The following is a 43,135-nucleotide window of genomic DNA, read 5'->3' as shown; positions in this document are numbered from 1 at the left end:
TAAAATACTAATATCTGTAACATCTGTATTTTACAAAATATATCTAACAATTTGGGATATTAATTCAACAGTCTTTAGAATGTAATTTTTTGTAACATTAACAACTTTATAAATCAAATATAGTTTTGAACAAGATTATTATAAATAATCATTTAGTCCAGTATGACTCTTCTAAATCTCTAAATATAATTTTGTAACCCTGATACTCATACCATTTCAGTTTCTCTTTTATAAATTCTTTGCATGCATTAAAGTATTTTAATGGCGGTCTAAAATGTCCGCTTTTATTAGTAATTCTAATCTCATCATTATTAAGTATTATTTCTCCAGCCATTACAACAAAAAACTCATTTATATTACTTAATGTATAATCATCTTTATTAAACTCACCATTATGAACAAGAGTTGAATGCACTCTACTATCTCCAACAGAAATTCTCATTTCTAAATGATCAATACTCGTCCTATGACAAAAAATAGTAAATATATATGTGAAATTTTCTTTAAAAGGAGGGTAATGTTGACTATCATCTTGCAAATTCTCAAAAATACTACTATCAGACAATATAAAACTATTACCATGGATAGTTTTTGAAAACTCTGCCATTCTACCCTCCATTATCATCTTATTTGGATCATTATGTGTCAATGCAAGTGATCTATAATCAACTTCTTTCAAAATACTCTGAGCTACTAACCTATCTGGTGTTATTATTGTTAATCGACTTAAATAATATTTACATTCCTTAAGTGTGGCAAAATAACCTCCCTTATTCATATTACTAATCTCTTTCGCATAAAGAGATACATTATACTCAATAGCTTCATCTAAATATTCACTTATAGGTTGACCTATTTCTAGAAGAGAAAGTTCATTATTAATAATATATCTAATAGTCTCTAAATTAGATGCTCTATTAATATAGTATCTAGCACTTACCGCTCTTTGATGCTGATTATCAGTAAAAAAGTTTGTGAATCTATTTTTTATATAATTATCTAGCTCTTTCAATATATGAGCTTGTATTCTTCTAAAAGTTTGCTGATTTAGGTTTTTCATTAATACATTTTTTATCAATTAATAATAAAAGACTGTAATAATAAGAAATCTCTATAATATTTCTTAAATGCAAAATTTTGTAAATCTTAATTATTTAGAGATTGTCGCAAAAAACCTTAACACTATATACCCAGTAAGCCCTGATAATACCGATCCAATAATCACTCCGATCTTTATTGAATTTAATAGATGGCTATCATTAAAAGCTAAAGTTCCTATAAATAAGCTCATCGTAAAGCCAATTCCACAGAGTATACTAACCCCATATAACTGCATGTTTGAAAAAGACTCTCCTAACTTAAAAATCTTTAACTTCTTAAAAAGAGCTAATATAGAGAAAATACCTATTTGCTTACCTACAAATAAGCCTAAGATTATTCCTAAGGTTAGCGGTTCAAAAATAATTGAAAAGCTAATCCCAGAGAAGTTTATACCTGCATTAGCAAAGGCAAAAATAGGTAGTATAAAATAAATAACCCAAGGATATAGTGAATCTTCCATAAATTTCGCAGGCGAGTCTTTATCACCATCTCGATAAGGAATACATAGTGCAGTAACAAACCCTGCTAAAGTCGCATGCACACCTGACTTTATAGTACAGAACCAAGCCAAAAACCCTAGGACAACATAAATTGATGCTCTATTAATTCTTAAAACAAGACTACAAAAGATCATCATAAAAATAAAAAGTAACCCTAACGATAAAGAAATCAAAGATAAAGATTTTGAATAGAAAAAAGCTATTATAACTATCGCAGCTATATCATCAAAAATAGCAATAGTAACAACAAGCAACTTTAATTTTGCAGGAACTCTTGTCCCAAGTAACGCTAATATCCCTAGGGTAAAAGCAATATCTGTAGCAGAAGGAATTGCCCATCCATCGAGAATATGTGGATTATCAAAATTTATTAATAGATAAATTAAACTTGGTAATATTAATCCAGTGAAAGCAGCTATAGCAGGAGTTATTATATTTGATGGTTTAGAAAGAACCCCCGTAATCACCTCTCTCTTTATTTCTAAGCCAATATATAAAAAATATATAGCCATTAGACCATCGTTTATCCAATGTGTAAGACTTTTATCTATAACTAAATTCTCAACACCAAGTTTTACATTAACAGTGTCTAACATTCCATAGTATAAAGATAGTGGTGAGTTATTGACAAAAATAGCCAGTATAGCTGCTGAAAATAAGATTATTCCACCAATAATTTCTTGATTATTCGAATTAACACTCATATATACCGACTACTTTAAATACCTTATCTTTTTATTATCTAATAGCTTGGGGTATAATTCTACTTATGAAAAAAAGATTTTCATCAAAATGAAAAACCTTCCAAAATATTGGTATGCCATAGCCCATATAAAAGAGATCAAAGACAAACCTATCAAATTACAAAGGTTTGGTAAAAATCTCGTTGCCTGGAAATCTTCAGACAATATTATTGTAATGGAAAACCGTTGTCCTCATAGAGGTGCTGAATTAAGCTCAGGTAAAATCTGTAATAATTCTATAGTTTGTCCATTCCATGGTTTCAAATTTGATAGTAATGGTAGTTGCATATATACTCCTGAAACCAAAGGCGCCATACCAAAACTAAAAACAAAAGCATATCCTACAAAAGTCGTTGCTGATATGCTTTGGATTAATATTTTTGATGAAGAGATTGATAATAGTTATGCTTTTGAATTTATTCAAAAAACACATGATAAATTTAATGGTAAATACTCGCTTCTTATTGATACTTGGCAAAACAATATTCGTCACTGTATAGAAAATCAACTAGATTATACCCATTTAGCAACTGTACATAAAAAATCTATTGGTAGAGGATATCAGATCCCAGAAAATGTAACTTTAAATATTCAACCTGAGTATATTGAAGCAATTAAAAATGATCGCTTAATGCTAAAGTATATCTTGCCAAATTTTTGGCTTCTGAATAATTCTGATAAATTAAAAATCTGCGTTTATTTTGTTCCAATAAATGAACATGAAACAAAACTATATATTGTCAACTATCGTAGCTTTATGACAAATAAACTTATAAAACCTCTTGCTGATAAAATTTTTAGCATTACAAATAAGATAATTCTTAATGAAGATAAGAAGGTCGTAAAAACACAAAAGTTTGATGAAAATTATAATACTAATGACTTTCTCTTACGTCATGATCAAATCATCAAAGAATTTAGAAAAATTTGGAAAAACTAACTATTCTCTTTTAGTTCAATATATTAAATGGTATAAAACTATTACTACGACAATAACACTTCTATTAACTATGAAATATAACACTTGTATAAGATTACTCCATGCTATTTTAGCAACCTTAATAATTATTCAACTTATATTAGGATTTGGTTTTTCTTTTGGAATACTAAATTTTAGCTGGGTTATAGTATTGCATAAGTCTTTTGGGTTATTGACATTCTTTGTAATAATTATGTTAGTAATTGCTAGAGTTCTTAGTAAAAAACTTAGCTACAACCCTCCTTTACCTCTTATCCAACATATAATTGCTAAGATTGTCCACTTAGGAATATATATTTCAGCATTTGGAATGGCTACATCTGGCCTTCTTGGCTCAATGCTAATGAACTATCCTTGGAAGATATTTTTTATCCTCCCTTTTCCAGAAATATTTACGACAAATTATTCTTTAGGTATAAAAATATTCAGCTATCATTATGTATTTGCTAGTATTCTACTTGTATTAGTTGTACTACATATAGCTGCAGCCCTATACCATCAACTAATATTAAAAGACAATATACTAGCGAGAATGAAATAAATTCTCTTATAACCTTAAAGGAGTAATAAAACAAATATGTTACAAAAAAATCAACGTAAAGCTCTCTTTTTATCAAGCTTAGGCGGTATGCTTGAGTTTTATGATTTTATCATTTACGCCCTACTTGCAAGCTTTATTTCAAAGCTATTTTTTCCAACAGGATCAGCTATTACATCATTATTAATTGCCTTTAGTGCTTATGCTATAGGATATCTTGCTAGACCTTTAGGAGGAATTATATTTGGCCATTTTGGTGACAAATATGGTAGGAAGAAAACCTTTACAATTTCTATCCTTATTATGGCTTTATCTACGTTTATCATCGGAATACTACCAGCATATAGTCACGCTGGTATTATAGCTCCACTCTTACTTGTACTTTGTAGAGTAGCTCAAGGAGTATCTGTAGGAGGAGAAATCCCTGGTGCTATTACATATGTAGGTGAAATTGCTCCAGATAAAAAAGGCTTTGTTACAGGAACAATTTTTTGTTTCTTAATCTCTGGAGTAGCGATAGGCTTTATTGTTGAGAGCTTATTATTAGAGTATTTTAATAGTGATCAAATGCTATCATATGGCTGGCGTATACCTTTTATTCTAGGTGGAATATTTGGACTAATTGCTTACTATCTTAGACGTCAACTAATAGATATCAAAGAGTTTAATCCTTTTGTTAAAGAGGAGTTTTCTTTACCTATTACAAAAATGCTATTAACTCATCGTTGGAACTTAATATATGCTTCTATAATAGTTTCATTTGGAGCATTGTGTTTTGTAACTTTATTCTTATTATTACCATCATATTTTACAACTATACTAAATCTACATATAGAAAATTTCACATGGATTAATAGTCTTGGGGTAATTATCCTATCGATATTTTGCATAATTGTAGGCTTCTTCGCTGATAAGATTAATCGTACTTTTATTTTACTTATTAGTATTATAGCTACATGTGTTTTTAGCTTTATCATCTATAATACGTATGTTTATAATCAAGATTACTACTTTCTAGCTATTATAGTCAGCGCTATTTTAGCCGCACTTTGTTGGGGTAATATTCCTGCTATGCTTATTGATCTATTTAAGCAAGATGTTCGCTATACTGGAATAGGCTTTTCTTATAATATTGGCTTTGCGGTTTTTGGTGGCTTAACCCCAATGATAGTTATTAGTACAATTAAGTTCTCAGGTGATAAATTAGCTCCTGCTTATATACTTACTGCTGGGGCAATAATTACACTTATAGCAATGATTATAAATAAATTTATTCAAAGTAAATCAGCTTCAAATTAAAGATCTTTCTATATGATTTCAAACTCTTGTGAATGTCTTGTTTCAGGCATTTTATAAATAAGTGCAAGTGTAATGATAGAAGATATTATTAGGTAGAAACTTGGGGCATAATTAGAGTTAAATACCCCTGATAGCCATACACATATCATCGGAGTTGTACCAGCAAACAAGGCATTACCTGTATTATATGCTGCCGACATGCCACTATATCTATGATTAGTTGGGAAAAGCTCAGCAACTGTTATTTGGAAGGATGCAGTCATCGCAGATATTAAAATAGCTAATATTATTTCAGCTATTAATATACTTTCCAAACTACCTTTATTAAAGAATATAAACATTGGATAGCCCAATATAGCTAATAATAGTATTGGTATATAAAGTAGAGGTTTTCTGCCATAGATATCAGATAACCAACCAAAAAATGGTGATAAAGCAGCATAGAAACATGAGACGGCAACTGTTATAAACATGATTTTATTAACATTAAAGCCTCTATTAGAAATAAGAATATTTGGTAAGAATGTTGCCATCATATAATATGCAATACCAACATACCCTGTTAAAATGAAAGTCCAAATTAGAGGCATTTTAGGGCCATTTATAGCATCTTTTAAAGGTGTTTTACTAAGTTTGTTAGTATGTTTCATTTCTTTAAAGAAGGGGGACTCTTTAGCTTTTTTTTGAATTATTGTTGAAGATATAGCCAAAATCAAACCCATAAAAAAAGCTATTCGCCATCCATAAGCTAACATCTGTTGCTTAGTTAATATGCTTGATAAAACTCCTACAGTAGTCGCACTAAGTATTACACCTACTTGAGATGCTAATCCAGCTAAAGCTGTAGTTAAACCGCGATATTTTTCAGAAGCACTCTCTGCCAAGGCAACAAGTATTCCAGTATATTCACCACCTACTGAAAATCCTTGTAACATCCTAGCAAAGAGTAAAACTAAAATAGCCCATATCCCTGCTGATTGATAGGTTGGCATAAGAGTCATTAGTAACATAGGGATACACATTAATATCATACTTAACCTGATAGCATAACGCCTACCAAATCTATCACCGATAGAGCCTAATATAAACCCACCTAAAGGTCGCATAATATAACTAGCTGCAAAAATACCAAAAATTGTAATCATTGCTACAACTCGATCCTCCTTAGGGAAGAAAAGTATACTTAAATAGGTAGTTAAATAACCATATAGACAAAACTCAAACCACTCTAAAACTGCTCCTAAATTTATTATAGAAACTGTTTTTACTTTATCTTTAAAAGTTAGTTGCTGTATCATCCTAACTAATGTTTTTTTATGTATAGAATTTATTATATATAGATAGGGGATCAATTACATTGTTATTTTTCTAAATGGTAATTATTATCATTAAAAGCCTTGTAAAATAAGGTCTTTTGATACTAGTTTCTGATATCTAATTTATGTATATGTTATAATATATTTATAAGGTATTTATTTTGTTCGGTCTAAGAGTGCATGAATTCTCACTTTGTCAAAGTGTTATAAGTATTGCTGAGAAAGCAGCTAAAGATAACTCTAAAAAAGTGTCTAAAGTGATTGTCAAAATCGGTAATTTGGCGGGCGTGGATGTTGAGTCTTTTGAATTTTGGTTCCCAGTAGCTGCAAAAGAAAGTGTCCTAGAACAAGCAAAGCTAGAAATAATACATGAGCAAGCTATAGCAAAGTGCAAAGCTTGTGAAAATGAGTTTGAATTAACTAAGCTATACGAGCAATGCCCTAATTGTGGCGGTTTTGAGAAAGATATCCTCAAAGGTAAAGATATGCTCGTAGAGTCTATAGTTTTTAATTAAGGAGTAAATTATGTGTACAACTTGTGGATGTGGAACAGATAGCAATCATCATCACCATGGTCATGAAGGCGATGCTGTAAAACTAGAAAAAGCAATCCTAGATGCAAATGATAAGTATGCACAGCAAAATAGAGATGTATTAGCTAAAGGTAATAATATTGCTCTAAATTTTGTCTCAAGTCCTGGTTCTGGTAAGACATCTCTACTTGAGAGAACTATCAAAGAGCTTGGTGATAGTCACCCTATCGCAGTTGTTGAAGGTGATCAGCATACAGATCTAGATGCTGAGAGAATCCGTAAAGCTGGTGCAAAAGCTTATCAGATAAATACTGGTAAAGCTTGTCATTTAGATGCTCATATGGTTGGGCATGCTTTTGAACATCTTGGTGATATCAAGGATGGTTTTGTAATGATTGAGAATGTTGGTAATTTAATATGTCCAGCAATGTTTGATCTTGGTGAGAAGCATCGTGTTGCGGTTATCTCAACTACTGAGGGAGCTGACAAGCCACTTAAATACCCAGATATGTTTTATTATGCTGATGTGGTTGTTATCAATAAGATAGATCTATCCCCTTATGTGGATTTTGATATTCAAGAATGTATCACTAATATTAAAAAGATTCGTTCAGATGTAAAAATATTTGAGCTATCTGTAAAAACTGGTGCTGGTTTTAATAGCTGGTTGGATTGGTTGAGAGGTTTAAAGTAAATATAATGAATGATATTAGCTTGACTGAACAGAATTTTGAGAAAGTTAAGATATATATAAATAAGATTAGAGAATATATAGAGAATAATATTAGGTTTAATCAAATACTTATTCTACTAGATGAACAAGAAAGGTTAAGTTTTGATGTAAATGAAGATCTATATACTGTTATTTATGATGCTATCAAATTTAATTTTTCTAAGTCTATCTTAAATGATATAGAAGCTATTAAAGAGGCTTATTCTAATCCACAGACGTTAAATAATTATAAAAAAATAATTAATAACCAGTTTACTAAAATAATAAGGTCTATTAAGGCTAATGATGAAAAGCTATTAGATAATCTAATTAGTCTGAATTCCAGTAGTACAGAAACTAGAGTCTTAAAGAATACTTGCGAAAATTTTAGTAAAAGCCTTGGAAATATTTGTGCTAGTATTGGGGTAGTTAAAACGGGTATAAATATTATACAGTCGTTAGATTTGTTGAAAAATATAGGAGAGAATCTAGTTCTTATAGGTTCTAACGGCTCAGGTAAAAGTACTTTTTCGAGGAATCTAAAGCAAAAGATTCGTAAGGATTTTAATAATAACTCAACTATTGTTATTCCAGCTCAAAGAGCTTTTTTTAGTAATCAAAATAGCTCTATTCCTTTAGTGAAAGATGCTCAGCTATCATTATCTAAAGCTCAAAAACAAGATAGGTTACACAAAAAGGAAGTAGAAAAAGATGATTTAAATTCTGATTTTCAAAACTTAATAAATTACTTAATTGCTGAAGATCACAAAGTTGCTCATGATACCTACACAGGACTGACTAAAAATGATTCTATACTAAAGAAGACTATACGAATATGGGAAAGCCTAATTAATCATATAACCTTGAAATATGATGGGCAAGAAGTTATTACTGCTAGTAATCAAGGTAGTGATCCTTATCCATTTATGAGCTTGAGTGATGGTGAGAAAAGTATTTTTTATTGTATTGCTAATGTTCTTACTGTGGAGAAGAATGGTTATATCATAGTTGATGAACCAGAAAGTCATCTAAATATGAATATAGTAAATAAATTATGGGATAAATTAGAAGAAATTAGGTCTGACTGTCAGTTTATCTATTTAACTCATATACCTGGTTTTGCAACTGCCAGAAATAATGCAAGAATATTTTGGGTTAGAAACTATAATGCTCTATCAAATCATTGGGATTATGATGAGATAAGTAATGATAATGGAAGTTTACCTAAAGAGTTAGTTGTTGAACTTATTGGTAGTAAAAAGCCTATATTATTTTGTGAAGGAAATGATCGAACAAGTCTAGATTATAAACTTTATTCAATCTTGTTTACTAATTATACTGTTATACCTGCAGGAGGACATAAACAAGTAACTGCATATTGTAAGTCTTTTAATAATCAGAAAAAGTTATTTTGTAATGAGGCAGTTGCCATAGTTGATAAAGACTACTACTCTGAAGAATATAGAAAAAAGCTCTTGAGAAAAAGTATCTTCATGTTGGATGTTAGAGAAATAGAAAGTCTTTTATGCGATGAGGAAATATTAAAATGCTTTTCTGATAATATTGATGATATAAAAAAACAAATATTCAAAAGTGTAGAATCTGAATTTGAAAATGAAGCTATGGCTTATACAAAACATAATGTGAGTATAATTTATGACAAAGCTTTAAGAATTAGTGAAAATCTAAACGATATTAAGAATAAGATAATAACAAATATAGAAAGTACATTAGAGCCAGATAAATACTATAGCGAGCACAAAAAACGTTTAGAAGGAATAGTATCAGATTACAATTACGATCAATTGTTAAAGCATTTTGATGGTAAAAAAATCATTAATATTATAGAAAAATATAAAGGAATTAATGATTATACGGATCAAGCAATTAATGAGATTAATAACAGCCAAAGTCTTCTTAAATCTTTAGAAAACAAGTATTTTTTAGATATTAAAAAACTTAAAAAGGAGAACCAATGAAAACACTAGAACAAGGACAGTTAGCTCCAAACTTTAAACTAGAAAATCAAAATAATGAAGAAGTATCATTAAGTGATTTTAAAGGTAAAAAGAATGTCTTAATTTACTTCTACCCAAAAGCGATGACTCCAGGTTGTACAACTCAATCTATCGGTCTAAGTAGTATTAATGACAAACTAGCTAAGCTTGATGCTGTGGTTCTAGGTATTAGTCCAGATGCTCCAAAACGCCTCAAGAAATTTGAAGAAAGAGATAACCTAACAGTACAACTTCTAAGTGATGAAGATCACAAAGTTGCTGAACAGTTTGGTGTCTGGGGCGAGAAGAAGTTTATGGGCAAAGTATATGATGGTATTCATAGAATTAGCTTCTTTATCGACAAAGATGGTAAGATCAATCATGTGTTTGATAAGTTTAAAACGAAAGAGCATCATGAGATTGTCTTAGAGTATATTGAGAATTATAAAAATTCATAATTTTAATTCTCCTTTGGTACGAAGGGGTGGCAGTCGCAGACTGATGGGGTAGTACTTTTGACTAGTGTCCCTCCTCTAGTTTAGAGGAGGTTAGGAGGAGTCTATAAAAAACTCTCTCCCACCCTCTATCTTAATAAAAGATAGGTGACCACACCCCGCCAACAAGTTGGTCCCTTTTCAAGAGGCGAGTTTTAAAAAGACCAACGGAGACTACGGTCGCCCTTCGACTTCGTGGTTACTGAGTATAGTCGAATGTGCTCAGTAACTGGAAGGATGATAGAAAAAGAAATAGTGTCATTCTATGGCTTGACCATAGAATCCAAAAATTATGGAGAAAATCTATAGTTTGACAATGGATACTACGGTCGGAACCGTAGTATGACTAACAATTTTAATTAGGCTGGTAAATACCCACCACAAGAGGGAAAAATGCAACAAGTCATAACAAAAATTCTTGTCAATGGTATAGTCCAAGGAGTTGGATTCCGCCCTTTTATCTATTGTCTTGCCAAAGATATGGATTTGTGTGGCTCGGTGCAAAATACTCCTAATGGTGTTGAAATAATTCTACAATGTAATGAGTATATCGCGGATGGCTTTATAGCTGATATGCAGGCAAAACTACCGCCACTAGCTAGTATAGAAACTTTTGAAAAGACTACTTACCAAACTGAAACTAAATTTACAGATTTTAAAATATTAGAAACTTTACAAGGTAGTTCGGCAACCAAGATTCCAGCTGATACAGCTATTTGTGATTTATGCTTAGATGATATTTTTAACCCTAAAAGTCGCTACTATTTATATCCATATACTAGCTGTACTCATTGTGGGCCTCGCTTTAGCACAATACAAAGCTTACCTTATGATAGAGATAAAACTACTTATAAAGATTTTGTATTATGTAATGATTGTATAGCCAGTTATACAAATCCATTAGATAGACATTATCATGCCCAAACCGTTGCATGCTCTAAGTGTGGCCCAAAATTATCATATTCTTTTGAAGGAATATCCCAAGCTATCAAAGCTGGTAAAATCATCGCTATAAAAAGTCAAAATGGTTTTAAATTAGTTGTTGATGCTACAAATACTCAATCAGTCGAAGAACTCCGCAGAAGAAAACATCGGCCTAATAAACCTTTTGCGCTAATGGCTCTAAATGCCCAAAGTATACAAGAGTATTTTGCAGAGGTTACTCTACAGCAAGATGAGTTACTAAACACTACTATTCGACCTATTGTTTTACTTAAAAGACATTCTAGTAGCAATATTAGCTCATCTATTGCACCTAATATAAATCAGCTTGGTTTTATGCTCCCAACTACTGGGACTGACTATATCCTTTTTCATCATCTACTAAACCAACCTACTGGCTCTAGCTGGCTTAATGAGGATTATGATTTAGCATTGATAGTTACAAGTGCAAATATATCTGGTGAAAGTATTATTGCTGATAATAAAGAAGCTCACAAAAAACTCAAAGATATCGCTGATCTAATAGTTACAGATAATCGTGATATTGCAATAAAAAGTGATGACAGTGTCTTTTATACTGTTATAGGTAAAAATCTACCAATTAGAAGATCTCAAGGCCTTGTACCACAATCAATACAGCTATCTGAAAGCTTACCAAATATATTAGCTACAGGAGCATTTTTAAAGAATACCTTTTGCTTTATCAAAGATAATCAAGCTTTTGTATCGCAACATATTGGTGATATGGATAGCCAAGCTAATATAGAGTTTTTTGAGCAGTCTTTAGAGCATTTCCAAAATATGTTTGGACTTAAGTTTGATGGTGTTGCTTGTGATTTACATCCCGATATTTATACTACGCATTTTGCGCAGAAGTTTAATCTACCGATTTATCAGATTCAGCATCATCAAGCCCACCTAGCAGCTGTAATTGCTGAGCATAATTTGCAAGGTCAAGCTATAGGCTTAGTACTAGATGGTTTTGGTTTAGGTGAGGATGGTTTAGCTAGAGGTGGTGAACTTTATCATTGTGATATTGATAACTTAGAGTTTAATCGCATTGGTGAGTTAGATCCTATCGAATATATCGGTGGTGACAAGGTAGCTAAAGAGCCTTGGCGAATGGCTCTTGCAGTATGTCATAAATACGATCTTGAGATACCAAACCATATCAAAGAATTCTCACAGGCTGCGAACCTTATTAAACTTTTGCAAAATGACTTATTACCAAAAGGTAAAACTACCAGTATGGGCAGACTCTTTGATGCTGTTTCCAGCCTACTTAATATTTGTCATATAAATAGCTATGAAGCCCAGGGTGCAATGGAATTAGAGTCATTAACTAACCAAATAATCGTTGAAGAAGATCTATTTGAAATATCTGATGAGAATAGATTGGTTTTAGAAAAACTATTCAAAAAAATTATTAAAGCTAATAATAAATCTATAGCTAGTAATTTATGGCATGGCACTTTAGCTTATGCTTTAGTTGAATGGGTTAATAAATCAGCTCAAGAGAAAAATATAAAAACAATAATACTCAGTGGTGGCTGTTTTCAAAATAAACTACTACTTACTGAGGTTTATAGTCAACTTAAAAGGTTGAATCTTAATGTCTATATCTCAGAAAAAGTGCCACTAAATGACGGTGGTATAAGTCTTGGACAAGCTTGGCTTGGAGCCAAAAAATTTAAAAAAGGTGAAGTAAAATGTGTTTAGCAATACCTGCAGAAATTGTAGAAATAAAACCAGAAAATCAAGCAACTGTAAATGTTGGTGGAGTCAAAAAAGAAATCTCACTAGCTCTACTTGCTGATAGTGTCGAGATCGGTGATTTTGTAATAATTCACGTTGGCTTTGCATTAAGTAAATTAGACAAAGAAATGGCCCAACAGACTCTTAAAGATCTCGAAGAAATGTTACAATATAAGTAAGGGGTAATGTTATGGATTACATACAAGAATTTAGGGCCCCGAAAGTTGCAAAAAGTCTTTTACAACAAATCGCTAAAGAAGTTGACCCTAATAGACAATACAATCTGATGGAGTTTTGTGGTGGGCATACGCATGCTTTACACCGTTATGGTATTCCTAGCCTATTACCTGCAAATGTCAAAATGATACATGGACCAGGTTGTCCAGTTTGTGTACTACCGATCAAAAGAGTTGATCAAGCAATATTTTTGGCATCACAAAAAGATGTAATATTTTGTAGTTATGCTGATATGATTCGCGTCCCGGGATCTCACCAAGATAGTCTAATCAAAGCTAAAGCGCGTGGTGCTGATGTGCGCATGATCTACTCAGTAGAAGATGCTCTAAAATTAGCTGAAGAGAATCCTAATAAAAAGATTATATTCTTTGCTATTGGCTTTGAAACAACTACGCCACCAACTGCTGTAGCTATACAACTTGCAATAGCTAAAAAATTAGATAATTTTCTAATATTTTGTAACCATGTACTTACACCTATAGCTATGCAAGCTATCTTATCTGAAGATGTTAAGATCGATGGTTTTTTAGGTCCATCTCATGTCAGTGTAATTATTGGTAGTAATGCTTATGATAAGGTAACCAAAAAGTACCAAAAACCAATGGTTGTAGCTGGCTTTGAACCTTTAGATGTACTGCAATCTATACTTATGCTTATCAAGATGATAAATGCCGGTAAAACTGGCGTAGAGAACCAGTATACAAGAGCTGTAGTACCAAATGGTAATCAGCTAGCACAAAACTTAATATCTCAATACCTAACAATTAGAGATACTTTTGAATGGCGTGGACTTGGATATATTCCAAATAGTGCTTTAGAAATAAAAGATGAATACTCAAAATTTGATGCTGAAAAATACTATCAAATACCTGAAGTGCAAGGACTAGAGCATAAACAATGTGCTTGTCCTGATATTCTAAGAGGTCTAAAAGAGCCGAAAGATTGTAAGCTGTTTGGTGTGGTTTGTACTCCAGAACAACCAATGGGAGCATGTATGGTTTCATCTGAAGGTGCTTGTGCAGCACATTATCAATACGGAGACTAAAATGGCTGTGAAATTAAATATAAAAAATGGTGTAGTTGATCTAGCAATGGGGGCTGGTGGTAAAGCTATGCATCATTTAATAGAGCAGATGATTAAAAAAAGCTTTGATAGTCAATTTTTAGCTCAAGCAGAAGATCAAGCTGTACTACCACAGATAAATGGTAAAATCGCGATGACTACAGATAGCTATGTTATTACACCGTATTTTTTCAGTGGTGGTAATATTGGTAGTCTTGCAATTCATGGAACAGTTAATGATCTAGTTGTTGGTGGTGCTAAACCACTATATATATCTGTAGGGTTTATATTAGAGGAAGGTCTACCTCTTAAAGATCTAAAAATAATTTTAGACTCTATGGCAGAGGCTGCTAAAAATGCTAATGTCCAAATTGTAACTGGTGATACTAAAGTTGTAGAGAAAGGTAAAGGTGATGGTATCTTTATCAATACAACAGGAGTTGGTGTAATTCGTGATGATTTTGTCACTAGAGATACTCTTGAAGATGGTGATGAGATTATCATAAATGGCTCTCTAGGTGATCATGGTGTCGCTGTGATGTCACAACGTGCTGGACTAGATTTCCAGTGCAAAGTAGTAAGCGATGCAACATCCTTAGATGACCTTGTTGAATCAATCTATAAAAATAACTGTAAAGTAAAGACAATGCGTGATCCTACTCGTGGAGGGGTCGGCGCAACACTTAATGAATGGGCTAACCAACATAATGTAGCTATTGAGATAGATGAGGAAAAACTTCCTATATCTAGAGAAGTTCAATCAGCGTGTGAGCTACTTGGCTTAGATCCATTATATATCGCCAATGAAGGCAAAGTTTTAATCGCTTGTAAGCCTAGTCAAACTCAAAAGGTTTTAGACTGCTTAAGGGGACATCCATTAGGAGAAAATGCCCAAGTGATAGCAACCGTAAGAAAAAGTGAGCAACCACAAGTATTTATGAAAACCACATTTGGTGGCAAAAGACGCGTGGATTGGTTAAGTGGTGAGCAATTACCAAGAATATGTTAAGGAGAGTAACATGAGTCAGTTTTATTTTTTAAAACATGATGATCTAGATAGGATGATTTCTTACTTCTCAGGGCAAGGCTATGAAGTTATGGCCCCTGCAGTTAGAGATAAATCTATTGTTTATGACAATATAAATAATGCAAGTGATCTTCCATGGGGTTATGTAGATATACAAGAGCCTGCAAAATATGAAGTCATCAAAACAGATACAAAAAAAGCTTTTGGTTGGAGTGTACCTGTCCAATCTGTTAAGCCAATGCTTTTTGAAGAGAAAGAAACACTCTGGAAAGTTTCACGTGACGAAAATGGTAAGCTAGCCTTTAACCAAAGCTTAAATAATAAAAAATATGCTGTACTAGGTGTTAGACCTTGTGATCTAAGAGCTATTGAAATTCAAGATAGAGTTTTTGTTGAAAATGCTTATCAAGATGTACGCTATAAAGCTAGAAGAGAAGCTATGTTTATCGTAGCTGCAAACTGTACTACAGCACATAGTAACTGTTTCTGTATCGCTCTAGGTGATAAACCAGAGGCTGATAAAGGTTTTGATCTAGCTATGACAGAAATTGAGAACGGTTTTGTGATAGAGACTGGTAGTGATAAAGGCAGACAAACAATATTAGCGCTACAGTTAGAGCCAGCAACCGGTGCTCAAACATACCAAGCTGAACAAAAAGTAAAAGCTGTGTATGGTATGCAACAAAAAACTCTACCTCCAATAGCTCAAGTAGAAAAAGCACTAACTAGCTCATACGATCATCCACAATGGGATGATGTTGCAGAGAGATGTCTATCTTGTGGTAGCTGTACGCAATCATGCCCTACTTGCTTCTGCCACACAGAAAAAGAGCAACCGAGCTTAGATGGTAAAGAAAGTGAGCATACACGTGAATGGGATTCATGCTTTGGTCTAGATCATAGCTATACTCATGGTGAACTATATCGTGAAGAGCCAAAACACAGATATCGCCAATGGCTAACTCACAAGTTTGGTACTTGGAAAGAGCAGTTTAAGACTAAAGGCTGTGTTGGTTGTGGCCGTTGTGTCACATGGTGCCCTGTAAAAATTGATGTTACAGAAGAAATTAACGCTATTTGTGAGGAGAAATAATTATGATATACCCACAAGATGCTTATTTACCTCATGAAGCTGAGATAGTTGAGTTTATCCAAGATGCTGATGATATTTTTACTCTACGTTTACGCTTTGTAGATGAAGAGTTACGCAAAAATTATAAGTTTCATCCTGGTCAGTTTAATATGCTGTATCTGTATGGTGTTGGTGAAGTAGCTATATCTATTGTTAATGATAGAAATTTTGCTGATGATATCTTTGAGCATACTATCCAAGTAGTTGGGCGTATAACTAAAGGCATGAACAAGCTAAAAACAGGCGAAACTATCGGCGTGAGAGGTCCTTTTGGTAGCTCTTGGCCAGTAGAACAAGCTAAAGGTAAAGATGTTGTAATCATGACAGGTGGTCTTGGTAATGCTCCTCTAGTTGCAGCAACAGAAGAGATTATGAAAGATAGAGATAACTATGGCAAAGTATATGTCGTGCAAGGTATTCGTGATACTTCTGGACTTATCTATCAAGATAAATATACCAACTGGAATAACCAGCCAAATACACAAGTACTTCTAGCTGCTACAGCTGGAGAGCCTCATGGTCCATGGAAATGGTATGATGGCTTTGTAACCGCAGCAATTCCAGATTTAGACATTGATTATGCAAATACTTATGTAATGAGTGTTGGTCCTGAAATTATGATGAAAAATGTTGCTAAAGAATTTGCTAAAGTTGGCGTGCCAGAAGAGCAAATATTTGTCAGCTTAGAGAGAAGCATGAAGTGTGCTATCGGACATTGTGGTCATTGCCAAATGGGCAAAGAATTTGTCTGTAAAGATGGTGCTGTATATGCTTATCCAGCTGTTAAAAAACTGTTAGAAATAAAAGGAGTATAATTATGTCCGCTCAAGATAAATTAAAAAATTTAGCTCCTCGACCTAAAATAGCCGTGCATAAATTTAGCTCATGTGATGGTTGTCAGCTTGCTTTAATAAACGATGCTGTATCACTTCTTACACTTGCTGAAATGGTTGATATTGTCCACTTTGCGGAAGCTGGTCCTCTTGATGAATTTGCCGAAGTTGATATTGCATTTATCGAAGGTAGTGTAAACACTCATCACGATATTCATCGTTTAGAAAAAATCAGAGAAAAAGCAAAGTATGTAATATCTATAGGTGCTTGTGCTGTAGCTGGAGGTATCCAAGCTCTAAGAAACTTCACAAATGACGCTGAGCTTTTAGAATGGCAAAAAGCTGTATATCCGCAAGAGACTCAAGTAATCATCGATGAAGATCTACCAACTGCTAAGGCTATCAAAGAGTATGTAAATGTTGATTTTGAAATATCTGGTTGCCCTATAACTACAGAGCAAATACTTAAGGCTATCCGTCAACTACTCTTTGGTGTAGAACCTGAGAAAGTTGTTGATCCTGTTTGTACAACTTGTAAGCATGCTGGCGTTACTTGTGTAATGGTAGCTAAAGGTGAGCCATGCTTAGGCCCTGTAATCGCAGATGGTTGTGGTGCGATATGTCCAAAACTTGGACGTGGCTGTTACGGTTGCTTTGGGGCATCTAAATATGCCAACCTAGGGGCAATGACACGTAAGCTAAAAGAGTTAGGATTATCAGATAAACAAATTCATGATAAATATAGATTTATCAGTAGCCAAGATGATGTATTTAAAAAGGCTGGAGTATAGTTATGAGTAGAGAAACAGTTATAGAAGTGCCTATTTTAGCCCGTGTTGAGGGTGAAGGTGCTTTAGATTTAAGAATTAAAGATGGCAAAATAGATAAGTGTGATCTAAGGATCTATGAACCACCACGTTACTTTGAGAAATTCCTCGAAGGTAGAGAACCAAATGCAATTATCGATGCTGTAGCGCGTATTTGTGGTATTTGCCCTCTTGCATACCAAGCAGGCTTCTCAAGAGCTTATGAGAGTGCTTTTGATATTACTAGAACTCAGTGGATAGATGATATGCGTCTACTAATGTTCTTAGGTGAGTGGATAGAATCACATTATCTACATGTGCATTTATTAGCGGCGCCTGACTTCTTAGGCTATAGATCTGCTATTGAAATGGCAAAAGACTATCCTAAAGAAGTTGTCCGTGGTGTTAAGTTACAACACTTAGGTAATGATATTCTTAAACTACTAGGTGGTAGATCTGTTCATCCTAATGGTATGAAGGTTGGTGGATTCTACAAAGCTCCTTTAGTTAAAGAAGTTCATGCGTTAATCCCTAAAATGAAAGATGCTCTAAAAGAAGCTAAAGATGTTGTTGAGTGGGTATCGACACTATCATTCCCAGATACAACTATTCCATTTAAGATGGTAAGTTTATCTCATCCGACTGAGTATCCTGTATTTGGCGATGATGTAATCACTAGTGATGGCGAAAAATTCCATATCAGTGAGTATGATGATCATTTCAGAGAGTTCCATGCTGTACAGTCTACAGCTTTACACTCTACCACTGTTGATGGTCAGCCTATACTTTTAGGCCCTCTTTCTAGGATCAACCTAAACTTTGACAAACTACCTAAGCATATTCAACAGATGGCTCATGATACTGGTGTTAAATGGCCAAGTAGAAATATGTTCCACTCAGTAGTTGCTAGAGCTATAGAGGGATATTGGGCTATTGAAAGAGCATTGCAAGTTTGTGAGAACTACTCATATTCAGATACTCCATGTGTTGACTATAAGGTCAAAGCTGCTGATGCTTGGGGTGCTGTAGAGGCTCCTCGTGGTATCCAAATCGACCATATCAAGGTTAATGATCAAGGTTTAGCTGAGAAAATCAGAATCTCAGCTCCTACATCGCAAAACCTACCTTGTATAGAAGCTGACTTACGTATGGCTCTAGAAAACTTTGGTTTGGACAAACCTGAAGATAATATAAGACTACATGCTGAGATGGTTATTCGTAACTATGATCCTTGTATCTCATGCTCTGCTCATTTCTTAACTTTGAATATTGATAGAGCTTAGACTAAATAATTTATCTAACTGTTTGATTAAAATTATTAAGATTTATAAGTTTATATTATAATCAATCTAATTTTTGCTAATACAAAGCACATTAGTAGTGAAAATATTAACTATGTTTAGAATTTAAGGAATTTATATGAGAAAAAATATAACTATTTTCTCTATACTAATCTTAGCGTTACTGTTATTCCTAGCAACTCAAGATCTTAAAATGCTTAGTATGATTGGTATTGCCTTTATGCTAGGTCTTAGACATGGATTTGATGCTGATCATATCGTAGCTATAGATAATGTAACTAGGCAACTAATTACTAAAAATAGAGCTAGTTTCAGAACTGGATTATTTTTTGCCCTAGGTCATTCAACAATTGTCTTCTTGCTTACTCTACTAATAGTTATCGGCTTTAGCTTTGCAAGTATTGAAAAAACTAGTGCTTTAGATATTGGAGCCTTTTTTGGAACTATTGTATCAGCTGTATTTTTGCTACTAACAGGTACTATGAGTCTTCTCTCTCTAAAGAAAATGCTCAAAAATAAAGCTTGTGTAGCTCATGATCACACATCAAACTCTGTACTAGCAAAGCTTTTTAGACCTCTAATAAAAATTATAGATAGACCATATAAAATGTATTTTGTTGGTTTCTTATTTGGTTTAGGCTTCGATACTGCCACAGAGATAGCTCTTTTGGGCATGGCTGCTGCTAATGTGCTAAATGGATTATCTATTTGGTATATTATGCTGCTACCTATCTCATTTGCTTTAGGAATGATTATAGTAGATTCTATAGATGCTGGATTAATGTCAAAAGTTCTAAGCTTCAATTCGAAAGAGCAGAGATTTTATCGTTATAACATCATAATTTTATGTATTGTTATAGCAGCAGCTTATATTGTTGCATTATTTGAGCTATTAGGCTTATTAAATACAAATATTGCTACTATTAATATGATTACAGGTTTTGTCGATAACTACTCATCTACTATTGGATTAACTTTAGTGATGATTTTCTCTGTATTTTTTGTGTTTAAATTTGTAAATATATATTCTAAAAGAAAAATTAAATAATACCCTATAGGACAGCACAATGTGAGCTATCTCTACAAAAGTATATTTATCATAAAAGGGAAAAAATGAAACAAAAGACTCTAATTCTTGGTATAGGTTCACCATTTGCTGATGATCAATTTGGCTGGTTTGTCGCAGATAAACTTACTGATATTATAAAAGAAAAAAATATCCAAAATGTAACTATAGAAAGTGCTGACAGACCTGGATTAAACTTACTGACATATTTAGATAGTAACTACGAAAAAGTTATTCTTATAGATGCTGTATATGCAAAAGTCACACCTGGAACAGAATTCTACTTTAAAGCAAAAGATATTTTAAGTTTTGGTGGTTTTTTATCTTCACATAGTGTTGGGGTTGCACCATCTTTGGCATTAGCTGATGCTATCGGAATGGATATTAGCAATGTTGAGTTTTATGGAGTAGAAGGTCAAAGAATATTTGAAAAGGATGATGTACTTTCTGATGTTGTGAAAAGTAAAATAACTACTATGGTAGAAAATATTATCAAAGATCTAAAAATATAGATTTTATCCTCTATAAAACCCTGCTCTAAAAGCCAAAGGAAATTCTACTTTGTATACTTGCTCATCTAATATCTTTCTAACTTTTGTAAAAAATTCACTATCGACATTTTTTGAGTAATCCCTAAAAAATCCCCAAGTACTAAAGAATTTAAATAGCTGATCTGAATCCCAACTTAGCTTAAGAGTTATCTTTGGAGTATTTTTAACTTCCTCAAATGGAAAGTATAAATCTTTATATTTATTTAGATGTATTAATGATCTTTTAGACCACTTATCTCCGATTAAATCTTTAATCAAATTTAACTTCTCTACTGTTTGGGGATCTGATGACTCTGGAAATGAATAGCTCCAAAAGCAAACAAAGGCATTATTATTAAGATGTCTAATTAGAGAATCCAGACAGCCCTCTTGATCAAACCAGTGCGCAGCAGTAGCAGAAATCACTAAATCAAACTTAAAATCAAAAGTTATATCTTTAGCATCCATTTGTAAGTATTTAATATTTGGATTTTTATATGCACATATAATTTGATTTTCACTTATATCAATAGCATATATATTAGAATAAAAACTTGCTAGTTTAATAGCTGCTTGACCATTCCCAGTACCAAGATCCAAAACATTATTTGCCGCTGGCTTTATAGATTTAATCCATTCAAAGATTTCTTTTGGATATTCTAGCCTATACTCTTTATATTCATTTGCTTCGCTATCAAACTCATTATTAATATTATTTAGCAACATTCAAAAACTAGATTTTTTAGTACAACTAATTTCAAATATAACTATAAAAACTAGGGGATACAATTACTAAAGCTAAGAAACTTCTAGTAATATATTTTCTTCCAACGTTAATGCTTAATTTCAGATAGTAATATCCATAATTTTGATTATTTTTAATTGTTAAATATACCAAGTAAAATAGTCTCTAGTTTGTATTTAAATAAATAGAAAAACAAATAAAATGAAAGCAATTATATATAACGATAAGAATGATGTTTTTGAAAATGCTGAGATAAATATCCCTAAAATAGAAAATTCTACTGATGTTTTAGTGAAAGTTAAAGCTGTAGGACTAAACCCCGTTGATGCAAAAATTAATCAGTGGTTTTCCATGGTTGAAAATTCTCAATCAACTTGGGTTGGTGGTTTAGTATGTGGTGAAATCATCGCTACTGGCTCTGATGTATCAAAATGGAATAAGGGAGATTTGGTTCTTTATCATGGTGATATGATGCGTGCTAATGGAGGTTTTGCAGAATATGCAATCCATGACTCTCGTACACTAATGAAAGCAAGTCAAAAATTAACTCCTGCTGAACAAGCAAGCATACCATGTGCCGGTTGGACAGCATATAGAGCTATGCTGGAGAAGCTTAATATTACTCAAGGAGATAGTGTCTTTATATCTGGTGGTTCAGGTGGTGTAGGTAGCTTTGCTGTTCAACTAGCTAAAAATGCTAGAGCAAAATATGTAGTTGCAAGCTGCTCTGAGAAGAATTTTGAGTATGTTAAATCTTTAGGTGCAACTCATGTAATAAGCTATAATGATAAGTCTCTAATTGAGAAAGTTTTCGACTATACAGATGGTTATGGTATTGATAAATTGTTAAATACTTCTGGAAGAAGTACTGATATTGCTTTAAGTGATTTACTTGCTTTCAATGGACATTTTTTAGAACTTCTAGATATCGTAAGACCTACAGAATATCATGATGTATTTATGAGAAATTTATCTTTTCACCAATTAAGTTTAGGAGCGGCTCATCGATATGGTGGAGACAAAGCAAAAAAACAACTTACAGAAGCTGGTGAAAAGATGTTGAGCCTTGTTGAGAATGGATCTATAAAACTTCCTTTAATAAATACTATTTCTATCCAAGAAGTGCCAGAGACTCTAAAAGAAATGCGTAAAGCTCATACTAAAGGAAAATATGTATTAGTTTTATAAAGCTGATATACAATCTCTAATGATCTATTCTATAACATATTAAGAAAACAATGCTAAATAGTCATCATAATACTTTTGTGCTGAAGCCGTAGAATCATTAATTAACTTAATATCTTGTTGAGGGTGTGGTATAGAAAAGAAAGCAAAAGAAGCTCTTTCTTTAGTCATTTTCTTATCAAGGTTGACACGATGATCACAAGCTGTGAACTTACCATTACTCCAATAGTTCATAAAATAGCCATTAAAAATAGTTACTTTATCACTAGCAGGTATTTTCTGCCATTGTCCTTGAGAGTTTTTATACTCTAGACCTTCACTTGTCCCAAATGGAAAAATTGTAAAAAGAGAAATGTCTGTATGCTCTGTTAAGCGAAGTGGCTCACTAAGCATTTCACCTTCAACTTCAGGATAGAAGTTACATGAAACCATATGAGCCATATTTTCATAAATATCACTTAGTATTTTAGAATTTAAAGATGAAATTACAGCTTTTTCTATTAATTGAATTTGTTTATAAATACAACTCCATTGATCTAACAAAAACTCTTTAAATTCTATAGGAAAGCAACTAGATTCATGTAGATTTGATAACACAAATGAATGTAATAAGTCAGTTGCCCCCTGATTTGTACTATCTTGTTGCCCTAAATAAGAATAACCATCAAACCCCTTAGAAAAGTTTTTTTGCAAATATTTATCTTTGTAAGATTTTTCTCGTAATATAAAACTTTTTAATGAATTAGCTAAATTTTCGTATCCTGATAATGCTGGAATATCTGTAACACAACAGCCTTCTTTGATTAGTAGATCAAACTGATCTTTAGTTAAATTCATCAGATAAAATTCTATTTTTATATTTGTTGGGTACGATAATATCTGAATAAAGAAAAATTACAATTTTTAAAAGCAGCAATTCTTTTAATTTCATATTAAAACTTAGTTTTGCTTTAAGCTTTAATAGTAAACATAACTGCTCGTATGCCATATGCCTTTGCTACATTTAGAAGAGAGTATATAATCAAATTAAGATTACTCTATAAAGCATCTTTCATGTATTGTTCTAAAAAAGTTAAACTTAGTCACATAGCTCTAATTATAAAGAGTCTAGAAGATACGGAAAATTTCTACTCAAATATACTTGGTTTTGAAAAAATATATAGACCAAATTTTAAATCTAAGGGTTTGTGGTATAGAGTTGGAGACTTTTATTTGCATTTAATACTATCAAAAACAATGACTAAACCATTTATAGATCCGATAAATCAAACAGCTCAAACACACTTTGCGATAGCCTTGACAGATATTGATTATTCAAAACTTCTAGCAAAATTAAAATCTTTACACATTAAAATAATAAGTGAAGAGTTTAGTAAAGAAACAGAAACTAGACAAGCTTTTTTCTACGATCCAAGCTTTAATATGATTGAAATAAATGATGAGTTAAAGAAAAATTACAATTTATGAAAACAGCAGAGTTATAAAATACTTATTTACTTCTTTTTAAACTCTGTTGGGGTTTTGCCTGTCGTTTTTTTGAAACGATGGATAAAAGCACTATCACTAGAATATCCTAAAGCCTGAGCTACTTGTGTTGTAGAAGTATCTTGGGATAACAGTGAAATAGCCTCTAATATTTTTACCTGCTGCTTCCATTGTTCAAAAGTCATACCGACATGTTTTTGAAATAATCTAGTTAGTGTTTTACTACTCATTGCAAAATACTTTGCTACCTGATCAATCAAAAGAGCTTCAGATAAATTCTTTATGATATATTTATAAATAGACTTTATAATATCTACGTTCGGTATTTCTAAAATATAGTTTTGTTGTTTTGCTAAGTTTAATTGATCTATTAGTACAGTTATTATATTTTTTTGCTCTATCGTTAGGTGTCCCTCAAACTTACAGGTTTCAAGAATCAACTCACGTAATAAAGGAGAGATTGAAATAACCTGTGGTGTTTTAGGTAATTTATCCAATTTCTCTTCGCAAAAATAGACACTTCGAAAATCCACTGGATTTTGACTTAATGTACTATGAAGTATATTACCTGGTATCCATATTGCATTTGTTGGAGGTACTAAAAATATCCTTTCTGAAACTTGTGCTTCTATTATTCCTTTAGAACAATACATTAGCTGTGCTTCTATATGTTGATGAGCTTCATCCAAAAATGGTTTTCCATCATGACTAATACCAAACACAGGAGATTCACTCTTTATAAGGGAAGGAGGAATTTTATCAATCATTAAATGTCCATAATTATACATAAATAGTCTATATTATTATATTATGACAAGATTAATCCTTCTACAATATTTAGCAAAAACTAGCTAAAGCTTTTAGGAGAGTATCATGAAAGAATCTATCGCAGATTATCAAGTAATAATTATTGGTTGTGGTCCAGCTGGTGCAGCTGCAGCTATAGAACTAGGCATGCAAAATATCAAAACTCTAGTTCTTGAGAAATATAATACCCCTTTGCTTAGCCCACGAGCTCAATATCTTAACTCAAGGACTGTTAGCTTATTAAAACGTTGGGGAGTCCTTGATAATTTATCAAAAGAATCTCTACTTGGTAATGATTTTCCTCAAAGGACTATATGGCAGAATGATTTAAAATCTAATCCTATCGCAGTTGGTAATGTAAAGTCCAAAGGCCTACGTATCCCTCTTTATATTACAGAAAATATATTAAGGCAAAAACTTTCTGATTTTCCATCTGTAACTTTACTAAAAAATCATGAAGTTGTTGATGTTGAGGTATTAGATGATACAACAAAAATATCTGTTATAAATGAAAATAATCTACATTGCTCACTCTCATCAAACTATGTTATTGCTTGCGATGGCGCAAATAGTATAGTCCGTCAAAAATGTAAAATTCCTTTTCTAGAGCTAGGCCCTAAAAGACAAATGCTAAGTATTTTATTTAAAACCAATAATCTAAAATCAAAAATTAAAAATCTTGGCATGATGCACCTATGCCTAACTAAACATGGTGCTGCTGCAATTGGTCCTATAGATCTAAGAACTAAAGAGGAAACATGGTATGCACAAATCCCATATCCCTTTAAAGAATTGCCATCAAAAGAGCAAGCTGATGAAATACTTGATGAAGTTGCAGGACTTAAAATTGAGAAAAATATAATTAATTATCATCTATGGCAGATGCAGGTCCAAATAGCAGAGTATTTCACTTATAATCAGAAAGTATTTCTAATTAGCGATAGTGCTCATGCATTTGCACCCACCGGTGGATTTGGCTTAAATACAGGTTTTGGTGATGTTACTAATCTTTGTTGGAAAATTGCATCCGTAATTCATAAGCAACAAAACTCTAATATTTTATCAACCTATGAATCTGAGCGTAGACCTGTTGCTATACATAACTTACATGCTGCTGAACAAAATGCTCAAGATAGAGTACTTGAAAAAGGTAGTATTCAGAAACTCGCAGAGATTTCTGATAAACAAGTTAATGCTAGACATATAACTCATGCTTACGCTTATTTATATAGTAGTCTTACAAAACTAAATAGATTACAACCTCTAGATGAGATAAAGAAAAATAATGACTATATAGCTCATACAGATCCAGGTTACTTTCTTCCTGAAGTTTTTATTAATAAAAAGTCTATTTATGAGATGTTATCTCGCACTCAATGGAGCTTACTAATTATTGGTAATCATAGTATAGATACTAACCTACTAGATAAAATTTCTATATTAAAGCTTCCAGAAGATACATATCCTCATAAGTATATCCTTCTTAGACCAGATTGGCATATAAGTGCAACTTTTGAAAATCTACCAGAAAATATCTCTTTACCTTATAATCAAATCTCTTAATCTTATTTAAAAAACTGAGTTTTATAGTAAATACCCCTCTTTTATCTATCTATAACAAAATGTCTATAATTATTTATAAATAGTCTAATAAACGATATTAGGACATAAATAATTGTTCTAAAATATATAGTACATGATTAGCTAAAGTTCTTAAAAAAATCATGAAAACCAAATTCGCAACAGTATCTTATTTTAGACCTATTTCTATAAAAAATAATGGTTCTAATATACATAGAGATATAGCGAGTAAATAAAGAAATACAAAAATCTATCTATACAGAAGTTTGATCAAATGTTTCCCAAGTATAGATAACTAAAAACAAGAAATTCCAAATAACAAGGAGCATCCAATGAAAAAATATATACTCACATTAGTTATTAGCCTAGCTTCTCTTATGCTAATTTCAACAAATAGTTTTGCAAGTGCTAATGACTTAAGTAATTGTAACCTTAAAAAATTTCAAGTAGTTCAAAACCTATACTTATATCTTAATTCTTCTAAATTCAAGAACCCTAAAATACAAGACTTTAAAAAATTCTTTAATCCAAATGTCAAAATGACTACTGATGATGTGGTTCTAGCTACAGGATATGACCAGTTTGAAAAGCATTTTGTTATGCTTAACAAGAACATTACAGAAATGAGCTTTAGTAACTTCCGTTACTTAAGTCAAAATAGTCATAATTTAATATTTAAATATAATATGGATGGAAAATATAAAAGCGCTGATTTTAAACTTCTTGATGTAGCATCTTTTGATTTTGATAATAAATGTCGCATAGTTAGCTGGAATGAGGTCGCAGCTACAAATATACCTCTTGATATCAATTCAATAAAAGTTACAAAATAAACTTAATCAACAGAAATTCTCTTATACTTAATCTTCGTAATAGCATCATACTTATCACCAAGTCGACGTTTTTTATCTTCGATATAAGCATCATAGTTACCTTCAAACCAAACTACTTCACTATTACCCTCAAAAGCAAGCATATGTGTAGCTACACGGTTTAGGAACCATCTATCATGCGAGATAACCATAATACAGCCAGGGAAAGCTAAAATAGCTTCTTCAAGTGCTCTTAAAGTCTCGACATCTAGATCGTTTGTTGGTTCATCAAGTAGGATAACGTTACCACCACTTCTAAGTAGTTTAGCAAGATGAACACGGTTTCTCTCACCACCAGATAGTTGAGAAATATATTTCTGCTGATCTGCACCTTTGAAATTAAATCTACCTACATACTGGCGTGATGGGATTGTATATTTACCAACAGTGATTACATCTAAGCCATCTGCAATCTCTTCCCAAACAGTTTTATTATCATCTAAAGCATCACGAGACTGATCTACGTAAGCTAGATGCACTGTTTCACCAACTTCTATACTACCACTATCAGGAGTCTCTTGACCTGTTATCATTTTAAAATATGTTGATTTACCAGCACCGTTAGCACCAATAATACCAACAATAGATCCTGCTGGAACTTCCATATTTAGATGATCAATAAGCAATCTATCATCAAATGATTTAACTATATCTTTGACTTTGATTACATTTTTACCAAGTCTTTCCCCTGGTGGAATATATAGCTCTTGAGTTTCATTACGCTTTTGGAACTCTTGTGAACTTAGCTCGTCAAACTTAGCAAGTCTTGCTTTTGATTTTGCTTGACGACCTTTAGCATTTTGACGAACCCACTCTAACTCATGCTGTAAAGCCTTACGATGAGCAGTTTCACGCTTTTCTTCTATTTCTAAACGCTTCTCTTTTTGCTCTAACCATTCTGTATAGTTACCTTTGAATGGAATACCTTCACCACGGTCTAACTCTAAAATCCACTCAGCAACATTATCTAAGAAATATCTATCATGTGTAACCGCGACCACAGTTCCTTTGTACTCTGCTAAGAATTTCTCAAGCCAAGCAACAGATTCTGCATCTAAGTGGTTAGTAGGTTCATCTAAAAGTAGAATATCAGGAGATGATAATAGTAGTTTACATAAGGCAACTCGACGTGCTTCACCACCAGATAGTTTAGTAACATCAGTATCCCAAGCTGGTAGGCGTAGAGCTTCTGCAGCAACTTCTAACTTACGCTCTATTTCCCACGCTCCAGCAGCATCTATAGCATTTTGTAATTCACCCTGCTCTTCAAGAAGTTTTGCCATTTCATCATCAGACATTGGCTCACAAAATTTCATACTGATTTCATCAAATCTAGTAAGCATATCCTTTAAATGTCCAAGAGCCTCTTCAACATTACCTCGTACATCTTTCGTTTCATCTAACTTTGGTTCTTGTGGTAAGTAACCTATTTTCACACCCTTACGTGGAGCTGCTTCACCGACAATCTCAGTATCAAGACCCGCCATAATTTTAAGTAGCGTTGATTTACCAGAACCATTAAGACCTAGTACACCAATTTTTGCACCATCAAAAAAAGATAATGATATATCTTTTAGGATATATTTGTTAGGTGGCACAACTTTACCAACCCTATGCATTGAGTATATATATTTTTCAGCCATGAAAATTATTTTTTGAAATTTTAAGATAAAGAAATTATAACAGATATAACTTATAAAAATGAGATGTTGGTATTATTTTTCATAACCAATATATTCAATAGAATTATCAGTTACTTCAAATTTAAATATCACTAATCTAAATCTAAAAAGAAACATGCCCTCAGTGATATTATCTTCTTTTACTCTTCTAACAATTTCTTCTTCTAATGATTCATTCGAATATCTACATAAATCAAAGTTATTTGTAAAATCCGAATAGAGCTTCTCAAAATTTATGGTTTTCATAATTATTTACTTGGTAAGATCTGTATGTTTTTAATATACATTATGAATAATATTATCTCTATTAAAATTCTCAAAGTTAATTTGCTAAATCAATGTATGGTAATATTAATTATATAGTTGCTAAGTAACTATTTAGGAGAGATATTATGGCTCGTATAGTAATTATTGGTGCTGGCATTGGTGGCGTACCAATGGCATATGAACTAAAAGAAGCTATTAGCAATGATCATGAAATAATTTTAGTTTCTAATGGTGATAAGTTTAATTTTGTTCCATCTAATCCTTGGGTAATGGTGAATTGGCGTTCTAGAGAAGATGTTGAGTTTACTATTACTGATTATATAAAAAAAGCTGGAATAAATTTTATACCTGTTGGTGTAAAAAAACTCTATCCTGATGAAAATAAACTTGTACTTTTTAATGATAAAGAAATAACTTATAATTACTTGATAATTGCAACAGGCCCTAAGTTAGCTTTTGATGAAATTGAAGGTATGGGACCAGATTTATATAGTCATTCTGTATGTACTGTTGATCATGCAGCCAAAGCAGCATCCGACTGGGATAAAGTACTCAAAAATCCTGGGCCTGTAGTAGTAGGTGCGGCACAAGGAGCATCATGCTTTGGACCTGCTTATGAAACTGCTCTAATAATGGATACTGATCTAAGAAAGCATAATATTCGTGAACAAGTGCCTATTACTTTTGTCACTTCTGAACCATATCTAGGACATCTAGGTTTAGCTGGAGTTGGAGACTCGCCAAAGCTTCTAGAAGAAGAGTTTAAAAAACGAAATATCTATTGGATTTGTAATGCTAAAATCACAAAAATAGATACTGAAAACATCTATATTGATGAGTATGATAGTAATGGTAATTTGAAAGAGCAACATACTATCAAAAGCATTTTTAATATGATTCTTCCTTCATTTAAAGGAATTGATGCTTTTGCTAATATTGAAGGCTTAGTTAATCCTAGAGGCTTTATTATCATTGATAAGCATCAAGCAAATCCTAAATATCCAAATATTTATTCATTAGGTGTTTGTGTCGCTATCCCTCCTGTTGAGAAGACTATAATCCCTACAGGGGCTCCTAAAACTGGATATATGATAGAGTCAATGGTTACTGCAATAGCTAGTAATCTAAAAGCAGTTTTAAATGGTGAGGAGCAGCATACTCAAGCTACTCTAAATGCTGTATGTTTTGCTGATTTTGGTGATGGTGGAGTTGCCTTTGCTGCCATCCCTCAATTTAAGCCTCGCGAACATGATTGGTATTATGAAGGTAAACTAGTTCACTATGCTAAAGTTGCATTTGAAAAATACTATACTTACAAAATAAAACATGGCATTAGTGAGCCATTTTTTGAAAAAATAATGATGCGTATGTTAGGAATAGAAAAAGTAAAAGATGACGAAATATCCAAATAATAGATTCTCAAACCCTCCTGGTAGCCCTATACGCAAAGGAGGAGGTAAAGATCTTTTAAAATTTATTTTTTCTTCGATGTTTAATAAACATGAAGAAGATTTTCCCAAAGATCATGTTTTAGAAAAACAACGAGCTTTAGAGCAATTAAATAATGCTAGTAATTATAGTATCACTTGGTTAGGTCATGCTGCTTTTTTGATTAGGCTTAATGATTATTTCATTGTTACAGATCCATTTTTAAGTAAAAATGCTGGGCCTGGATTTTTAGGCCCCAAAAGGGAAATATACTCTCCTTTAGATATAAATCAACTTCCAAAAATTGATGTTATTATAATAAGTCATAATCATTATGATCATCTAGATTCAAAAGTTATAAAGAACTTTCCTAATAAAGAAAATGTCAAAGTAATAGCGCCTCTAGGGCTTAGTAGTTTTTTTATTAAAAGAGGTTTTAAAAATGTAACCGAAATGAACTGGTGGCAACAGATTTATATAGGCGGTATTACTATAGGTTGTTTACCGTGTGTTCATTTTTCTGGTCGTAGCTTATTTGATAGAAATAAAACTCTATGGGCTAGCTTCTCAATTAAAGATAAAAACAAGAAAATATGGTTCTCCGGAGATACTGCTTATGGAGAAATATTTAAAGAAATTAATAAAAAAGAATCATCTTTTGATCTAGCTTTGATAGGAATAGGTGCATATGAACCTCGTGATTTTATGAGATCAGTACACGCAACACCAGAAGAAGCAATACAAATAGCTAAAGATATCAAAGCAACCAAAACTATAGGCATGCATTGGGGTACTATCAGACTTACTCCGGAACCTTTTTTTGAACCTCCGAAAAGATTTAAACAAGCTGCTATAGATCAAAAATATGGCGATGACAATGCTTTAATTTTAAAAATTGGTGAAACTATAAATATATAAAAAAATTATTAATTATCAAATAATAATAAAACACAATTAATTGCTATTATAAACATAAGAATCCCTGTTAAACGCTCTAGCCACTGCCAAACAGCAACCTTTTGAATGAATCTCCTTAAGAAAACACCAGATATCGTCAAAAAAGAAAACCAGACTAAACTTGCAAGTCCTGCACCTATCATAAACTCTATTTTTAAAATATTTGTACTATAGTTAGATGCTACTCCTCCCAAAAGCACAACAATATCTAAAATAGCTTGAGGATTAAGTAGGCTAAAAGACATACTTAAAATTAAAACTTTGATAAAGCTAAATCGATAAAAGTTTTCATCTAATATTTTTTTATTCAAAAATGATGACTTTATTGATAACCATCCATAATAGACTAAGAAAATAACTGCAAAAATAAGTAATATAGGGCGTACAATTGGAAGATACTTAACCATAGTTGTAGTTAGTAAAACACTAAAAAGTATCAATATAACATCACAACAAAAACAAATTATTGCTGTGCTAATAGCATAATTTTTTTTGATAGATTGCTTTAAAACAAAAATATTTTGTGCTCCTATTCCTAAGATTAGAGATAATCCCAAACTAAATCCCGATATAAATGCCATTATTAAATCCTTTAAAATATTTGTGAAATAGAACTTTAGCATAGCGCTTAACATTAGTATAATTAATAAATATTATTTATTATTAGAGTTTTTAATAATTATGATTGACTATAAGTCTATTCAAGCATTAAAAAAAGTCATTGAACTTCAAAGTTTTGAACTTGCTGCAAGTAAGCTATGTATTACTCAATCAGCAGTATCTCAAAGAATAAAATCTCTTGAGATTAAATTTGGTGCTCCAGTTTTAATAAGAGTTCTTCCCTACAAAGTAACAAAATTAGGTCAAGATTTATTAAGTCATTTAGCAAAAGTAGAATGGTTAGAATCGAGTTTCTTAAAAGAAAAGCAAATCACGGAAATTAATAATTTACATATTTCTATCGCAATAAATCAAGATAGTTTAGATACATGGTTTATGGATGTACTAGAGATTATAAAAACTCCTAATTTAATAAAATTTAATCTCAAAACATTTGATCAAGAGATGACACATAAGTTATTACAAAAAGGGGAAGTCCTATCATGTATTAGTACTATGGAAAAAACATTTACTGGCTGTTGTATTGAGAAGCTTGGTGAAGTCGATTATCTACTAGTGTGCTCTCCTGATTTTTATAATCAATATTTCAAAAAAGTTAAAAATAATCATAATGCTTGGATTGAAGCTCTTGAACAAGCACCATCTCTACTTTTTAACCAATATGATCAGCTAAACTTTAGATTTATGGATAAGTTTTATAACTTCCAAGCCAATATAGATAACTGCCACATTATCCCTTCAGTAAAAGGTTTCAAACAAATGTGTCTCAAGAGTAAGGGATATGCACTCTTACCAAAGCCTGACATTCTAAATGAGATAACAAATAATAAACTTATTATTTTAGATCACAAAAATATTTGGAAAATGCCATTGTTCTGGCATTACTGGGATTTACCTGATGATATATACCATAAAGTTATTACAGATATGATTTCAAAAAGTAGACAAATACTATTAGAAATAAGTAATTACTCTATTTAACCATAAATTTCTTTTATATTATTAACGACAATTTGATGGTAAATATGATTTCTGCGAATTTAGAAATGTATTGCTGCACACCCAATTGATCGTAGCCCCTGTAGCCATATTATTAGCTGTAACGCTATATTGAGGAGTGAGTACTATACTTCCATAATCTGCTATTGTTATATAAATCGCATCGGCAGATGCATTCCAATAAGTAGAGTAACTAGTTCCTGAAACGCTCCCTGATGGTAAATTTTCAAAGTCAGAATCTGATAGATTAAGAGTATTTCCATTTTCTAATATATAGTCATAAACCTGCTGCTTAACAGGGTCTTCTTGGCCTAATATATCAGCTATTTTTGCTCTTGTTGTATAAGCAGAATACATTGGTATTGCTATAGCTGCTAATATAGCAATAATAGCTATCACTACCATTAACTCCACAAGAGAAAATCCCTTATTTGTTTTCATTAATTCACCTTTTATATATTTTTTAAAAGCATTTTCATTATACTATGTCTAAAAAATATTTAATACAGGCTCTATCTAATTTAAATTTAGTAGTTTTAAATCTTAATTATACTTAAGTACAAATATATGACTATTTTTATAAAGTACATTAACTCCTATAATTAAACTAATAAATGACAATACGCATAAGATGCTCACCATAAACCCAATAGATGGACTCATACTAGACGCGATTATGCTTACCAAGAAAATCCCACTCATTTGCATTGATCCAAAAAAAGCGCTTGCAAAACCTTTCATATTATCAAATAAACTTAAAAGATTTGCGACAGAGATTGGTGTAACAATACCTGCTGCTAAGAAAAAGATAGCAAGAACTATAATAAGATCTATCAATCCAATAAGCTTCAAGAAGTCTAATATTACTAAAACTATCGATGAGCAAAACATCATAAATAACCCCAGTAAAATAACATTTTCTTTTTCCATGTACTTAAGTAATAGCATTGATGTTAAAAAGCGTGAAATAATTATCATCATTAATAACATTGTTGAGATTACCCCAAAGGCTGCTGATGTTAGCTGATAATCATTAATCAATACAAAAGATCCAATCACATCAAAACAAATCCCTCCAGATAAACCTGTAATAATAAAAATTAAATAGACCCAAAACATTCTAGTTTTTGCGATAATTAGATAGTTATTCGCTAAATACTTGATATTCATTGCACTAGGGTTTTTATTTTTATTTGTTTCAGGTAGTAAAAAAATTACTGAAATAATTAAAGTAATTGCAAAAATAAGCATAAAAATAAAGCTACTATGCCAACCAAAATGGAACTGTAAAACCCCTCCTATAAGAGGAGAAATAGCTGGAGCTACTGCAAAAAAGATGCTCATCCAAGCAATTGCTTTTAAGAAATGCTCCTTTGTAAAAGAATCTTGTACAAGTGTTCTAGCTAATGTTATTAAAGCTCCTGCTCCTAATCCTTGTATTGCTCTTCCTAATATTAAAAATATAATTGACTGTGACAAAATGCAAAATATTGAGCCACACGCAAATATTATACCTCCAATTAATATAAATGGTTTTCTACCATATTTATCAGATGCTGGGCCATATATAAGTTGAGATAATGACATCATAATAAAAAAACTTGATACCGTCATTCGAGCTAATGACGAATTTGTATCGAAATAGCTTGTAATAGCAGGCAAAGAAGGTGTAAACATCACAGCACCAAAGAAATATCCACCTCCTAAAGCTATTGTAAAAATAGTTAGCATCACAATACCGATAGGTTTTTTTCTAACAAATCTCATAAAACCACCATTAAACTGAACAAATGATCAACAATACTACCACTAAATGATCGATCGTTCAATAGAAAACAATATAAGTTTTCTGATATACTGTTTAAAAGCTAAAAATAAAACTTAAATTTATGGAAGCAAAAGCTAAAAAAAATAATACTCTTAAAAAAATTATTAAATCAGCAAAAATTTTATTTCTTGAGAATGGCTTTAATGGTACATCTATTAGAGATATTGCTAAAAAAGCTAATGTACAAAGCTCTTTAATTTATCATTACTTCTCAAATAAAGTTGATTTATGGAAAGTAGTTAAAGAATCTTTAATAAACCCAGAAAACTTTTCTTCGATAAATGAATGTATTAAACAGGATAAATTCGAAGATTTTGTAAAAAAACTAGTAGAAGCACGATTTAATATTCATGCTAGTAATCCAGATATGCTAAAAATTTTAGATTGGCAACGTTTAGAAAAAAATTCTTCTCTAACTGGAATTAAAAATCAGGAAAACTTTGCATCTTTTGATCAGCTAGAAGAAAGAATTAAGCATTTTCAAGAAGCTGGACAATTATCAAAAGATTTTTCTGCTAAATATGTTCTTTTATTTATTTCAGCTGCAACACTTGCCCCATTTACACGTTCATATGAGCTTGATAAAGATATATTAGAAGAGAGTGATTTTGTTAAAACAACCACAACCTTACTATTAAAAGCTTTTAAAAAATAATTTATATTACCTAAAGAAATATATGTATATAATTTAAAAATATAAAGTAAGTACTATGTAGTTTTTAAAATGAAGAAACTCGCTATAACTATATCATTCATGCTATCTATTACTCTTGGTTATTCAAATAATCATTTTGGTAATAATCTAAAAGCATGTGGAATGACTTTTGAACCTATAAATCTAGAAAATACTGCGAATTGGAAAAATAAAGGCTTCAAAAATAATGCCCAAAGTAAACTAATACCAACTAAAAATAGTATTCAATTTAGAACTACTAATAAAGAATATACTATTGCTCCTATAACTAAAAATATTGCTGAATCTCTACCACCTATTGGTAAGTGGATGATAGTAAATACTAAAGGTTACAATGAAAAAGACTTACCAAAAAATATTGCTGCTGCTTGGGTATATTGGCGTGGGGAGAAAAACTTTATTATAAATGGAGTATCTCAGCCTCAAGACTATACTGTTGAGCCTATAAACACTATTTTTATATTAAATGGGTTTACAAATGCACAACAAGCTAATAATTATCTAATAAATATGGTTAATAAGCTTGGATATTCTAATACAGACTCTATAAACCATAGTGGTGGTTATGGAGTATATTTTAACAATAAGCTATACCCTCAACTATCTGGAACCCCTACAAATACAAATCAAAGTAATATTCCTTTTACATTTGAGAAAGACTATAGTAACTATGCTGATCACTTTAGGCTTCTTGGTCCATATATAGAGGAGCAAAATAATACTAAAAAATTTATCTATGCAATATCAATATCTCGAGAATCTCCATGGTTTAAGTCAAATGATATAAATTGTGGTAATTTATATATTTCATTTAATCAAGCTAGAAATGATTTAATTACAAATATAATAAATAAATTACCCGAAGTTAAAATATACTCTGCATCCTTAGATAATTATATAAAATCAGATAATACTAAAAATACATCTAATACCGGAGATCATATTAAAGATAAAAGTTTTGTGAATATATTTGTAATTAAGGATTAGTTTAACGGAAATATTATACTTTTATAGCTCTTAGCTGTACTTTCAAATCAGAAGCAGTATATATAGAATCAAAAATAGTTTCTGATGTTATATCTGCTCTAATCTTTACTATAAAACATAAATCCCTCGCTTTTTTATTAAACTTATGAAGAATACTAACTTTACTATTAACCTCTAATAATCTCATTTCATAGCCCAATTTAAGCTCTAAGTCTTGCCAAAGATTTTTAACTAAAGTTTTTATATCCTCTTTATATATCTTATTGATAACATGACTAAGATTAACTTCTTGTATTAAACAATCTCCATATTCTGCTTTATAATGAGTTTTTATTACTGATAATAGTCTATTTATTTTATCATTCTCTTGAATTATACAATATCTACGCATAACTAACTCCTATCTTATAAATTACTCTTTTAAGCCTAGAAAAATAAATTTAGAAAGAATCTATTAATCATCTCTATTTATTTTAATTAGTGCCTTATTTTTTCACCTTGTATTTAAAAATATATCATATTTTTTACTAAAGTGAAGATAAAATACACTTTTTTATAAATATATTATTGATTGCTTAGCATAATAATTTTATAATTAGATAAAACTCGGAATCCGTTATTAAATTATGTTTAAGTATTCTAAAGACCTAAAACCTACTCTAAAAAAGATAGGAATGAAGCAAAAAGAATTAGCTGAAATCCTAGGTAAAAGTGAAAGAACTATTAAACATTGGGTTGCAGGTGTTAACTCTCCAGCATACGATACCCATTTAGAGGTAATGAAAATATTAGGTATAGATGAGTCAGCCATGGATAATATGACTATCAAAGCACCTGTATTATCATATGTTCAAGCTGGTGAATTTACTGAGTCATCTTACGAAGAAGATCCTATAAGATACATCAATTTACCAACGAATATGATACCTAAAAATGGCTTTTTATTAGAGGTCAAAGGTAATAGTATGCATTATGACTATAGTGATAAACAAAGACTTGATAAAAAATATGCAAAGTATTCCCTAGATGAAGGAGAGACTATTATTGTTGATCCTAACGATATAAATATCATGAATCTAGTTGGAAAAGTTGTAGTAGCTAAGAACTCTGACGGCGCTACAGTTAAACTTGTATATGTCGAAGATGGAAAATTATGTTTAATGCCTCTTAATTCAGATTTTCAAAATAATGATGAAATAAAACAACCTTCTGAAGCTGAAATTATTGGCAGAGTTGTTAATGTTTTTAGAAATTTTTAATTTTGATTTTAATAAAAAAAATATTATTAAATATTTCTTGCTAAAACAATAAGAGTTAAACCAAGAATATAAGTTATAAACATTAGTACTATTAGCTTATTTGTTCCTTTAGGAGCTTTAGCAAACTCTTTCCAAATAAATACTCCCCAGAATGCTGCTATCATCGTAGCACCTTGGCCTAAACCATACGAAATCGATGGTCCAGCAATACCAGAAGCTATAAAATTAAGACAAGAACCAACTCCCCAAATTACACCTCCTAAAATACCTATGATATGTAACCAAGGTGTGCCTTGTGAAAAATAGTCTTTAAAATTAAGTTTTTTACCAGAGATTGGAAACTTAATCATCCAACCATTGATAACAAAGTTAGATATAAAAATACCTAAAGCAAATATAAAACTAGCAGTATAAGGTGTCATTAAACCAGCTTGAGGAGTAACAAAATCACTAGATATTGACTTTATAACTAATGGATAGAAAAAGCCCATTAAAATACCTGATATTATAGAGACTATAAAACCTTTTAGCATATTCTTATTTTTATTATCAGAAATACGTTTATATATAATTGCATCAATAATAATTGCAGCAAGAACACTTAAAACACCTAAAAATAGTACTACAGGCTGACCTAAAGGAGTCGCTATATAATTTGTAATAACTCCTATAACTAATGCTAAACCTATTGCTAATGGAAACGCTACAGACATTCCAGCTATATCAATAGCAGCAACAAGAAGTATATTAGCTAAATTAAAAACTACACCTCCCATAAAAGCATAGAAAAAGCTTGCCGATGATGCCTGAGATATATCACTAAAGAAAGATCTTCCTTCAGTACCAAAACTTCCCATTGTTATGGCTAATATAAAAGAAACTATCAAAATTCCTAAAGCATAATCCCAATAATATTGCTGAAAAGGCCATTCTTTTGTTGACAGCTTTTGTGTATTTGCCCATGATCCCCAACATAGCATAGTCACTATACAAAAGAATACAGCAACACCATATGAGTGTAATATAACCATTTTAAATCTCCAATCTACTATTATATTTTTTCTTCTAAATAAGTATTTAATTTTTCTAAAGTTGGAGCTGAGTTTTCTGCTCCTGCCACAGTTACAGCTAATGCTGAAGCTATATTTGCTATTTCTATAGATTTTTCTATAGAGAAATCTTTATCTAAGCAAAAAGCTAAAACACCATTAAAAGTATCTCCTGCAGCGGTTGTATCTACAACATCTACTTTTCTAGTAGGAAAAAGCTTTTGCTCTTGGGTGTCACTTTTTGATAATAAAGCTCCTTTTTCACCCAAAGTTATGATTACAGTTTTTACACCTTTTTTATGTAGCTCTTTTGCTGCTTGTTTAGCTGTTTCAATATCTTTAACCTCTACGCCAGAGAGAATAGAAGCTTCTGTCTCATTAGGAGTCAATATATCAACCTTTTGTAATAGCTCTTGAGGTAACTCTCTCGCAGGAGCTGGATTTAATATAAAAGTTTGTTTATCAGTTAATTTACCAGCTAAATACTGAATTGTTTCTAATGGCGTTTCTAACTGAGTTAAAACTATTTTTGATGAGATTATTTGTTGTATATATTTATCTATGGTTTTTTGATCTAATTTAGCATTAGCACCCATTACAACATTAATAATATTCTGTCCTTTTTTATCTACAGAAATAAATGCTAGCCCAGTATTACTATTAGGATCTTGATTTATTGTTGATGTATCAAAACCAACTTTTTTATAAAATTCTAAAAGTCTATCACCAAAACTATCTTTACCAAGCTTAGTTATAAAATTTACATTTTTATCAAGTCTTCTTGCTGCTACAGCTTGGTTTGCACCTTTACCACCGCAGAATTCTTCGTAATCTTGGCTTATAATTGTTTGACCAGGTTGAGCAAGCTTGTCAACCTTTACAACTAGATCTCTATTTGCACTTCCTACTATAGATATCGACATATTTTTTAACTTTTATTATAAATGACCTATTATAAACTTTTATTAAATATAGCTCTATAGAATATATAATTAAAAATTTTTTTTACTTATTATGCTAAACTGAAAATACATATATTTTTTATATGACACAATCATAAGGAGCATTTATGAAAAAAATACCTTTAGGATTAACCGTTGCAATATCTGCAACACTCTTATCATCTTGTGGATCAAACCATAAAAATCAAACCTCAATAAACTCAGAAAACTTACAAAATGATTACTCCCAATCAAAAGAACAAGCTCAAGTAGAACAAACAGATCTAGCTTATTCTCTTCAAAGTTCGCCAAAAACAGTAGAATCAAAGCCTAAAGCTACATCATCAAACACATATCCTTTAAAGATAATAAATAATTCGAACGTCTCAGAGGATACATATATAACTGTTATAGATGGAACAAATATCTATAAAGTAGCAGATGATGGAAGTCTGAAAAAAGGTCCTTTGCTAAGTAAAGCTTATTTTCAAGATTATGGGAAAAATATTGGTCATAGTGGTGATTTTACAATAAAACTTCCTGATCCTTTTGTTTCAGGTAGAATCTATGTATCTGTTGGATATCCTTTAGGTGGTGTAGCAACAAATGCTCCTTTTTATAGTACATCATCTAGTGATAGTAATTACTATATGTCTCAAGTTGTTTATGATAAATTTGAACTTACATGGAAAGATAGTACCCTATATATTGATCCAACAAGCGTGGATTTTTTTAGTATTCCTCTAACTATGCAAAATCCTTCTCCTATAAAAGCTACAGATTTAAAAGAATCTGGATATCCTTTAGGAATGAGTCGTAAAGAAATTATTAAACAAGCAACTACAAACTTTACAACTGGAGTTTCTTCAGGAAGTGTAGCTACGTGGAAAGACTTAATATTCAATAATTCTGGATCAACTATCCGTATTATTAGTCCTTCAGGAATAGCAACATCCACAGGAGCAAATAATCCTCTTGGTTCTATAAAAAATATGGTAAATAAACCTGCCACTACAGGATCTAGTTACTTACTAGATTCTATAAAAACACCTAGTGGATCATCTTTTTATTTACAAAATTTAATTAGTTATTATGAAAGTGCTAGTAAACATCCTTTAGCTTTTGATGTAAGTCAACTATATAGTGCTAAATATCCTCAAACAGATATCTTCAAAAACGTTGTATATATTGCTGATGGAATCTCAAGTAATAGCAAATGTAGCCAACAAATAAATAGCTATGATTCAGAAGGTAAGCCAATATATGGAGCTTATGCTGATAGTAGTAGCTGTTGGAAATTTATACCAAAAGTTTGTAGTGACTTAAGTGATTTATCAAAATGTAAAGCTCCTACAACAGGCGATCAAGCTAAATTACAAAATGAATATATCCCTATGGATTACGTGAGTTCATTTGACTTCTTTAGTCCTGGTCAATGGCCTTTTGATAATAACAATATATTACCAACAGTGTATAAAACTGTTGATACTATCCAAGATAATCACCCAGCAAAAGGACTTATAGCAGAAGGATTATCGGCTCTTTTCTCAGCTGGATTATTACCTGTATCAAACTCAGATATAGAAAAAACAGCTATAAGTAAATCATCTTTAAATAAACTCGTTAACTCTAACAATGATATTTTATATAAAGATAACTCTGCAAATGGCCAATTAGAAGATAAAGGTCCTTGGTTTAGCCAATACTCTAAAGTAATACATTCTATTTGCTATGATAGTGCTACTAAAGCAGGTTGTACAACATCAACCTCAGCAGCTAATAGAAAATATCCTATAGTATACACTTTTGCTTTTGATGATTTCTTAGCGCAGGATGGTACTCTTACTAGTAATACAACTGCTAGCGGTAGTACTATCTCTGTAACTATTAATGATATGCAAGGATATCCTCAAACAACTCCAGGTAAAGCTCCTCGTCCAAGTATAAGTGTTGATACTCCAGCTGTTACTTCTGGATCATTAGAGACTTGTAAAACAGCACCAGCAGATGTTGGTACAGCTTCTAAAACTTGTAAATTATCAGCTACATTTACAACAAAGAACACTCCTACTGAGATAAAAGGCTATACTGTTAATGTATCTCCTATATCTACAGATAATGGCTCTCATTGCCAATATTTAACTGGGGCAAATGGTAATATCTGGGCTGGATGTGGAGCGGTAGCTGCCAGTGATATAACAAACTCAACTGTCACAAAATTATCAGGTCCTTCTAATGGAGTTTATACTTATAAAGTTACATCTGAAGTTCCTAGAGACACTTTTGAAAAAGTAGTTACAGGTGCAGTTTGGCAACATTGTACAGGTTCTACATCAAAAAATGAATTTAAATATTCTGTCATTGTCTCAGATGGCAAACAAACAATAGGTGCATTATCTCCAAACTCTTCTACTTTTTATAATATTTCTGGATGCGCTAGCCCAGCTTAAGTTATTATATTTTTTATTATATATATTCTAAATAAGTTATTTTTCAAACAATTTAAACTTATCGATTTATATATTTGCAATAAAAACCTTGTACAAAACAAATGTACACATAAAATTAAGCTCTTATATCTAGTTATCCAAATTTTATAAATTAAACAAGGAGTAAAAAATTGAGTTTACTTTTATTTATCTTATTAATTTTCTTAATAACCTTATTTTCTGGATTTATTTCTGGTGTTTTTGGTGGAGGTTCAGGACTTATTAATGTACCAGGGTTTTATTTACTTTTACATTATTTTTATCCCTCTAATGATCATTTAAAAGACTGTTGAATAAATCTTTCAATTTCTATGAATAGGAATATTTTTGCTATTTTTAGTAAAAACTTAGCCTT

The 43,135-nt window shown here is 31.5% G+C and carries 43 protein-coding genes; 29 read left to right on the top strand and 14 right to left on the bottom strand.

What is annotated here, in order from left to right:
* Window positions 1-148 precede the first annotated feature (148 nt).
* Window positions 149-1,060, bottom strand: coding sequence for a hypothetical protein (locus R8535_RS05555; protein ID WP_329497194.1), 912 nt, complete (start codon window positions 1,058-1,060; stop codon window positions 149-151).
* Between the two features lie 90 nt (window positions 1,061-1,150).
* Window positions 1,151-2,305, bottom strand: a complete 1,155-nt coding sequence (gene nhaA, locus R8535_RS05550) for a Na+/H+ antiporter NhaA (RefSeq protein WP_329497196.1) — start codon at window positions 2,303-2,305, stop codon at window positions 1,151-1,153.
* Window positions 2,306-2,393: 88 nt separating this feature from the next.
* On the opposite strand from nhaA, the gene R8535_RS05545 reads away from it, so the two are divergent.
* The 3 genes from R8535_RS05545 to R8535_RS05535 all read left to right on the top strand — a co-directional run bounded on the left by R8535_RS05545 (window position 2,394) and on the right by R8535_RS05535 (window position 5,160).
* Entirely contained in the window at window positions 2,394-3,284 is an 891-nt protein-coding gene (locus R8535_RS05545) for a Rieske 2Fe-2S domain-containing protein (protein WP_329497198.1), read from the top strand.
* Window positions 3,285-3,354: 70 nt separating this feature from the next.
* Window positions 3,355-3,864, top strand: coding sequence for a cytochrome b (locus R8535_RS05540; protein WP_329497200.1), 510 nt, complete (start codon window positions 3,355-3,357; stop codon window positions 3,862-3,864).
* A 36-nt stretch (window positions 3,865-3,900) separates the two neighbouring features.
* Entirely contained in the window at window positions 3,901-5,160 is a 1,260-nt protein-coding gene (locus R8535_RS05535; protein WP_329497202.1) for an MFS transporter, read from the top strand.
* An 8-nt stretch (window positions 5,161-5,168) separates the two neighbouring features.
* On the opposite strand, the gene R8535_RS05530 is transcribed toward R8535_RS05535, so the two are convergent.
* Window positions 5,169-6,458, bottom strand: a complete 1,290-nt coding sequence (locus tag R8535_RS05530) for an MFS transporter (RefSeq protein WP_329497204.1) — start codon at window positions 6,456-6,458, stop codon at window positions 5,169-5,171.
* Window positions 6,459-6,637: 179 nt separating this feature from the next.
* On the opposite strand from R8535_RS05530, the gene hypA reads away from it, so the two are divergent.
* The 14 genes from hypA (at window position 6,638) to R8535_RS05460 (ending at window position 20,886) form a co-directional block, all read left to right on the top strand.
* A complete protein-coding gene (gene hypA, locus R8535_RS05525; protein WP_329497205.1) occupies window positions 6,638-6,991 on the top strand; it encodes a hydrogenase maturation nickel metallochaperone HypA in 354 nt (117 codons plus the stop codon).
* Between the two features lie 10 nt (window positions 6,992-7,001).
* Window positions 7,002-7,703 carry a hydrogenase nickel incorporation protein HypB gene (gene hypB, locus R8535_RS05520; RefSeq protein ID WP_329497207.1) on the top strand — a complete coding sequence of 234 codons (702 nt, stop codon included), beginning with the start codon at window positions 7,002-7,004 and terminating at the stop codon, window positions 7,701-7,703.
* A gap of 5 nt (window positions 7,704-7,708) precedes the next feature.
* Entirely contained in the window at window positions 7,709-9,700 is a 1,992-nt protein-coding gene (locus tag R8535_RS05515) for a DUF4435 domain-containing protein (protein WP_329497209.1), read from the top strand.
* Entirely contained in the window at window positions 9,697-10,176 is a 480-nt protein-coding gene (bcp, locus tag R8535_RS05510) for a thioredoxin-dependent thiol peroxidase (RefSeq protein WP_329497211.1), read from the top strand. The genes R8535_RS05515 and bcp overlap by 4 nt, the downstream gene beginning before the upstream one ends.
* Window positions 10,177-10,605: 429 nt before the next feature.
* Window positions 10,606-12,873 carry a carbamoyltransferase HypF gene (gene hypF, locus R8535_RS05505; RefSeq protein WP_329497213.1) on the top strand — a complete coding sequence of 756 codons (2,268 nt, stop codon included), beginning with the start codon at window positions 10,606-10,608 and terminating at the stop codon, window positions 12,871-12,873.
* Window positions 12,864-13,088, top strand: a complete 225-nt coding sequence (locus R8535_RS05500) for a HypC/HybG/HupF family hydrogenase formation chaperone (RefSeq protein ID WP_329497215.1) — start codon at window positions 12,864-12,866, stop codon at window positions 13,086-13,088. Before hypF ends, R8535_RS05500 begins: the two co-directional genes overlap by 10 nt.
* An 11-nt stretch (window positions 13,089-13,099) precedes the next feature.
* Window positions 13,100-14,191 (top strand): hydrogenase formation protein HypD, encoded by a 1,092-nt coding sequence (gene hypD / locus R8535_RS05495; RefSeq protein WP_329497217.1) that lies wholly within the window; start codon window positions 13,100-13,102, stop codon window positions 14,189-14,191.
* Between the two features lies 1 nt (window position 14,192).
* Complete coding sequence (gene hypE, locus R8535_RS05490; RefSeq protein WP_329497219.1) at window positions 14,193-15,218, top strand: hydrogenase expression/formation protein HypE; 1,026 nt, start codon at window positions 14,193-14,195, stop codon at window positions 15,216-15,218.
* A 10-nt stretch (window positions 15,219-15,228) separates the two neighbouring features.
* Window positions 15,229-16,329 carry a 4Fe-4S dicluster domain-containing protein gene (locus tag R8535_RS05485; protein WP_329497221.1) on the top strand — a complete coding sequence of 367 codons (1,101 nt, stop codon included), beginning with the start codon at window positions 15,229-15,231 and terminating at the stop codon, window positions 16,327-16,329.
* Window positions 16,330-16,331: 2 nt separating this feature from the next.
* Window positions 16,332-17,183 carry an FAD/NAD(P)-binding protein gene (locus tag R8535_RS05480; protein WP_329497223.1) on the top strand — a complete coding sequence of 284 codons (852 nt, stop codon included), beginning with the start codon at window positions 16,332-16,334 and terminating at the stop codon, window positions 17,181-17,183.
* Between the two features lie 2 nt (window positions 17,184-17,185).
* Window positions 17,186-17,992 carry a sulfhydrogenase subunit delta gene (locus R8535_RS05475; protein WP_329497224.1) on the top strand — a complete coding sequence of 269 codons (807 nt, stop codon included), beginning with the start codon at window positions 17,186-17,188 and terminating at the stop codon, window positions 17,990-17,992.
* Window positions 17,993-17,994: 2 nt separating this feature from the next.
* Window positions 17,995-19,290 carry a Ni/Fe hydrogenase subunit alpha gene (locus tag R8535_RS05470; RefSeq protein ID WP_329497225.1) on the top strand — a complete coding sequence of 432 codons (1,296 nt, stop codon included), beginning with the start codon at window positions 17,995-17,997 and terminating at the stop codon, window positions 19,288-19,290.
* A gap of 136 nt (window positions 19,291-19,426) precedes the next feature.
* Window positions 19,427-20,356 carry a HoxN/HupN/NixA family nickel/cobalt transporter gene (locus tag R8535_RS05465; RefSeq protein ID WP_329497227.1) on the top strand — a complete coding sequence of 310 codons (930 nt, stop codon included), beginning with the start codon at window positions 19,427-19,429 and terminating at the stop codon, window positions 20,354-20,356.
* A 65-nt stretch (window positions 20,357-20,421) separates the two neighbouring features.
* The gene (locus R8535_RS05460) at window positions 20,422-20,886 is read left to right on the top strand and encodes a hydrogenase maturation protease (RefSeq protein WP_329497229.1); all 465 of its coding nucleotides are present in this window, start codon (window positions 20,422-20,424) and stop codon (window positions 20,884-20,886) included.
* 3 nt (window positions 20,887-20,889) lie between these two features.
* Here R8535_RS05460 and R8535_RS05455 read toward each other — a convergent pair whose 3' ends face one another.
* Window positions 20,890-21,630 (bottom strand): class I SAM-dependent methyltransferase, encoded by a 741-nt coding sequence (locus R8535_RS05455; RefSeq protein WP_329497230.1) that lies wholly within the window; start codon window positions 21,628-21,630, stop codon window positions 20,890-20,892.
* Window positions 21,631-21,850: 220 nt separating this feature from the next.
* Between R8535_RS05455 and R8535_RS05450 the strand changes: the two genes are divergently transcribed.
* Window positions 21,851-22,837: a zinc-binding dehydrogenase gene (locus R8535_RS05450; RefSeq protein WP_329497232.1), complete on the top strand. Its 987-nt coding sequence runs from the start codon at window positions 21,851-21,853 to the stop codon at window positions 22,835-22,837.
* 39 nt (window positions 22,838-22,876) lie between these two features.
* Here R8535_RS05450 and R8535_RS05445 read toward each other — a convergent pair whose 3' ends face one another.
* The gene (locus R8535_RS05445) at window positions 22,877-23,671 is read right to left on the bottom strand and encodes a 2OG-Fe(II) oxygenase family protein (protein ID WP_329497234.1); all 795 of its coding nucleotides are present in this window, start codon (window positions 23,669-23,671) and stop codon (window positions 22,877-22,879) included.
* Between the two features lie 216 nt (window positions 23,672-23,887).
* Between R8535_RS05445 and R8535_RS05440 the strand changes: the two genes are divergently transcribed.
* On the top strand, window positions 23,888-24,301 hold the full coding sequence (locus R8535_RS05440; RefSeq protein WP_329497236.1) for a VOC family protein: 414 nt from the start codon (window positions 23,888-23,890) through the stop codon (window positions 24,299-24,301).
* Between the two features lie 26 nt (window positions 24,302-24,327).
* Here R8535_RS05440 and R8535_RS05435 read toward each other — a convergent pair whose 3' ends face one another.
* Complete coding sequence (locus tag R8535_RS05435; RefSeq protein ID WP_329499491.1) at window positions 24,328-25,041, bottom strand: AraC family transcriptional regulator; 714 nt, start codon at window positions 25,039-25,041, stop codon at window positions 24,328-24,330.
* Window positions 25,042-25,192: 151 nt separating this feature from the next.
* Between R8535_RS05435 and R8535_RS05430 the strand changes: the two genes are divergently transcribed.
* Both R8535_RS05430 and R8535_RS05425 read left to right on the top strand, forming a co-directional pair.
* The gene (locus R8535_RS05430; RefSeq protein WP_329497240.1) at window positions 25,193-26,689 is read left to right on the top strand and encodes an FAD-dependent monooxygenase; all 1,497 of its coding nucleotides are present in this window, start codon (window positions 25,193-25,195) and stop codon (window positions 26,687-26,689) included.
* A gap of 350 nt (window positions 26,690-27,039) precedes the next feature.
* On the top strand, window positions 27,040-27,540 hold the full coding sequence (locus R8535_RS05425; RefSeq protein ID WP_329497242.1) for a hypothetical protein: 501 nt from the start codon (window positions 27,040-27,042) through the stop codon (window positions 27,538-27,540).
* Between the two features lie 2 nt (window positions 27,541-27,542).
* On the opposite strand, the gene ettA is transcribed toward R8535_RS05425, so the two are convergent.
* Window positions 27,543-29,222 carry an energy-dependent translational throttle protein EttA gene (gene ettA, locus R8535_RS05420; protein WP_329497244.1) on the bottom strand — a complete coding sequence of 560 codons (1,680 nt, stop codon included), beginning with the start codon at window positions 29,220-29,222 and terminating at the stop codon, window positions 27,543-27,545.
* 72 nt (window positions 29,223-29,294) lie between these two features.
* Entirely contained in the window at window positions 29,295-29,507 is a 213-nt protein-coding gene (locus R8535_RS05415; protein WP_329497246.1) for a hypothetical protein, read from the bottom strand.
* 146 nt (window positions 29,508-29,653) lie between these two features.
* Here R8535_RS05415 and R8535_RS05410 point away from each other — a divergent pair, with 146 nt between their 5' ends.
* Both R8535_RS05410 and R8535_RS05405 read left to right on the top strand, forming a co-directional pair.
* A complete protein-coding gene (locus tag R8535_RS05410; protein WP_329497247.1) occupies window positions 29,654-30,940 on the top strand; it encodes an NAD(P)/FAD-dependent oxidoreductase in 1,287 nt (428 codons plus the stop codon).
* Window positions 30,921-31,874, top strand: a complete 954-nt coding sequence (locus R8535_RS05405) for an MBL fold metallo-hydrolase (protein WP_329497249.1) — start codon at window positions 30,921-30,923, stop codon at window positions 31,872-31,874. Before R8535_RS05410 ends, R8535_RS05405 begins: the two co-directional genes overlap by 20 nt.
* Before the next feature lie 8 nt (window positions 31,875-31,882).
* On the opposite strand, the gene R8535_RS05400 is transcribed toward R8535_RS05405, so the two are convergent.
* The gene (locus R8535_RS05400) at window positions 31,883-32,494 is read right to left on the bottom strand and encodes a LysE/ArgO family amino acid transporter (protein WP_329497251.1); all 612 of its coding nucleotides are present in this window, start codon (window positions 32,492-32,494) and stop codon (window positions 31,883-31,885) included.
* A gap of 100 nt (window positions 32,495-32,594) precedes the next feature.
* Between R8535_RS05400 and R8535_RS05395 the strand changes: the two genes are divergently transcribed.
* On the top strand, window positions 32,595-33,515 hold the full coding sequence (locus tag R8535_RS05395) for an ArgP/LysG family DNA-binding transcriptional regulator (RefSeq protein ID WP_329497252.1): 921 nt from the start codon (window positions 32,595-32,597) through the stop codon (window positions 33,513-33,515).
* A gap of 21 nt (window positions 33,516-33,536) precedes the next feature.
* On the opposite strand, the gene R8535_RS05390 is transcribed toward R8535_RS05395, so the two are convergent.
* Together R8535_RS05390 and R8535_RS05385 are read right to left on the bottom strand one after the other, a co-directional pair.
* A complete protein-coding gene (locus tag R8535_RS05390; protein ID WP_329497254.1) occupies window positions 33,537-33,974 on the bottom strand; it encodes a pilin in 438 nt (145 codons plus the stop codon).
* Window positions 33,975-34,076: 102 nt separating this feature from the next.
* Complete coding sequence (locus R8535_RS05385) at window positions 34,077-35,300, bottom strand: Bcr/CflA family efflux MFS transporter (RefSeq protein ID WP_329497256.1); 1,224 nt, start codon at window positions 35,298-35,300, stop codon at window positions 34,077-34,079.
* A gap of 122 nt (window positions 35,301-35,422) precedes the next feature.
* Here R8535_RS05385 and R8535_RS05380 point away from each other — a divergent pair, with 122 nt between their 5' ends.
* Window positions 35,423-36,016, top strand: a complete 594-nt coding sequence (locus R8535_RS05380; RefSeq protein WP_329497258.1) for a TetR/AcrR family transcriptional regulator — start codon at window positions 35,423-35,425, stop codon at window positions 36,014-36,016.
* 69 nt (window positions 36,017-36,085) lie between these two features.
* A complete protein-coding gene (locus tag R8535_RS05375) occupies window positions 36,086-37,042 on the top strand; it encodes a hypothetical protein (protein WP_329497259.1) in 957 nt (318 codons plus the stop codon).
* A gap of 13 nt (window positions 37,043-37,055) precedes the next feature.
* Here the strand turns inward: R8535_RS05375 and R8535_RS05370 are convergent, their stop codons facing one another.
* On the bottom strand, window positions 37,056-37,433 hold the full coding sequence (locus R8535_RS05370) for a normocyte binding protein 2b (protein ID WP_329497261.1): 378 nt from the start codon (window positions 37,431-37,433) through the stop codon (window positions 37,056-37,058).
* 235 nt (window positions 37,434-37,668) lie between these two features.
* Between R8535_RS05370 and R8535_RS05365 the strand changes: the two genes are divergently transcribed.
* Entirely contained in the window at window positions 37,669-38,301 is a 633-nt protein-coding gene (locus tag R8535_RS05365) for a LexA family protein (RefSeq protein WP_329497263.1), read from the top strand.
* A gap of 26 nt (window positions 38,302-38,327) precedes the next feature.
* On the opposite strand, the gene R8535_RS05360 is transcribed toward R8535_RS05365, so the two are convergent.
* A complete protein-coding gene (locus R8535_RS05360) occupies window positions 38,328-39,332 on the bottom strand; it encodes a multidrug DMT transporter permease (protein ID WP_329497265.1) in 1,005 nt (334 codons plus the stop codon).
* Window positions 39,333-39,352: 20 nt separating this feature from the next.
* A complete protein-coding gene (rbsK, locus tag R8535_RS05355; RefSeq protein ID WP_329497267.1) occupies window positions 39,353-40,273 on the bottom strand; it encodes a ribokinase in 921 nt (306 codons plus the stop codon).
* A 146-nt stretch (window positions 40,274-40,419) separates the two neighbouring features.
* Between rbsK and R8535_RS05350 the strand changes: the two genes are divergently transcribed.
* A complete protein-coding gene (locus R8535_RS05350; protein WP_329497269.1) occupies window positions 40,420-42,741 on the top strand; it encodes a beta-1,3-glucanase family protein in 2,322 nt (773 codons plus the stop codon).
* Window positions 42,742-42,911: 170 nt separating this feature from the next.
* Window positions 42,912-43,073 carry a hypothetical protein gene (locus R8535_RS05345; protein ID WP_329497270.1) on the top strand — a complete coding sequence of 54 codons (162 nt, stop codon included), beginning with the start codon at window positions 42,912-42,914 and terminating at the stop codon, window positions 43,071-43,073.
* The last annotated feature ends 62 nt before the right edge of the window (window positions 43,074-43,135 follow it).

The organism is Francisella sp. 19S2-4 (genome assembly GCF_036281795.1).
GTDB lineage: Bacteria > Pseudomonadota > Gammaproteobacteria > Francisellales > Francisellaceae > Francisella.
This window is presented reverse-complemented; position numbering and strand designations above follow the sequence as displayed.

Excerpts from the sequence above, each read along its gene's own strand:
- R8535_RS05555 (WP_329497194.1), bottom strand. The coding sequence starts at position 1,060 with ATGAAAAACCTAAATCAGCAAACTTTTAGAAGAATACAAGCTCATATA.
- nhaA (WP_329497196.1), bottom strand. The coding sequence starts at position 2,305 with ATGAGTGTTAATTCGAATAATCAAGAAATTATTGGTGGAATAATCTTA.
- R8535_RS05545 (WP_329497198.1), top strand. The coding sequence starts at position 2,394 with ATGAAAAACCTTCCAAAATATTGGTATGCCATAGCCCATATAAAAGAG.
- R8535_RS05540 (WP_329497200.1), top strand. The coding sequence starts at position 3,355 with ATGAAATATAACACTTGTATAAGATTACTCCATGCTATTTTAGCAACC.
- R8535_RS05535 (WP_329497202.1), top strand. The coding sequence starts at position 3,901 with ATGTTACAAAAAAATCAACGTAAAGCTCTCTTTTTATCAAGCTTAGGC.
- R8535_RS05530 (WP_329497204.1), bottom strand. The coding sequence starts at position 6,458 with ATGATACAGCAACTAACTTTTAAAGATAAAGTAAAAACAGTTTCTATA.
- hypB (WP_329497207.1), top strand. The coding sequence starts at position 7,002 with ATGTGTACAACTTGTGGATGTGGAACAGATAGCAATCATCATCACCAT.
- R8535_RS05515 (WP_329497209.1), top strand. The coding sequence starts at position 7,709 with ATGAATGATATTAGCTTGACTGAACAGAATTTTGAGAAAGTTAAGATA.
- bcp (WP_329497211.1), top strand. The coding sequence starts at position 9,697 with ATGAAAACACTAGAACAAGGACAGTTAGCTCCAAACTTTAAACTAGAA.
- hypF (WP_329497213.1), top strand. The coding sequence starts at position 10,606 with ATGCAACAAGTCATAACAAAAATTCTTGTCAATGGTATAGTCCAAGGA.
- R8535_RS05500 (WP_329497215.1), top strand. The coding sequence starts at position 12,864 with ATGTGTTTAGCAATACCTGCAGAAATTGTAGAAATAAAACCAGAAAAT.
- hypD (WP_329497217.1), top strand. The coding sequence starts at position 13,100 with ATGGATTACATACAAGAATTTAGGGCCCCGAAAGTTGCAAAAAGTCTT.
- hypE (WP_329497219.1), top strand. The coding sequence starts at position 14,193 with ATGGCTGTGAAATTAAATATAAAAAATGGTGTAGTTGATCTAGCAATG.
- R8535_RS05485 (WP_329497221.1), top strand. The coding sequence starts at position 15,229 with ATGAGTCAGTTTTATTTTTTAAAACATGATGATCTAGATAGGATGATT.
- R8535_RS05480 (WP_329497223.1), top strand. The coding sequence starts at position 16,332 with ATGATATACCCACAAGATGCTTATTTACCTCATGAAGCTGAGATAGTT.
- R8535_RS05475 (WP_329497224.1), top strand. The coding sequence starts at position 17,186 with ATGTCCGCTCAAGATAAATTAAAAAATTTAGCTCCTCGACCTAAAATA.
- R8535_RS05470 (WP_329497225.1), top strand. The coding sequence starts at position 17,995 with ATGAGTAGAGAAACAGTTATAGAAGTGCCTATTTTAGCCCGTGTTGAG.
- R8535_RS05465 (WP_329497227.1), top strand. The coding sequence starts at position 19,427 with ATGAGAAAAAATATAACTATTTTCTCTATACTAATCTTAGCGTTACTG.
- R8535_RS05460 (WP_329497229.1), top strand. The coding sequence starts at position 20,422 with ATGAAACAAAAGACTCTAATTCTTGGTATAGGTTCACCATTTGCTGAT.
- R8535_RS05455 (WP_329497230.1), bottom strand. The coding sequence starts at position 21,630 with ATGTTGCTAAATAATATTAATAATGAGTTTGATAGCGAAGCAAATGAA.
- R8535_RS05450 (WP_329497232.1), top strand. The coding sequence starts at position 21,851 with ATGAAAGCAATTATATATAACGATAAGAATGATGTTTTTGAAAATGCT.
- R8535_RS05445 (WP_329497234.1), bottom strand. The coding sequence starts at position 23,671 with ATGAATTTAACTAAAGATCAGTTTGATCTACTAATCAAAGAAGGCTGT.
- R8535_RS05440 (WP_329497236.1), top strand. The coding sequence starts at position 23,888 with ATGTATTGTTCTAAAAAAGTTAAACTTAGTCACATAGCTCTAATTATA.
- R8535_RS05430 (WP_329497240.1), top strand. The coding sequence starts at position 25,193 with ATGAAAGAATCTATCGCAGATTATCAAGTAATAATTATTGGTTGTGGT.
- R8535_RS05425 (WP_329497242.1), top strand. The coding sequence starts at position 27,040 with ATGAAAAAATATATACTCACATTAGTTATTAGCCTAGCTTCTCTTATG.
- ettA (WP_329497244.1), bottom strand. The coding sequence starts at position 29,222 with ATGGCTGAAAAATATATATACTCAATGCATAGGGTTGGTAAAGTTGTG.
- R8535_RS05415 (WP_329497246.1), bottom strand. The coding sequence starts at position 29,507 with ATGAAAACCATAAATTTTGAGAAGCTCTATTCGGATTTTACAAATAAC.
- R8535_RS05410 (WP_329497247.1), top strand. The coding sequence starts at position 29,654 with ATGGCTCGTATAGTAATTATTGGTGCTGGCATTGGTGGCGTACCAATG.
- R8535_RS05405 (WP_329497249.1), top strand. The coding sequence starts at position 30,921 with ATGACGAAATATCCAAATAATAGATTCTCAAACCCTCCTGGTAGCCCT.
- R8535_RS05400 (WP_329497251.1), bottom strand. The coding sequence starts at position 32,494 with ATGGCATTTATATCGGGATTTAGTTTGGGATTATCTCTAATCTTAGGA.
- R8535_RS05395 (WP_329497252.1), top strand. The coding sequence starts at position 32,595 with ATGATTGACTATAAGTCTATTCAAGCATTAAAAAAAGTCATTGAACTT.
- R8535_RS05390 (WP_329497254.1), bottom strand. The coding sequence starts at position 33,974 with ATGAAAACAAATAAGGGATTTTCTCTTGTGGAGTTAATGGTAGTGATA.
- R8535_RS05385 (WP_329497256.1), bottom strand. The coding sequence starts at position 35,300 with ATGAGATTTGTTAGAAAAAAACCTATCGGTATTGTGATGCTAACTATT.
- R8535_RS05380 (WP_329497258.1), top strand. The coding sequence starts at position 35,423 with ATGGAAGCAAAAGCTAAAAAAAATAATACTCTTAAAAAAATTATTAAA.
- R8535_RS05375 (WP_329497259.1), top strand. The coding sequence starts at position 36,086 with ATGAAGAAACTCGCTATAACTATATCATTCATGCTATCTATTACTCTT.
- R8535_RS05370 (WP_329497261.1), bottom strand. The coding sequence starts at position 37,433 with ATGCGTAGATATTGTATAATTCAAGAGAATGATAAAATAAATAGACTA.
- R8535_RS05365 (WP_329497263.1), top strand. The coding sequence starts at position 37,669 with ATGTTTAAGTATTCTAAAGACCTAAAACCTACTCTAAAAAAGATAGGA.
- R8535_RS05360 (WP_329497265.1), bottom strand. The coding sequence starts at position 39,332 with ATGGTTATATTACACTCATATGGTGTTGCTGTATTCTTTTGTATAGTG.
- rbsK (WP_329497267.1), bottom strand. The coding sequence starts at position 40,273 with ATGTCGATATCTATAGTAGGAAGTGCAAATAGAGATCTAGTTGTAAAG.
- R8535_RS05350 (WP_329497269.1), top strand. The coding sequence starts at position 40,420 with ATGAAAAAAATACCTTTAGGATTAACCGTTGCAATATCTGCAACACTC.